Here is a 52,722-nt window from a genome sequence, read left to right as displayed (position 1 = left end):
GGCAATTTCTATCTCGGTTACAACTTCACCGGGACGACGGTCGGCGGCGGCGCGATCAAGAACGATTCCGGCGCGACCTTCGACTTCCAGTCGGCTTCCAGCGTGACGAGCAATACCGGAACGACCGGCTTCACCAACGCGGGCACGCTCGAGCAGACGGTCACCACGGGCACGACCGACATCGCGGTCGCGCTGACCAACACCGGCCTGGTGTCGGCGCAGACGGGGACGCTGAGGTTCGACGGCGGCGGCACATCCTCGGCGGCCGGCTCCTTCGCAGCGTCGAGCGGGGCCACGCTCGATTTCAACACCGGAACCTACACGATATCGGGCGGCGCGTTTACCGGCGCCGGCGAAATGCAGGTGTCCGGCGCCACGGTGACCATCAGCGCCGCCGCGACTTTCGGCGGGCTTCTCGAGGTCGATTGGGGCGCGCTCGCCCTCGGGGCCAACGCCGCGACCGCCGCCTCGTTCGCCCAGACGGGCGGGGCGATCACGGGCACGAATACGCTGACCGTTTCGGGCGCGGCGACGTTCTCCGGCTACAACTGGGTCGCGCAGACGGGAACGGGGACGACGGTCCTTGCGGGCGCGACGACGGACTCCTCCGGCTATTTCGCCCTCGACGGCGGACGGGTGCTGGAGAACAAGGGGACGTTCACCGCCAACGCAACGAGCGGCGGCTATTTCTCGATCGGCTACACGCCGTTCGGAACATCCGTCGGCGGCGGCACGATCAAGAACGATGCCGGCGCCACGTTCGACTTCCAGTCCGCGACCTCCGTTTCGGACAACTACGGCTCGGCCTCGTTCGTCAACGCGGGCACGCTCGAGCAGACGGTCACCACGGGCACGACCGACATCGGGGTCGCCTTCACCAATAGCGGCGCGGTGTCGGTGCAGGCGGGCACGCTCCGGTTCGACGGCGGCGGCACGTCCTCGGCAGCCGGCTCCTTCGCCGTTGCCAGCGGCGCCACGCTCGATTTCAACAGCGGAGCTTTCACGATCGCGGCGGGTCCGTTCAGCGGCGCCGGCGAGGTGCAGGTGTCCGGCGCCACGGTGACGATCGCCGCGACGCCGACCTTCGGCGGGCTTCTCGAGGTGGATTCGGGCACGCTCGCCCTCGGGGCCAACGCCGCGACCGCCGGCTCGTTCGCCCAGACGGGCGGGACGATCTCGGGCACAAACAAGCTGACCATCTCCGGCGCGGCGACGTTCTCCGGTTACAACTACGACGTGGAGACCGGAACAGGAACGACGCTGCTTCAGGGCGCGACGACGGTTTCGTCCGCCTACATCGCCCTCGACGGCGGGCGGGTGCTGGAGAACGCCGGCACGCTCACCGTCAACGCGGCCAGCGGCTACGGCAACTTCTACCTCGGCTACAATCCCAATGGGACGACGGTCGGCGGGGGGACGATCAAGAACGACGCCGGCGCCACTTTCAACTTTCAGTCCGCGTCATACGTCTACAGCAACACTGGGACGACCGCCTTCATCAACGCAGGCGCGCTCAAGCAGACGGTGATGACGGGGACGACCGACGTCGCGGTCGCCTTCACCAACACCGGCACGGTGTCGGTGCAGACGGGCACGCTGGAGTTCGACGGCGGCGGATCGTCGTCGGCCAGCGCCTTCACCGTGGCGAGCGGGGCGACCCTCGACTTCGGCGGCGGGACGTTTGCGATCTCGGGCGGGACAGTCAACGGCGCCGGGGCCTTGGGGGTGTCCGGCGGCACGCTCGCCCTCGGGGCCAATGCTGTGACCGCGCCGTCGCTCGCCCAGACGGGCGGGACGATTGCGGGGACGGGAACGCTGACGGTTACGGGCGCGGCGGCGTTCTCCGGCGGCAGCTACGACGCGGAGACCGGACCAGGGACGACGCTGCTTCAGGGCGCGACCACGGATACCGCTTACGACATCACGCTCGATGGCGGGCGGGTGCTGGAGAACGCGGGGACGTTCACCGTCAACGCCACCGGCGGATACGGGAACTTCAATCTCGGCTTCAACGCTTACACGACCTATGTCGGCGGCGGGACGATCCAGAACGACGCCGGCGCGACGTTCGCCTTCCAGTCGGCCTCCACCATATACGACTACCCCGTTGCGGGGAAGACGACCGCCTTCGTCAACAAGGGCGCGCTCACCCAGTCGGTCACCACGGGTGTGACCGACATCCAGGTCGCCTTCACCAACACCGGCACGGTGTCGGTGCAGACGGGAACGCTCGAGTTCGACGGCGGCGGCACATCGTCGGCGAGCGCCTTCACCGTGGCGAGCGGGGCCACGCTCGACTTCGGCGGCGGGACGTTCGCGATCTCGGGCGGGACCTTCAACGTCGCCGGGACGGTGGCGGTGTCCGGCGGCACGCTCGCCCTCGGAAATAATCTGGTGACCGCGCCGTCGTTCGCGGTGCAGGTGTCCGGCGGCACGCTCGCCCTCGGGGCCAACGCGGTGACCGCGCCGTCTTTCGCCCAGACGGGCGGGACGATTTCGGGGACGGGCACGCTGACGGTTTCGGGCGCAGCGTCGTTCACCGGGGGCAATTGGGATACCGAGACCGGCGCAGGGACGACCCTCCTTCAAGGCGCGACCACGGATTCTGCCGCCTACATCGCCCTCGACGGCGGGCGGGTGCTGGAGAACGCCGGCACGTTCACGGTGAACGCAGCCGGCGGCAACTTTTACCTCGGCTACAACCCCTATGGGACGCCGGCGGGCGGGGGCTCGATCAAGAACGACGCCGGCGCAACCTTCACCTTCCAGTCCGCGTCTACCATCGTCAACAACAGCGGGACGACCGGCTTCATCAACGCCGGCGCGCTCACCCAGTCGCTCACCACGGGCACAACCGACATCCAGGTCGCCTTCACCAACACCGGCGCGGTGTCGGTGAAGACGGGCACGTTGGAGTTCGACGGCGGCGGCACGTCCTCAGCGAGCGCCTTCACCGTCGCGAGTGGGGCGACCCTCGACTTCGGCGGCAGCGGCACGTTCGCGCTCTCGGCCGGCACGGTCAACGGCGCCGGGACTTTGGGCGTGTCCGGCGGCATGCTCGCCCTCGGGGCCAATGCAGTGACCGCGCCATCCCTCGCCCAGACGGGCGGGACCATTTCAGGCACGGGCAAGCTGACGGTTACGGGTGCGGCGACGTTCACCGGCAGCAATAACGACCAGGAGACCGGAACAGGAACGACTCTGCTTCAGGGCGCGACCACGGATTCTGCCGCCTACATCGCCCTCGATGGCGGGCGGGTGCTGGAGAACGCCGGCACGTTCACGGTGAACGCGGCCGGCGGATACGGCAACTTTTACCTCGGCTACAACCCTTATGGGACGCCGGTGGGCGGGGGCTCGATCAAGAACGACGCCGGCGCGACTTTCAACTTTCAGTCCGCGTCATACGTATACAACAACAGCGGGACGACCGCCTTCATCAATGCCGGAACGCTCACCCAGTCGGTCACCACGGGCACGACCGACATCCAGGTCGCCTTCACCAACACCGGCACGGTGTCGGTGCAGAAGGGGACGCTGCAATTCGACGGCGGCGGGACGTCGACCGGCGGCTTCGCCGTCGCGAGCGGGGCGACCCTCGACTTCAACACCGGAACCTTCACGCTCTCGGGCGGCTCGATCGGCGGCGCGGGGGCGGTCAAGGTCACCGGCGGCGCGCTCGCCATCGGGGCGAGCTTCACCGATTCCGCCGGCCTGAACCTCGCCACCAGCAACGGCGCCGCGCTGGCGCTGAACGGCAATATTCTGACGCTGGCCGGCGCGACGAACGCGATCTCCGGCAAGGTCACGGGGGCCGGAACCCTCAAGGTCACGGGCGCGGCCACGCTGACGGCCGTCACCGCCGGCGCGGCGGGCGCCGCGGTGACGATCGACGACGCCGGGTCGCTGACCCTCGCCGGCGCGGACACGGTCACCGGCGCGCTGAAGATCGAGGCGAGCGCGACCGCGACCATCAGCGGGACACTGAACGCCGCCGCCGCGGTCACGTTCGCCGGCGCCGGCGCGACCCTCAACCTCAGCGCTCCGGCGAGTTTCGCCAGCACGATCGGCGGCCTCGGCTTCGACGACACGATCTTTCTCAAGGGGATCACCGCCACCTCGGCGACCCTCAACGCCTCGAACCAGCTCGTGGTCGCGAACGGCGCGACCACCGTCGCCACCCTGAAGCTTTCCGGAGCCAACACGGGCCTCGCCTTCGTCACCCAGGCGGCGACCGGCGGGACGAACGTGATCGCGCTGCCCAAGGTCGCGACGGTCGCGCAATATCTCCAGGTTCCGACGCTGTTCGACCTGATCCCCGGCGGTTTCTCCATCAGCGACACGGCTGCGGCGATATCGGGCGGGCTCAACGCGCTCGGCGACGCCCACATCAATGCGATCACCGTCTCCGACAATGGAGCGGTCGGCGCGACGGTGGCGCAGATCGCCAGCGACGCGGCCGCGCTCGGCAAACTCGTGAACGCCAACGCGACGCCGTATCAGCTCGCGATCTCCGACACCGCGGCCAACGTGCAGGCCGGTCTGCCGACGCTGCAGGCGAATCTCGCCCACATCGCCTCGATCGCGGCGTCCGGCGGCCCGGTCGTCGTCCCGGTCGCGACGTTCGCGGCCGACAGGGGCGCGCTCGACACGATCGCGGGCGGCTTTGCGATCGGCGACACGGCGGCCAACCTGTCGGCCGCGCTCGACACGCTCGGCGACGCGAACATCGTCTCGATCACAGTCTCCGACAGCCTGCCCGTCGGCGTGACCATGGGCCAGCTCGCCTCCGACGCCGCGGCGATCGGCAAGCTCGCCAACGCCAGCGCGACGCCATCCATGCTCGCGGTTTCCGACACCGCGGCCAACGTGGCTTCGGGCCTCGCGACGCTGGAAGCCGACGTCGCGCACATCGCCTCGATCGCGGCCTCCGGGGGACCGCTCGTCGTCTCGGTCGCGACCTACGCGGCCGACAAGGCCGCGCTCGACAAGATCGCCGGCGGCTTCGCCGTCAGCGACACGGCGGCGAACCTCTCGGGCGCGTTCGACTCCCTCGTCGACGCGAACATCCTTGGGATCACGGTGTCCGACAACGGAGCGGTCGGCGCGACGGTCGGCCAGCTCACGAGCGACGCCACGGCGCTCGGCAAGCTCGCCAACGCCAGCGCGACGCCGTTCCAGCTCGCGATCTCCGACACGGCCGCGAACGTGCAGGCCGGGCTCGCGACGCTCGAAGCCGACGCGGCGAACATCGCCTCGATCGCGGCGTCCGGCGGCCCGGTGGTCGTCTCGGTCGCGACCTACGCGGCCGACAAGGCCGCGCTCGACAAGATCGCCGGCGGGTTCGCGATTCTCGACACGGCGGCGAACCTTTCCGCCGCCCTGGACACGCTGGGAGACGCCGGCATCGTCGCAATCACGGTCTCCGACAACGGAGCGATCGGCGTCACGGTCGGCCAGCTCACGAGCGACGCGGCGGCGATCGGAAAACTCGCCAACGCCGGCGCGACGCCGTTGCAACTCGCGATCTCCGACACGGCCGCGAACGTGCAGGCCGGGCTTGCGACGCTCGAGGCCGAGGTCGCCAACATCGCCTCGATCGCCGCGTCCGGCGGCCCCGTGGCCGTCTCCGCCGCAACCTACGCGGCCGACAAGGCCGCGCTCGACAAGATCGCCGGCGGGTTCGCGATTCTCGACACGGCGGCGAACCTCTCCGCCGCCCTCGACACGCTCGGCGACGCGGGCGTCCTGTCGATCACCGTGTCCGACAGCGCGCCGGTCGGTCTGACGGTCGGCCAGATCGCCAGCGACGCCGCGACGCTCGCCAAGCTCGCCAACGCCAGCGCCTCCCCCTGGCAACTGGCGATCGCCGACACCGCCGCGAACGTGCAGGCCGCCCTGCCGGCGCTGCTGCTGGCCAACGGCCACATCGCCTCGATCGCCACGACCGGGGGGACGGTCGCCGTCTCCGTCGCGACCTTCACGGCTGACAAGGCCTTGCTCGACAAGATCGTCAACGGCTTCGCCGTCAGCGACACGGCGGCGCACGTCCAGGCCAGCCTCGCCGCGCTCGGCGACGCCGACATCGCTTCGATCACGGCCACGGGAGGTCCGCTCGTCGTCTCCGGCGCGACCGTCTCGACCAACAAGGCCGTGCTCGACAAGATCGACGGCGGCTTCGCCGTCAAGGACACGGCGGCGAACATCTCCGCAAACCTCGCCGCGCTCGTCGACCCGGCCGTTACGACGATCACCGTCTCCGACAGCGCGGCGGTCAAGGCGACGGTGGCGCAGACGACCAGCGACGCGACGGCGATCGCCAAGCTCGTCAACGCCAACGCCACGCCCTACAAGCTCGCGATCGCCGACACGGCCGCCAACGTCGTGGCCGGCATCGCGTCCCTGCAGGCCGCGGTCGCCCACATCGGCGCGATCACGGCGACCGGGGCCGTCGTCGTCCCCGTGGCGACGTTCACGGCCGACAAGGCGGCGCTCGACAAGATCGTCGGCGGCTTCGCCGTCAAGGACACGGCGGCGAACATCTCCCCGAGCCTCGCCGCGCTCGGCGGCGACGCCAACGCCAAGACGATCACCGTCTCGGACAATCTGGCGGTCACGGTCACCGACGCCCAGATCACGAACGCGGCGGCTGCGCTCGCCAAGCTCGTCAACGCCAACGCGACGCCCTACACCCTCGCGGTGAAGGACACGCTCACCGCGATCGTCGGCGACCTGACCGCGCTCGACGCCAATACGCACGTCGTCTCGCTGACAGGGACGAGCGGCGCCGCGACCCTGAGCGCCGGCGCGATCGCCGCGCAGTCGCTCAGTCTGAGCGGGGCGACGACCGCGCTGACCCTCGCGGAGATCCTCGCCTATGGCGGGAGCTTCAGCGAGGCCGCGGGTTCGACCGTCAGCATCGCGGCCGGCGACACGCTGACCCTCACCGGAAAGACCACGATCAGCGGCGGCGTCAGCGGCGCGGGAACGCTGGCGCTCGCCGGCGGCGCGACGACGATCGGCGCCGGCGGCGGGCTTTCGGTCGCCAACCTCGCCGTCTCCGGGACCACGGTCACGCTCGGCGAAAGCCTGACCTATGCCGGCGCGTTCGCCGCGGGCGCGGGGACGACGCTGGCGCTCAACGGCGGCGCCCTGACGCTGACGGGCGCCGATTCGTTCACCGGCGCGGCGACGAGCGGGGCGAACGCGCTCAACGAAAAGGGGGTGGCCGCCGTCTCGGGCCTGACGATCGGCGCCACGACGACGTTCAACGACTCCGGCGTCGTCAACGAAAGCGTCGCTTCGGCGACGGTCGGCGACGCGGTGGCGACGCATGTCGCCAAGCTCGCGATTCTCGCGGGCGGCGTCTGGGACCTCCTCGACGGCAACGGGATCGCGCGCGGCGCGGCGACCGGGTCGACGATCGCCAATGCCGGCCTGCTCGAGAAGACCGGCGGAGCCAATGTCAGCGTGATCGCCCCGGCGCTGACCAACAGCGGCGTCAACACCGGCGGGGCCAGCGTCAACGGCGGCGTCTACGTCAACTCGGGAACGCTCGACATCCAGGGCGCGGTGACCGGCGGGACCGTGGCCGCCCCTGCGACCGACACCATCTCGGGCGGCGCGACGCTCGAGTTCGACTCGTCGGTCGGGGTCAGCACAGCGCTCCACGCCCAGAACGTGGTCTTCGCCGGGTCCGGCGCGCTCGATCTGACGAGCCCGCAGGGCTTCTGGGGCGAGATCTCGGGCTTCGCGGCGAACGACTCGGTCGCGCTCCTCGGCTCGTGGACGCTCTCGAGCTTCGCCGAAGTCGGCGGGGTGGGCGAGTTGACGCTCGCGCAAGGCGGGACCAAGCACAGGTTCGACTTCGCCGGGTCCTTCACCGCCGGCAGCTTCGCCGTCGCCTCGTCGACGACGGGGGCGGTGACGACCACGACCATCACCCATACGTGAGCGGGCGCGGGCGGCGCCGCCAGAGCGGCGCCGGCGGCGCGAGGCCGCGCGGCGTCCCGCGCAGGACGCCGATCCCGCGCCGAAGCGCAGCCAATTCAACCGGTTGATGGGCAGATTGCCGCACTCTGGTAATTCCCAAGCCGGCAGCGAACAGCGCCGTCATCGCGAGCGAAGCGAAGCGATCCAGGGCCGCTGGGCCGCTGTCGCGCCCTCTGGTCGTCCCGCCGCCCTTCGTTGCGAGCAGAAGACGGAGCGATTTTTTCCGCAGGAGGCAAGCGGCGGCATGGGTTGCTTCGTCGCTTCGCTCCTCGCAATGACGGGGTTGGGAGTTACGCACTCTGGCAACTCCCAAGCCGCCGTCATCGCGAGGAGCGAAGCGACGCGGCGATCCAGGGGGGCGCGGCCAAGATCTGCCGTATGCCCCGCTTCGCCGCGCTTCGACGTCGGCGCAGGCGGCCCCTGGATCGCCGCGTCGCCCTTCGGGCTCCTCGCGAGGACGGCGGGAAGCGTCATCGCCGCCGCCTCGGGGTCGTCGACCGCCCGTCATTCCCAAGGCGCCCCAAGGCTTGGGAGTTACGCACTCTGCGGTCAGCGGGGGCAATGATTTCAGAGGGGTACGCTGACGCTGGGGCGAGCCCGGTTGCACGGCGCGCTCCCTAACGGCGCCCGCGGGGGTCAGCCACGGCCCGGCGCCGTCGCCCGGACTCTGCCCAGAGTCCTCGCATCGATTCCAAATCTCCGATGGTGGGCGCACAAGGGCTCGAACCTTGGACCCGCTGATTAAGAGTCAGCTGCTCTACCAACTGAGCTATGCGCCCATCGAAGTCGCCGGCCCCTTCAGGATCGGCGAGGAGCCGGCATGTAGCAAAGGCGCGGCGGGCTGGCAAGCGAAAACCGGAACCGGTTTCGCGCGGATTCTCCAGAGCGCCGCGCCGTCGCCGACGCTTCAGTTCTTGTCCTTGTCGACCAGCTTGTTCTTGCCGATCCAGGGCATCATGGCGCGCAGCTTCGCGCCGACCTCCTCGATCGGATGGGCGTTCGCCTTGGCGCGCGTCGCCTTGAACGAGGTCTGGTTGACCTTGTTCTCGAGCATCCAGTCGCGGGTGAAGCGGCCCGACTGGATGTCCTCCAGCACCCGCTTCATCTCGGCCTTGGTCGCCGGGGTGACGATGCGCGGGCCGGTGACGTACTCGCCGTATTCGGCGGTGTTGGAGATCGAGTAGTTCATGTTGGCGATGCCGCCCTCGTAGATCAGGTCGACGATCAGCTTCACCTCGTGCAGGCACTCGAAATAGGCCATCTCCGGCGCGTAGCCGGCCTCGGTGAGGGTCTCGTAGCCGGCGCGGATCAGCTCGACGAGGCCGCCGCACAGCACCACCTGCTCGCCGAACAGGTCGGTTTCGCATTCCTCGCGGAAGGTCGTCTCGATCACGCCCGCGCGGCCGCCGCCGATGGCGGAGGCGTAGGAGAGGCCGAGGTCGTGGGCGTTGCCGCTCGCGTCCTTGTGGATGGCGATCAGGCAGGGAACGCCGCCGCCGCGCTTGTATTCCGAGCGCACCGTGTGTCCCGGCCCCTTCGGCGCGACCATCAGCACGTCGAGGTCGGCGCGCGGCTCGATCAGGTTGAAGTGGACGTTGAGGCCGTGAGCGAACATCAGCGCCGCGCCCTGCTTCATGTTGGGCGCGAGTTCGGCCTTGTAGATGTCCGACTGCAGCTCGTCCGGCGTCAGCATCATCACGACGTCCGCCCATTTGGCGGCCGAGGGCACGTCCATCACCGTAATCCCCTCGGCCTCCGCCTTCTTGGCCGAAGCGGAGCCCGGCCTGAGCGCGACCGCGATGTCCTTGACGCCGCTGTCGCGCAGGTTGAGCAGGTGCGCGTGGCCCTGGCTGCCGTAGCCGACGACGGCGACCTTCTTGCTCTTGATCAGGTTGAGGTCGGAATCCCTGTCGTAATAGACGCGCATCGCAGTTCCTTTTTCGGTATCGCCGCGTTCGAAGTGGTCGGCGTTTCTAGGCAATGGCGGGGGGGCGATCAAGCGCTCGCGGCCGGAGAATGCGGGAATCCGGTCGCAGGAGCCTTCGGCGGTCGCGCCGGCCGCGACGAATCGGACCGTCGAGCTTCGATCCGGATCAACAGCGGAAGCCTCGCTTCCCGAATCCGACGCCGCGAGCCCGCGGGAAACAGCCCCGGCGGCCGGCGCGGCCGTTCGCCGCGAGCCCGCGGGACGCGGCCGGCGGAGGGGAAGGCGATCGGGCCGGTCGCCCTTGCCTGCCGGGCTTCCAGGCGCCGACCGGCGGGCGCGCCGGTCGTGGCGACGCTGCCGATTCCGGCGTGGGCGCCGCCGCCGGCGGCGCCCATGGCGAAAGCGCGGCGCGGCCTGTATAGTCGAAGCCGCGGCGCGCGTGAGGCCGCGTCCACGACGTTGGGGGCCGCTCCGTGACTTTGCCTGCTCGTATCCGCTCGATCGTCGTTCTGGCCGTGATCGCGTTGTCGCTCTCGGGCTGCGGCTACAACGTCATTCCGACCAAGGAGGAGGCCGCCAAGGCGCAATGGGCGGAGGTGCAGAACCAGTACCAGCGCCGCGCCGACCTGGTGCCGAACCTGGTCGCCACCGTCCAGGGCTACGCCAAGCAGGAAAAGGACGTGCTGGTCGCCGTCACCGAGGCGCGCGCCAAGGCGACCGCCATCAACCTCACCGCCGACGACCTCACCGACCCGGAGAAGGTCAAGGCGATGCAACAGGCGCAGGCGCAGCTTTCCGGCGCCCTCGGCCGCCTGCTCGCCGTCAGCGAGAACTACCCGGACCTCAAGTCGAACCAGAACTTCCTCGCGCTGCAGTCGCAGCTCGAGGGGACCGAGAACCGCATCGCGGTCGCGCGCCGCGACTACATCGCCTCGGTGCAGGACTTCAACACCGAACTCCGGACCTTCCCGGGCGTGCTGTGGGCCAATACCGTGTTCCGCTCGGTTAAGCCGCTCGTTCCGTTCGCGGCGGAGGCGGACGCGCAGACGGCGCCGAAGGTCAAGTTCTAGCCGCGGGGGCGGCGTCGTGGCGCGGCTGATCCCGAGAGCGCTGCTCGCCGTGCTCGTCGCCGCGCTGTGGATCGGCGCGGCGCTGGCGGCGGCGAACTTTCCCCCGCTCTCCGGCCGGGTGGTCGATGCCGCCAACATCCTGTCGCCGATCACCGCCGCCGACCTCGAGCGCAAGCTCGCCGACCTCGAGCAGAAGTCCGGCATCCAGCTCGTCGTCGCCACCGTTCCCTCGCTCGACGGCGAGGAGATCGAGCCCTACGCCAATGCCCTCTTCCGCTTCTGGAAGCTGGGCGAAGCGAAAAAGAACAACGGCGCCCTGCTGCTGATTGCGCCGAAGGAGCGGCGGGTGCGGATCGAGGTCGGCTACGGCCTCGAGGGCACGCTGACCGACGCGATCTCGAGCCTGATCATCGCCAACGCCATCGCGCCCCGCTTCAAGGCCGGCGACTTCAACGGCGGCGTGACGCGCGGGGTGGACGACATCATCACCACCCTCACCACCGACTCGGCCGAATGGAAGCCGAAACCGAAGGACACGCGCACCGAGCAGGACGCGACGTTGTTCGACGCCATCGCGCCGTTCCTCATTGTCCTGTTCATCCTGTTCGTCCTGGTCCGCGTCCGGGGGCGCTCGGGGGGCAATGTCGTGTTCATCCCGATGGGCGGCGGCGGCTTCGGCGGCGGGGGCGGCTTCGGCGGGGGCGGCTTCGGCGGCGGCGGTTTCGGCGGCGGCGGCGGGTTCTCCGGCGGCGGCGGCTCGTCGGGCGGCGGCGGCGCCTCGGGGGGCTGGTGATGATCGATCCGGCCGGGACGGCGCGCATCGAGGCGGCGTTCGACGCGGCGCAGAAGCGAACCCGCGCGCCGCTGGCCGGCGTGCTGGCGGAAGCTTCGATCTCCCGCGACGCCGAGTTCCTCCTCGGCGCCTGCGCTCTCGCCCTCGCGACGCCGCTGCCGCTCCTCCTGTTCACCGAGATGTCGGCGCACCGGATCTACGTCGTCCAACTTCTGGTCGCCATCCTGGCCGCGACGCTCGGATCGCTCCCCTGGGTCCGCCGCGCGCTTGTTCCCGGACGCGCCGCCCGCTCGGCCGGACATCGCGCGGCGCTGGCCCAGTTCGCCCTGCGCGGCCTCGACCGGACGCAGTGCGGCGTGCTCGTCTACGTGTCGCTCGCCGAGCACTATATTCGAATCGTTCCCGCCGAAGCCGCCGCCGCCGTGATCCCGCAGGAGGCGTGGCAGGCCGTGGTCGACCGGGCGCTCGCGCCGCTCGCCGCGGGCGCGATCGAGACGGCGCTTTGCGGCCTCGCCGACGATTGCGCCGGCCTGCTCGCGCGGCCCTTCCCGGCCGAGGGCGCGGGAGACCCGCCGCTGCGCCATCGTTTCCACGTCGTGTGACGGCGTCTGGCGCGAGCGCCCCGGCCCGACCAGCAGTTTTCCCGCGCGCGCTGCGCCGCGCCGCCAGTCATGACGACACGCTCAACCGAACGACGTTACCGAGAATCAATCAACCGGCCGTGAGAATGCCGTATTCCCGGTCAGAATAGGAGGTTCCTGGCGAAATTTTGATTCTCCGATCCGATTCAAGACCTTTGCAATCGCTCTCTATTCAAATTCTTTTTTATGTTCCCAAGCCCCTATGCGCCGCTCTCCTTCAGGGCGCTGAACTTGTACCGTCACCAGGGAGAACGGGCAAATGAGGCTGTTGAGAACAAAATGGCTGACGCGGGAGCTGGAGACCTACCGAGGCCTCGTCAAGCATGGCGCCCCGGGGACCCATGAACGCCTGGTCGAACTCGCGCTGTCTCAAGGCGGCCCCAAAGAGGGCGTGCTCGATCTTGGCGCAGGGTCGGGCGAACTTCTGCAACGGCTGGGCGACGCCGGCTACACGGATCTGAACGCCGCCGACCTTCGAGACGCCAACTTCAAGTTGGCGGACGTTCCGTTTACACGGATCGATCTCAACCAGAATTTCTCCAAAATCTTCAAACGTAAATTCAAGCTGATCGTCATGAGCTCGGTCATCGAGCATCTCGATTCGCCGCGGCATGCGCTGATTGAAGCCCGGGCCCTGCTCGACGACGACGGACTGCTGTCGGTGATCAAGCCAAACGTCGGGTTCTGGGAGGGGCGGATCAAGTTTTTCCTGACTGGGGATCTTTGGGCCTTCGGCGAGTCGGAATACCGCGGCGTTCGCCACATTTCGCCGCTCACCAGCACGCAAATGCGCCTCATGCTTCAGGAGATAGGCTTCAAGATCGTCGCCTTCACCACGGCGGGCAGCTACGCGACGCCGTTGCGCTCGGCCTTGTCTTTCCCGCTCTGGGCGCCGATGGCGGCGCTGTTCGGGCGGCGCGTTCTTGGGGAAAATCTGGTGATCATTGCAAGGAAATCGGCGTCCGACCGGGTTTTGTCGTCGCCGGAAACCTCATGGGAGATATGACGGAGTTCCGCGCCGTGGCTGCGCGCGCCGGAACCTGGTCGAGATCGACGACGCGGTTGCGCCGGCCTGCCGGGCGCCGATGAAACGCGACAGGGCCGCCTTCAGCCTTCCATCAGCGTCGTCACATGGGCGGCGACCGAGCGCGACAGACCTTCGAGATCGTAGCCGCCCTCGAGCACCGAGACGACGCGTCCGCCGCAGCGCTTCTGAGCGATCTCCATCAGCTTGCGCGTGGCCCAGACATAGTCCGCCTCGACGAGATTGAGGTTGCCGAGCGGATCGCGGCGATGAGCGTCGAAGCCGGCGGAAATGATGACGAGGTCGGGCGCGAAATCGTCGATGCGCGGCAGAATCGCCACTTCCATCGCCTCGCGGAAGGTGTCGCCGCCGTCGCCGGCCCGCAACGGGGCGTTGACGATCTGATCGTGCTCGCCGCGCTCGCCGATCGCGCCGGTCCCGGGATAGTTCGGCATTTCGTGGGTCGAGGTGTACATCACGTTCGGGTCGCTCCAGAAGATGTGCTGGGTGCCGTTGCCGTGATGGACGTCGAAGTCCATGATCGCGACGCGCTCGGCGCCGTAGACGGCGCGGGCGTGCCGCGCCGCGACCGCCGCGTTGTTGAAGAAGCAGAAGCCCATCGGCGTCGCCATTTCGGCGTGATGCCCGGGGGGACGGGTCGCGACGAACGCGTTGCGGACTTTTCGGGTCATGACCTCGTCGACGGCGAAAATCGCGCCGCCCGCCGACCGGAGCGCCGCCTCGAAGGTGCCGGGATTCATCGAGGTGTCCTGATCGATGGCGACGTGCCCCTGCGCCGGCGTCGCCGAGCGGAGCGCCTCGATGTAGTCGACCGGATGGACGCGTGCGATCGCGGCGATTTCGGCGCGCGGCGCGACGTCGCGCGCCAGCATCTGGAACACTTCTCTCTCGAGCGCGCGGTCGACGGCGCGAATCCGGTCGGGACGCTCGGGATGCCCCTCGCCCATGTCGTGCGCAAGGCACGCGGGGTGGCTGATGAGCAGTGTGGTCACTCTGGTGTCCTACCTCGCCGAAGCGTTTCCCCTTCCGCCGCACTCTCGCGCCGATGGCGGGCAAAGTCCATAAAGTCCAACGGTTCGCAGCGGGAGAGGGTTCCGGCATGCACGTCAGACGCGAGCGCGCCGGCCTCGGCCCAGGAGGAGGTCGTCGCTTCGCTGACGACGCGGTCCCTCACATAGCCCCCGCGGTCCGGGGCCGCAATGCGCAAGTCGCGCGACCGGCGCCGTCCGTGCGTCCGCCCTTCGTCGCGTCGGACGCCGGCGCCGACCCGACGCCGACGCGCCCGATTGCGGCCGGGGGCCCGATCGGACTATAGCTTTGGAAAGCCTCGCCATCGGCGCCGGGAGCGCCCGGATGCAAGGCTGAAGATCGACCAGGACCGCAAGCGCGAGCCGATGGCCCGCCAGGGAAGCGCAGCCGAAAGACGTGACCGAGAAGCGCCCCGAAACCGTTCCGTTCTGGCGAGCCAAGTCGCTCGACGCCATGTCGACGGCCGAATGGGAAAGCCTGTGCGACGGCTGCGCGCGCTGCTGCCTCGTCAAGCTCGAGGACGAGGACACCGGCGAGATCCATTTCACCGATATCGGCTGCACGCTGCTCGACGCGAAGGCGTGCCGGTGCCGCGACTACCGCAATCGGAGCGGCCGGGTCCCGGACTGCGTGACGCTGACGCCGGAGGCCGTGCGGAAGCTGACGTGGCTGCCCGTCACCTGCGCCTACCGTCTCGTCGCCGAGGGCAAGGACCTGCCCGACTGGCATCCGCTGGTGTCCGGATCGTCCGACAGCGTCCACCAGGCTGGACTGTCGGTGCGCGGCCGGGTGTCGGTGGTCGAGGACGATCTCGCGCAGGAGCGATGGCCGGAGCGGATCGTGCTGTGGCCGAACCGGACGCCGAGAAGACGCCGCAAGCCGGCCGTCGCGTGACGGGGCGAACGGCGTTCAGCGCGCATTCAAGGTCGGCCGGCTAGTAAGTTTTCACCGGAGGCGCCATTCTCCCCCGGACTTCGGAGGTGCGATGATGAGCAAGTGGATTGTGACCGCGTCGGTTCTGGGCGGGCTTGCCGCCGCGGTTCCCGCGCAGGCGATGCCGTTCTCCGCCCTTTCCGACGCCCAGCCGGGCGTCACGCTGATCGCCCAGGGCTGCGGCCCGGGATGGTTCCGCAACCCATGGGGGCGCTGCGTCCCGATGGGGGCGCCGGCGCCCTATTATCGGCCCTATCCCTACGCCTATGGGCCCCGGCCTTATCCTTACGCCCGACCCTACCCCTACGGCCCGCATTGCTGGTGGCGCAACGGCGTGCGCGTCTGCAGGTAGGACGGCCCGGCCTCGCGCGGGGGGCGGGCCCGTCGCGGCCGCCCCGAAGCGACCCTTCACGCCGCCGCGCTCGGTCGCGCCTTCAGCGTTTCGTGCCATCGGCTCAGCTGGCCGAGCTCGGGCGGGATCGCGATCCGGGCGGGTCTGGCGAAATCCAGCGCCACCAGCCCGGTGATGTCGGCCACGGTGAAGCGGTCGCCGGCGACGAACGGCCGGTCGGCGAGCATTCGATCGAAGATCATCATGTTGCGCAGCGCGCGGGTGCGGTTGGCCGCCGCCCAGTCGGGAATCTGTGGATCCTCCATCTTCGTCATCGCCGGGTGCGAGTGGCGGAACGCCTGCGCGATCGGCAGCAGGAGATGCCACTCGACGCGCCGCTGCCACATCTCCACCATCGCCCGCTCGAGCGGCGTCGCGCCGAACAGGTTCGGCTCGGGGTGCAATTCCTCGATGTAGCGGCAGATCGCGATCGATTCGCCGATCACTTCGCCGCCGTCGAGTTCGAGCGCCGGAATGACCTGGAACGGATTGACGGCCGAATATTCGGGGGCCTTCTGTTCGAGCTTGGCGAGATCGACTTCGATTCGCGGGATCGCCACGCCTTTTTCCGCGAGAAAGACGCGCACCCGCCTCGGGTTCGGCGCGAAGTTGGAATTGTACAGTTTCATTGTCCCTCCCTGCCGCAAGGTCCGGGAAACCGTAACCGACTTTTCGAAGAAAATCCCGGGTCGCCACGACCCGCGTCAGCCCCTCGTTAAGCCCTTGGACAGCATGATCGGCGCGCGGTTGCGGGTTACAATGCGTGCCGAGTGTCATGAGCGAATGGAAGGCGAAGCGCTGGACGGGCGGCGAAGACAGTCCGGGGGTCGGCGCGGATCGGCGCGAGATCGGCGTCGATCCGTGGCGGGCGCGCCGGATTCGGTCTGGGCCGGGGGCGCCGCGCGGGCGCTTCGCCCGGATCCATCGCGACTCCGCCCTTCTCGTCGGGCTCGTCGCCCTCGGGGCCGCCGCTGTCGCGCTCGGCCTCGTCGGCGCGCCGGCGCTGGCGACGTGGGTGTTGGTCGTCTGCGCCGTCGGTCTCGTCACCGCCCTGCCGATCGCGCTTCTCGACAGCGGCGACACAGGCGGGAGCGCAGGCGTCTGGCGGCGCAGCGTCGTCGTGGCGACGGCCTTCTGCGGCTCGGCGTGGGCCTGGCTGATTTTTGCCCAACTGCGATCGCCCGATCCGGACGCGCCGGCTTTCGCCATGCTGGTGATGCTGCTCTTGTCGACCGTCCTGTCGCTGCTGGCCGCGACCATCCCGGCCGCGTTCGTGGCCGGCATGGCCCCGATGGTGATCGGCGTCGGCCTCGCCTGCGGGGCGCGCCGGGAGAACGCCGCGCTTCCCGTCGCCGCCATGACGATCGGCGTCGTGTGCGCCTGTCTCGTGGTGGTCCACCGCCTGCGCGCCGCCGCGGCGCGCAGCGTCTCGCTCCAGGCCGAGAAGGACGCGCTGATCGCCGAGCTCGAACAGGCCAGGCTCAATTCCGACGAGGCGCGGCGACGGGCGGAGAGCGCCAATCTCGCCAAGTCGCGGTTCCTCGCCACCATGAGCCACGAGCTGCGCACGCCGCTGAACGCGATCCTCGGCTTCTCGGAGGTGATGAAGGGCGAGATGTTCGGCCCGCACGGCGTCGCGTCCTACCGGGAATACTCCAACGACATCCACGTGAGCGGCCAGCACCTCCTCATGCTGATCAACGAGATCCTCGACCTGTCGCGGGTCGAGGCGGGCCGCTACGAGCTGAACGAGGAGGCGGTGTCGCTGCACGGCGTGGTGGAGGACTGCTGTCGCCTTTTGGCGATGCGGGCGAAAGGGCGCAACCTGACGCTGACCGAGGCCTTCGACAAGGCCTTGCCGCCCATCCGGGCCGACGAGCGGGCGGTGCGCCAGATCACCCTGAACCTGCTCACCAACGCCATCAAGTTCACGCCGCAGGGCGGCTCGCTGGCCGTCAAGGTGGGGTGGACCCATTCGGGGGGCCAGTACGTGGCGATTCGCGACACGGGCCCGGGCATCCCGCCGGAGGAAATTCCGGTCGTGCTGTCGTCCTTCGGGCGCGGCTCGCTGGCGCACAAGAAGGCCGAGGAAGGGTCGGGACTCGGGCTGCCGATCGTCAAGGGGCTCGTGGAACTGCACGGCGGACAGTTCCGGCTGACGTCGGAACCGCAAGAGGGAACCGAGGCGGTGGTCATCTTCCCGCCCGAACGCGTCATGAGCGCGCCGGCGGCGCTCGGGTCCGACGCGCTGCCCGAGCCGCAGCGCGGCCGCGGCGCGCGGCGCTGGCGCAGCGATCCGGCCGAGGCCGCGTGAGGCCTCAGGTCGACGCCTTCTCGCCGAAGCCGGCGGCCTCGACGGCGAGGTGGACCCGGTTCTGAAAGCCGGCGTCCTGGCCTTCGACCAGCAGCGGCGCGGCGTCCGCAACCGCCCGGCACACCGCCTCGACCCAGCCCAGCTCCGACTTGGCGAAATCGCTGAGCACGTAATTGTGCACCAGCGCCTTGTCGCCGGGATGGCCGATGCCGAGCCGGACGCGGCGGTAGTCGTTGCCGACATGCGCGGTGATCGAGCGCAAGCCGTTGTGCCCAGCGTTGCCGCCGCCGACCTTGACCCGCACCTTGGCGGGCGCGAGATCGAGTTCGTCGTGAACGACCGTGAGGGCGCCGACGTCCAGCTTGTGGAAGCGCAGGGCTTCGCCGACGCTGCGGCCGGATTCGTTCATGTAGGTCTGGGGGCTGAGCAGAAGCACGCGCTCGCCGCCGATCGTCCCTTCCGAGGCGAGGCCGGAGAAGCGGGCGCGAAACAGGCCGAAGCGATGCGCGGCGGCGATCGCCTCGAGGGCGAGGAAGCCGATGTTGTGGCGGTTGCGCGCGTGCTCCCTGCCCGGATTGCCGAGTCCCGCGACGACGAGCATGGCAAGCCCCCGAATGGTAAGCGGCGCCCTCGACCCGGCGAACGGGCGAGGGCGCGGCGTCTTACTTCTTGGCGGCGGGTTTCGCCGGGGCGGCGGCCTTGGCGGGCCCTGCGGCCTTGGCCGGGGCTGCGGCCTTGGCGGGGGCGGCGGCCTTGGCCGGAGCCGCGGCCTTGGCCGGCGCCGCCGCGGCCGGGGCGGCGCCGGACGCGGCCGGGCCCTCTTCCAGCATGACGGTCGGCGGCACGACCGTGACCACCGTCAGGTCGGTCTTGGTCGCGGCCGCCTTGCAGCCTTCCGGCATCTTGAGCGCGGAGATGTGGACCGAGTCGGAGAAATCGAGGCCGCTCAGGTCGACCGTGATCGCCTCGGGGATGTTGTCGGCCGGCGCCAGAACCTCGACGGTGTGAAGCACGAGGTTGACGGTGCCGCCCTTCTTGATGCCTGGTGAGGCCTCACGGTTCTCGACGTGGACCGGAACGCCGATCCGCACGCGCGAGCCGGCGACCAGACGCAGGAAGTCGACGTGCACGGGCCGGTCGGTGACGACGTCGAGCTGGTAGTCGCGCGGCAGGGCGCGCTCCTTGCGGCCGTCGATGTCGAGTTCGAAGATGGTCGTCAGGAAGTGTCCGGCGTAAATGAGCTTGTTGACGTCCTTGAAGTCGACCGAGATCGGTTCGGGCTTCATGCCGCCGCCATAGACGACGGCGGGAACGCGGCCTTCGCGACGAACGGAGCGGGCGGCCCCCTTGCCTGTCCCGCTACGCGCCACGGCCGCGAGTTGCTTGATCGCTGCCATAGGGATGTCCTTCGATGTTGGTCTCGCGCCACGCCTCCAGGGGTGTCGGAATCGGCGCGAGCCGCAGGCTATAGAGGAGCCCGCGCTGCGCCGCAAGATCCGGACCGGCGCGGGTCGGCGGCGGATCAGCCGGGCTCGGGCGTCGCGAGGATCGCGCTCAGCGCCCGGGTCAGGCTTTCGATGTCCGACTGCGAGCCGACGGTGATGCGCAGGAAGTCGTTGATCCGCGGCGCCGGGAAATGCCGGACGAGGACCGCGCGCTCCCGCAGAGCCGCCGCGAGCGATCGGCCGGAACGGCGCGGGTGGCGGGCGAAGACGAAATTGGCCGCCGACGGCAGGACGTCGAACCCCAGCCGGGTCAAAGCGGCGACGAGGTCGTCGCGGTTGCGCGTCACCGCCGTCAGCGAGCGCCGGAACCAGTCCTCGTCCTCGAGCGAGGCGATCGCGCCGGCTTGCGCCGCGCGTCCGAGCGGATAGGAGTTGAAGCTGTCCTTGACCCGCGTCAGCGCCTCTACCAGCCCGGCGTCGCCGATGGCGTATCCGACCCTGAGGCCCGCGAGCGCGCGCGACTTCGACAGGGTCTGGACGACGAGGAGATTGGGGAATTCGCCGATCAGCGGGATGGCGGTTTCGCCGCCGAAGTCCACATAGGCTTCGTCGATCACGACGGCCGACTCGGGCCGCCCGGCGGCGAGCCGCGCGACCTCGGCGCGCCCGATGGCGACGCCTGTGGGCGCATTGGGATTGGCGACGATCACCGGGCCGGGACGCTCGAAGTAGTCGTCGACGCGCACGCGGAAGTCGGCGTCGAGGGGGACCGTCTCGTGCGCGATCCCCAGGAGCCGGCACCAGACCGGATAGAAGCTGTAGGTCACGTCGGGGAAGCGAACGGGGGACGGCTGCTGCAACAGCGCCGCGAAAGCGTGAGCCAGAACCTCGTCCGAGCCGTTGCCGACGAACACCTGGTCGGGCGCGACCTCGTGACGGCGCGCCAGCGCCTCGCGCAGGCGGGTCGATCGCGGGTCCGGATAAAGGCGCAGCGCGTCGCCGGCGGCGGCCAGGATCGCTTCGGTCGCTTTCGGCGACGGACCGAACGGGCTTTCGTTGGTGTTCAGTTTCACGAGGCCCGGAATCTGCGGCTGTTCCCCGGGCACGTAGGGCTCGAGGTCGCGGGCGCGCTGCGACCAGAGTGGGCTCACGCGATCCTCCTCGCTCGTCCGGACTCCCATGGCGCGCGCGCTCATCCTTCCCCCGGGGCCTCCGGAAAAATGCGGGTGACGTGGCCCATCTTGCGGTCGGGGCGGACTTCCAGCTTGCCGTAGAGGTGCAGGCAGAGATCGGGCTGGGCGAGAATGTCGCGCCAGTCTTCGGCGTCCTCGCCGATCAGATTGTGCATCTCGGCCCGGCCGCGGCGGGTCGCCGCGCCGAGCGGCCAGCCCGAGATGGCGCGGATGTGCTGCTCGAACTGCGAAGTCTGCGCCCCGTCGAGGGTCCAGTGGCCGGAATTGTGGACGCGCGGCGCGATCTCGTTGACCACCAGCCCCTCGCGCCCGTTCCATTCGCGCGTCACGAACAGCTCGACCGCGAGCACGCCGACATAATCGAGCGCTTCGAGCACGGTGGTCGCGATCCGCCGCGCCTCGAGCGCCGTCTCGGGCGCGACGCGGGCCGGCGCGCGGGTGCGGGCGAGAATGTGCCGCTCGTGCTCGTTCTCGGCCAGATCGTAGGCGACGATCTCGCCTTCGAGACTGCGCGCCGCCACCACCGAGACTTCGCGCTCGAAGGCGACGAAGCCTTCGAGGATCATCGGCGCGCCGCCGAGCGCGCGATAGACGGCGGAGACGTTCGAGCCCTCGCGGATCAGCGACTGGCCCTTGCCGTCGTAGCCGAACCGACGGGTCTTGAGGATCGACGGGCGGCCGAGCTCCGCCACCGCGCGGGCGAGCGCGCCGGCGTCGTCGACGGCGACGAAGGGCGCCGTCCGCAGCCCCGCGTCGCGCAGAAACGTCTTCTCGACCAGCCGGTCCTGCGTCAGGGCGAGCGCCCGCGCGCCGGGACGCACGGGCACGCGCGCGCTCAAAAATTCGACGGTGGCGGTCGGCACGTTCTCGAATTCGTAGGTCGCGACGTCGACCGAGCGGGCGAAGGCCTCCAGCGCCGCCTCGTCGTCGAATGGCGCGATCGTCCGCGCGGCCGCGGCGTCGTAGGCCGGGGCTTCGGCCTCGGGCGCGTAGATGTGGGTGCGCAGGCCCACCTTCAGCGCCGCGATCGCCAGCATCCGCCCGAGCTGGCCGGAGCCGAGAATGCCGATGGTCGCGCCGGGAGACAGGATCATGCGGGTCCCTCGACCGGAGGCGCGTCCTGCGGCCGCTCCGCGACGGCGGCGGTCCGCTCGGCGCGCCAGGCCTCGAGGCGGGCCGAAAGGCCTTCGTCGGACAGCGCCAGCACGCTGGCCGCGAGCAGCGCGGCGTTGACGGCGCCCGCTTCGCCGATCGCCAGCGTGCCGACCGGCACGCCCGCCGGCATCTGCACGATCGACAGCAGGCTGTCGTGGCCGCCGAGCGCCTTGGTCGGGACCGGGACGCCGAACACCGGCAGCGTGGTGAAGGCCGCGGTCATGCCAGGCAGATGCGCCGCGCCGCCGGCGCCGGCGACGATCACCTTGAAGCCTTCCGCCTTCGCGCCCTTGGCGAAGGCGACCATGCGATCAGGGGTGCGATGGGCGGAGACGATCCGCGCGTCGAAGCCCACGCCGAGCGCTTGAAGCGTCTCGGCGGCGCGCCGCATCACCGTCCAGTCGGACTGGCTGCCCATGATGACGGCGACGGGCCGCTGAACCCCGCTCATCCGCGCCTCCTGCCTGGCGAAGCGATCTCCATGGCTCGAAGCGATACAGGGAATACGCGCAGGGGCGCAAGCATCGGACCGGCGCCGTTCCCGGAAATCCTGAGGCGAAGCTCTTGACGGCGCAGCCGCGCTCTCCTAGACGTGTGCCCCATCTCGACAAAGAGGCGATGCGAGACGTGGCTATCCTTATTGTAAGTTCGGCGCTGGAGGACGGGCAGGCATAGGACCTGCATCCGACCGCTAGCGCATGCCCAAGGCCCCTCAGAGGGCCTTTTTTATTGCCTCGACATCCTCTCACACGCGTACGACGGACAAAGCGAAAAGGACTGGAAGACATGGCCAAGCAGATGACCGGGGCCGAAATGGTGGTCGAGGCGTTCAAGGACCAGGGCGTCGAGTACGTGTTCGGCTATCCGGGCGGCGCGGTTCTGCCGATTTACGACGCGTTCTTCATGCAGGACAAGGTCCGTCACATCCTCGTGCGCCAGGAGGGCGGGGCGGCGCATGCGGCCGAGGGCTATGCGCGCTCCTCCGGCAAGGTCGGCGTGCTGCTGGTCACCTCCGGGCCCGGCGCGACCAACGCCATCACCGGCCTCACCGACGCGCTGATGGATTCCATTCCGCTCGTGTGCATCACCGGCCAGGTGCCGACGCACCTGATCGGCTCGGACGCGTTCCAGGAGTGCGACACGACCGGCATCACCCGCAGCTGCACCAAGCACAATTACCTCGTCCGCCGGATCGAGGATCTGCCGCGCATCCTGCACGAGGCCTTCTACATCGCCTCGCACGGGCGACCCGGGCCGGTCGTCGTCGACATTCCCAAGGACGTGCAGTTCGCCACCGGCGCCTACACGTTCCAGCGCAACATCCAGCACAAGACCTACCGCCCGCAGCTCAAGGGCGACCTCGAGCACATCAAGCGCGCAGTCGCGATGATGGCCGAGGCCAAGCGGCCGATCTTCTACACCGGCGGCGGCGTGATCAACTCGGGCCCGCATGCGGCGACCCTGCTGCGCGAGCTGGTGCGCGCGACCGGTTTCCCGATCACCTCGACGCTGATGGGCCTGGGCGCCTATCCGGCCTCGGACAAGCAGTGGCTCGGGATGCTCGGCATGCACGGCTCTTACGAGGCGAACCACGCCATGCACGATTGCGACTTGATGATCTGCGTCGGCGCTCGTTTCGACGACCGCATCACCGGCCGCGTCGACGCCTTCTCGCCGAAGTCGAAGAAGATCCACATCGACATCGACCCGTCGTCGATCAACAAGACCATCAAGGTCGAGGTGCCGATCATCGGCGACTGCGCCCACGTGCTCGAGGACATGGTCCGGCTGTGGCGCGGCGGGCAACGGGCCGACGCCGCCGCGCTCGAGAAATGGTGGGAGGCGATCAACGGCTGGCGGGCGCGCGACTCGTTCGGCTTCCGCAACTCGACCCAGATCATCAAGCCGCAGCACGCGGTGAGACGGCTCTACGAGCTGACCAAGGGCCGCGACCTCTACATCACGACCGAGGTCGGGCAGCATCAGATGTGGGCGGCGCAGCACTTCCACTTCGAGGAGCCGAACCGCTGGATGACCTCGGGCGGTCTCGGGACGATGGGCTACGGCCTGCCGGCGGCGATCGGGGCCCAGCTCGCCCATCCCAATTCGCTGGTGATCGACATCGCCGGCGAGGGATCGATCCAGATGAACATCCAGGAAATGTCGACGGCGATGCAGTACCGCCTGCCGGTCAAGATCTTCATCCTGAACAACCAGTATCTGGGCATGGTGCGCCAGTGGCAGGAGCTGCTGCACGGCAATCGCTATTCCGAAACCTACATGGAATCGTTGCCGGACTTCGTGAAGCTCGCCGAGGCCTACGGCGCGCACGGCATCCGCTGCTCGAATCCGGGCGATCTCGATGATGCGATCAAGGAGATGATCGACACGCCGAAGGCGGTCATCTTCGACTGCATGGTCGACCAGAAGGAGAACTGCTTCCCGATGATCCCGTCGGGCAAGGCGCACAACGAGATGATCCTGAACGAGCTCGGGGACGACGCCGGCGTCGATCTCGGCGCCATCATCGACGAGAAGGGCAAGATGCTGGTGTAATCCCTCGCCCGCTTTGCCGGCCATCCCGGGGGAGGGCAGGGCGAGGGCGTTCGAGACGAGCCCTCGTCCGGCCGGCCGCCTCCGGTCGCCCCTCGGGTCAATCCCCGGGGGGCGCGCTTTGCCCCGCAAGCCCGGCAGGGATTGCGCCTTTCCGTCGGTCGAGAAGAGACCCCCGATGTTCAGCCTCTCCGAGCTTCGCCAGGCCCACGACCTCGTGCGGCGGTTCCTGCCGCCGACCCCCGCCTTCGCCTGGCCGCTGCTCGCCGCGCGCCTCGGGGCCGAGGTCGTGGTCAAGCACGAGAACCACCAGCCGACGGGCGCCTTCAAGGTGCGCGGCGGCCTGACCTGTTGCGACGCGCTCAGCCGGGGCGCGCCGCGGGTCGAGGGGATCGTTTCCGCGACCCGCGGCAATCACGGCCAGAGCCTCGCCTTCGCCGCGCGACGCTTCGGGCTCGCGGTGACGATCGTCGCGCCGCACGGCAATTCGGCCGAGAAGAACGCCGCCATGCGCGCCTTCGGGGCGGAGCTGATCGAGCACGGGGCGGACTTCCAGGCGGCGCGCGAGGAGGCGATGCGGCTGGCGGGGGCGCGCGGGCTGCACGCCGTCCCGGCGTTCCACGTCGACCTCGTGCGCGGCGTCGCCACCTGGGCGCTCGAGCTGCTCACGGAACGGCCCGACCTCGATGTGCTCTATGTCCCGATCGGCCAGGGTTCGGGGATCTGCGGCGCCATCGCCGCCCGCGACGCGCTCGGCCTCCGGACCGAGATCGTCGGCGTCCAGTCCGCCGGCGCGCCCGCCTACGCGCTCTCGTTCGAGGCCGGGCGGGCCGTTTCGACCACGCGCGCCGACACCCTCGCCGACGGCGTCGCGACGCGCGCGCCCGACGAGGAGGCGGTGGCGATCATCGCCCGCGGCGCCGCGCGCGTCGCGCTCGTGACCGACGACGAGATCGCCGGCGCGATCCGCGCCTATTGGACCGACACCCACAATCTCGCCGAAGGCGCGGGCGCAGCGCCGCTCGCCGCGGCCCTGAAGGAGCGGGCGCGTCTGGCCGGCCGCAAGGTCGGGCTCGTGCTGTCGGGCGGCAACATCGACTTCGATCTCTTCCAACGCTGGGTCGCAAAGGCGCCGGAGACCGCCGCGGCGGCCTGAACATCAATCCGGGGCGCCGTTCGAAGGGCGTCTCATTCGACGAGGACGTTCATCACCATGGTCAAGACACATGCCGCGCCGCTCTCCCCGTACTCGACCGCGCCGCACCGATCGCACGTCGAAACGCACACGCTGTCGGTGCTGGTCGACAACGAGCCCGGCGTGCTCGCCCGCGTGGTCGGCCTGTTCTCCGGCCGCGGCTACAATATCGAGAGCCTGACGGTCGCCGAGGTCGCCCACGAGCGCCACCTGTCGCGCATCACCATCGTCACCTCCGGCACGCCCGAGACGATCGAACAGATCCGCCACCAGCTCGAACGGCTCGTGCCGGTCAATTCGGTCAAGGATCTGACGCTGACTGTGCGCGCGATCGAGCGGGAGCTGGCGATGATCAAGGTGCGCGGCCGGGGCGAGAATCGGGTCGAGGCGATGAACCTCGCCGAGGCCTTTCGCGCCAAGGTGATCGACGCGACGGTCGAGAGCTTCATCTTCGAATTGACCGGGAATCCGCAGAAGATCGATGATTTCGTCGACCTGATGCGCCCGTTGGGACTGGTCGAGGTGTCGCGCACCGGCGTCGCCGCGATCTCGCGCGGGCCCGAGCCGATCTGACGAGGCTGGCCACGGCGGCCGACAGCGGCGCCGCCCGGGCCGGGCGGGTCGCCGGCGGGGCTCGGGAGCGCGGCGCCGGGCCGACGTTCCTGGCCCGGCAGCCCTCTACGGCGCCATCGTCACCGGCGCGCCGACGACGACGCGGTCGTAGAGGTCGATGACGTCCTCGTTCAGCATGCGGATGCATCCGTAGGAGGCGGCCGCGCCGATCGAGGCGCGCATCGCCCGGCTCGTGCCGTGGATCGCGATTTCCGGGCGATCGAGCGTGATCGCCCGCGCGCCCATCGGATTCGTCGGCGCGCCGCCGGCAATCATCTCGGGCAGCGCGGGGTGGTCGCGTCGGACCGACTCGGGCGGCGCCCAGGCGGGTTCGACGAATTTGGCCATGACCCGCGCCGTTCCGCTCCATTCCATGCCTCGCTTGGCGACGGCGACCGGATAGACGATCGCCCGTCCCCGGTCGGTCACGAGATAGAGCTTTCGCGCCGACTGGCTGATGACGATCGCACCGGGCGGGAAGGCTTCGGAGAGCGTGGCCGGCCGTCCGGCGGCCGCCGTCGTTTCCGGCGCGACGGCGAGAAGAACGCCGAGGCCCGCGCAAAGAATTGCCATGCCGCGCACGCCGCCGCCTCCGTTTCGCGCGACCGACGGCGTCATCGGGGCGAAGCGGAGGCGCGGGTGCGAAAAGGGGGAACGGGGCGAACGGGCCGCCCCGTCGATGGACGCTAGGCCGGGACCGGGACCGGGACCGGGACGGGGACCGTCCGCCTCGGCGCCACGGCCGCCGCCTTGTCGTAGATGGGCTTGCCGGTCTTGCTCTTGGTGACTCTGGCGGGCGGGATGACCTTCGCCGGCTTGCCGTCGATGGCCGCCCAGAAGTCGCGCATGCGAGGCAGGATCTCGTTGCGGAAACGGGAGCCGTTGAAGATGCCGTAATGCCCGACGTCCAGTTGCAGGTAGTGGGTCTTCATCGAGTCGGGAATGTTGACGCACAGGTCGTGCGCCGCCTGGCTCTGGCCAATCCCCGCGATGTCGTCCTTCTCGCCCTCGATGGTCATCAGGGCGACCCGGCGGATCGTCGAGCAGTCGACGGTCTGACCGCGGTGCTTCAACTCGCCCTTGGGCAGGGCATGCTGGATGAACACCTTTTCGATGGTCTGCATGTAGAAGGCGGCGTCCATGTCCATCACCGCCAGGTACTCGTCGTAGAAGTCGCGATGTTTCTCCGCCGAGTCGCCGTCGCCTTCAACGAGGTGGTTGAACATCTCCATGTGCGCGTTGACATGGCGGTCGAGATTCATCGCCATGAAGCCGGAAAGCTGCAGGAAGCCGGGATAGACCTGCCGACCCATGCCCGGATAGGGGAAGGGCACTGGATGCAGCACGTTGCGGCGGAACCACTCGATGCCGCGCTTCTCGGCGAGCTTGTTCACTTCGGTCGGGCTGCGACGGGTGTCGATCGGGCTGCCCATGAACGTCATGCTGGCCGGCACGTTCGGGTCGCCGTTGGCCTCCATGATCGCGACCGCGGCGAGCAGCGGGACGCCCGGCTGGCAGACGCCGAGGGTGTGAGTCCCGGGGCCGAGGTGCTCCATGATCAGCCGCAGGTAGTCGATGTAATCGTCGAGGTCGAAAGTCCCGACCGCCACCGGAACCAGACGCGCGTCCGTCCAGTCGGTGATGTAGATGTCGCAATACGGCAGCAGCGCTTCGACCGTCCCGCGCAACAGCGTCGCGTAGTGGCCGGACATGGGCGCCACGATCAGCAGCTTCGGCTGGTCCTCGGCGTGAGGAAAGTCCGGGCGGACGAAGTGCAGCAGGTTGCAGAACGGCCGGCTCCAGACGACGTCCTCGAGAATTGGATAGACAACGCCGTCGACTTCGATCTCGTCGAGGCCGAAGGTGGGCTTGCCGTATCGCCGCGTCATCCGCTCGAACAACTCGGCCGCGGCGGAAATGTTCTTGCCGACCGTGGTGTTGGACAAAGGGTTCCACGGATTGCGAAAAACGAAGTGCATCGTGTCCGTCACCGCCCGCGCCGGGGCGAGCGAGGCGTGCACCATTTCATACATCTGGTACGAATAGGATCGAAACATCGAGCGATTCCCCGGGTCAGTTTCTGGCCCGCCGTTTCCCATATCGTTATACGTAACTATCGACGGCCAAGTTTTCAATCGAGCTATAAGGCTAATGCCGCGGCCCGACGTCTCGGTCGCGGTCGGCCGATGCGTGCGCGATCAATGTCGATCCGCGGCCGCCGCGGCGCTTCGAAGCATCGCGGCCGCGCTTGGCTGTGTCGTGTCAGGAAAAATATCTACCGGCCGCCCGGGCCAGGCCCACACATCCCGCCCCGGCGCCGCGCGGCAGGCGGGCTTCTCTGCATGGGCGAGAAGGCGGCGACGAACGGAGTCGCGCCGCCGCAACGCTCACACCTTCGCCTTGCTCTTCAGGTCGACGCCGGCGTCGGCGAGCGCCGAGGCCAGTTCGCCCGACTGGAACATCTCGCGGGCGATGTCCGCGCCGCCGACGAACTCGCCCTTGATGTAGAGCTGGGGAATGGTCGGCCAGTTGGCGAATTCCTTCACGCCCTGGCGGATCTCCTCGTCCTCGAGCACATTGACGCCGTGGATCGGCGCGCCGAGGTAATCGAGGATCTGAACGACCTGACCCGAGAACCCGCACTGCGGAAACTGCGGCGTCCCTTTCATGAAAAGAACGACCGGATGCTCGGCAATCAGCGTCTCGATCCGTTCACGTGCATTCGCCATGGCGTTCAATCCTTTCCGGAGCGGAGGTCAAGGTCCCGCCCGTTCACCGTGCTAAGATATAGAGCCTGCCCGCGCGCCCCGCCAGCGCGCCGAACTGGAAAAATTCACCCCCCCGTCGCGCTCATGTGCCGCTCGACGGCGGGCCGTGCGGCGCGTGCGATGACGAAATCGTGACCCTTGGGCTTGCGCGCGATCGCGGCGCGGATCGCGGCGACGAGCGGCGCGTCCGATTCCGAGCGGCGCAGCGGCTCGCGCAGGTCGGCCGCGTCTTCCTGGCCGAGGCACATGTAGAGCGTGCCCGTGCAGGTCACCCGGACGCGGTTGCAGCTCTCGCAGAAGTTGTGGCTGAGCGGGGTGATGAAACCGAGCCGGCCGCCGGTTTCCTTGACGTCGACGTAGCGGGCCGGGCCGCCGGTGGCGTAGGCCGAGGGCGTCAGCGTCAGGCTCTCCTCGAGGCCGCGCCTGAGCTCGGTCAGCGGCATGAACTGGTCGGCGCGGTTCTCGTCCATCGCGCCGAGCGGCATCACCTCGATGAAGGTGATGTCGAAGCCGCGGCCGTGCGCCCAGTCGACCAGCGCCCGCGCTTCGCCGTCGTTGAACCCCTTGAGCGCGACGGCGTTGATCTTGATCCTCAGGCCCGCCGCGGCTGCGGCGTCGATGCCCCTCATCACGGTCGCGTGGTCGCCCCATCGGGTCACCGCCCGGAACTTCGCGGGGTCGAGCGTGTCGAGCGAGACGTTGATCCGCTCGACGCCGCAATCGGCGAGCTCGCGGGCGTGGCGCTCGAGCTGCGAGCCGTTGGTGGTCAGCGTGACTTCGTCGAGCCCGCCGCCGCCGAGGCGCCGTCCGAGGCTGCGGAACAGCGCCATCACGTTGCGCCGGACCAGCGGCTCGCCGCCGGTGATGCGCAGCCGGCGGGCGCCGAGCCGCACGAACGCCGAACACAGCCGGTCGATCTCCTCGAGCGACAGAATATCCCGCTTGGGCAGGAAGTTCATGTCCTCGGACATGCAGTAGACGCAGCGGAAGTCGCAGCGGTCCGTCACCGAAACGCGCACGTAGGCGATGCTGCGGCCGAAGGGATCGACGAGGGGCGCTTCGGGAGGCGGCGAGACAGCGTTCATCGGCCGAAAATAGGGGCGCCGGCGGCCGAAAGAAAGGCGTCCGCCGCGCGAATCAGCGGCGGACGCCACAGAAAAATCAGCGGGTGACGACGACCCGGGCGCCGACCTTGGCGCGGCTGTAGAGGTCGATCACGTCGTCGTTGGTCATGCGGATGCAGCCGGACGACACCGCCTGGCCGATCGTGTCGGGCTCGTTCGAGCCGTGGATGCGGTAGAGGGTGCCTCCGAGGTACATGGCGCGCGCGCCGAGCGGATTGTCGATCCCGCCCGCCATATGGCGCGGCAGGTCGGGACGGCGCTTGAGCATTTGCGGGGGCGGCGTCCAGTCCGGCCACTCGCGCTTATTGGCGATGTGGGTCGCGCCCGCCCAGGAGAAGCCGGGGCGGCCGACGCCGACGCCGTATTTCAGGGCCTGATGGTCCGGCAGGACGAAATAGAGCCGCCGCTCGCTCGTCTTGACGACGATCGTACCGGGCGCCTCGGCGCCGTCGAACGAGACGGTCTCGCGCGGAACCGGCTGGGCGACCGGCTGCAACTGGGAATCGAGCGCATTGGCGAAGGCCGGCGCGGTCGCAGCGCTCAGCAACAGGCCCGCCACTGCGGCGGCTCGAACAAGGATACGGCGCATCAGGTTCCCCGACTTTTGACTTGCCCCGGCGGCGCGTGGAAGGTCGCGACGCCGTGGACCGTAGCGTCGCAAGTATGGCGAACGGACGTCGACGCGCAACGCTTTCAAACGCGCTTCCGCCGCAAATTCAGCATTTTGCGTTATATTGTGGCGAACCGGCCACGAATCCCGGCGCGGTCGGCGCGGCGATCACGCAGAGTTGACCGGCGTCGCGGCGAGCCGCCGCCCGCGCGCGTCGAAAACGTGGATGTCCTGGGCCGGGGCGGACAAGGTCACCGATTCGCCCGGCGCCGGCGTGTCGCGCCCGCGGATTTCCGCCACCATCAGCCTGTCGTCGGCCCGGCGCACATGGGCGAAGGAGGCTTCGCCGAGCCTCTCGACGAGCTCCACCATCCCCGAAGTCGAGAACGCCCCGGCGCCTTGCCCCAGATGCTCGGGCCGCACGCCGAGCGTCAGGTCGTCGCCGGGAGAAAACGTCGCCGCCGGCACGGCGACCGAGCCGATGCACGGTCCGGTCACCAGCGCCTCGCCGCCCTCGATCCGCTCGACCCGGCCTGTGAAAAAATTCATCGCCGGCGAGCCGATGAACCCGGCGACGAACAGGTTCGCCGGCTCGTAATAAAGGTCGAGCGGCTTGCCGACCTGTTCGATCCGTCCCTGGTTCATCACCACGATCCGGTCGGCGAGCGTCATCGCCTCGATCTGGTCGTGGGTGACGTAGACCATGGTCGCCTTGAGCAGCCGATGCAGGCGAGCGATCTCGACCCGGGTCGAGACGCGCAACGCCGCGTCGAGGTTCGACAGCGGCTCGTCGAACAGGAAGACGTCCGGTTCACGCACGATCGCGCGGCCGATCGCCACGCGCTGCCGCTGCCCGCCCGACAGGTCGCGCGGATAGCGCTTGAGCAGCGGTTCGAGGCGCAGCATGCGCGCCGCCTCGGCCACGCGCCGCTCGCGCTCGGCCGCCGGAACGCCGGTGAACTTGAGCCCGAAGGTCATGTTCTTCAGCACGTCCATATGCGGATAGAGCGCGTAGGACTGGAACACCATGGCGATCCTGCGCTCGGCGGGGGCCAGCGCATTGACCTTGCGCTCGGCGATGTAAATGTCGCCCGAGGTCGGCGCGTCGAGGCCCGCGATCATCCTGAGCAGAGTCGACTTGCCGCAGCCGGACGGGCCGACGAGCACGAGGAACTCGCCGTCCTCGATCGCCAGGTCGACGTCGACCAGCACCTTCGTCTCGCCATAGCTCTTGTTGAGCGCGTCGATATGCAGTTTCGCCATGGCGCGGGCCCTACTTGACCGCGCCGGCGGTGAGGCCGCTGATCAGTTGACGGGAGAAGATCACGTAGATCGCGACCACCGGCAAAATCGCCATCGACAGCGCCGCGAGCACCGCGTTCCAGTCGGTGATGTACTGGCCGAGAAACTGCTGCACGCCGAGCGTGATGGTGTGGGTCGAATCCGACGAGGTCAGGATCAGCGGGAACCACAAGTCGTTCCAGATCGGCACGATGGTGAAGACCGCGACGGTCGCGATCGCGGGCCTGAGCAGCGGCGCGATCACCTCGAAGAAGATGCGCGTCTCGGGCACCCCGTCGCAGCGTGCGGCGTCGCGCAGATCCTTCGGGATCTGCTGGATGAATTCGCTCAGGATGAAGATCGCCAGCGGCAGCCCCTGCGCGATGTAGACGAGGATCAGCGCCGTCAGCGTGTCGTTGAGCCCGGCCGCGCGCATCATCTTGAGAATCGCGACCGATCCCAGCCGGATCGGCACCATGATGCCGATCGACAGGAACAGCGCCAGCGCCGTCGAGCCGCGAAACCGGTATTCGGTCAGCGCCCAGGCCGCCATCGCGCCCAACAGCAGCACGAGGACCATGCTCGCCAGCGTGACGATCAGCGAATTGCCGAAATAGGTGACGACGTGCGAGGCGTGGAACACCTTGGCGTAGCCGACCAGCGAGAAGGTGTCGGCGTTCGGGGGCGCGAGCGGCGCGCCGAAGATCGCCTTGCGCGCCTTGAACGAGTTCATCACCACGAGCAGGATCGGCCCGATCGCGATGAGGCTGTAGGCGATCAGGATGACGTGGACGCCGAGCGTCTCGGCGCGCTGCTTGAGCATCGAACCCCCTAGAACGCGTAGCGCCGCATGCGGCGCTGGATGACGAACAGGTAGAAGCAGACGCCGACGAGGATGATGAAGAACATCACCGTCGCCACTGCGGCGCCCATGGTCGGGTTGCCGAGCTGCAACTGGTAGCCGAAGAAGGTGCGGTAGAAGAACGTGCCGAGGATGTCGGAAGCGAAATTCGGCCCGGCGAGCGCGCCCTTGACCGAATAGATGAGGTCGAAGGCGTTGAAATTGCCGACGAAGGTCAGGACCGACACGAGCCCGATGGTCGGCAGCACCAGCGGCAGCTTGATGTGCCAGAAGATGCGGAAGTTCCCCAGTCCGTCGACGCGGGCGGCGTCGACGAGCTCGTCGGGAATGTTGAGCAGCGCCGCATAGATCAGCATCATCGGAATTCCGACGAACTGCCACACCGAGATCAGCGCCAGCGTCGCCAGCGCCGTCGAGGGCAGGCCGAGCCACGGCGCGAACCAGCCGCCGAGGCCGACCGACTTCAGCGCCCCCTCGGCTACCCCCCACAGCGGCGACAGGATCAGGTTCCAGGAAAAGCCGACGATCACCACCGACAGCATGGTCGGCAGGAAGATCGCCGTGCGGTAAAGGCTCTTGAACCGGATCCCCGGCAGGCTGAGCAGCCCCGCCAGCGCAATGCCGATCGGGTTCTGCACCGCCATGTGGACGGCGAAGAAGATCAGGTTGTTCCAGGCCGCGTTCCAGAATGGCTTCGACCACACCGAATCCGCGAGCAGGGTGACGAAATTGGCGAGGCCGACGAAGGCATACGCGCCCGCGCTGTCGGTCGTGTAGGTCGCGAGCGCCATCGTCGCGATCAGCGGGTAGATGGAGAACAGCGTATAGACGGCGACCGACGGCCCGAGGAACAGCGCCATCAGCGCGAGGAATCGTCCTCGCGGCATGGAAGCGACCACCTGGGACATGGGTTCGGCCATCGGTCCTCTGCTGCCGAGTGGCGCGCGTTGTAGGGCGGGGTCGCCGACCCCGCCCAGGGCGCGCTCAGCGAGCGCGCCTTACAGCGCTCACTTCGCCGGCTTGTACCATTTGTCGAGGTCGGTCTGCACCTGCTGGCCGGCCGCCTCGGGCGTCATCGCGCCGTTGATCACCTGCGCCGAGACGTTCCAGAGCTCGTTCTCGAGGTTCGGCGTGCCGCGGTTCAGGATCTGGTAGGAGTTGCGGATCGTCGACTTGCAGGTGGCGCGCCAGCCGAGCATGTCGGCCGCGAGCGGGTCCTTGATCGTGACCTTCGCCTTGCTCAGCGGGAAGAAGCCGGGCAGCGCGTTGGCGTAGAGGTCGGCGAACTCGGGCGTCGAAAGCCACTCGAGAAACTTCTTCGCGTCCTCCTTGTTCTTCGACGCCGCGTTCAGCCCCATGCCGATGTCGGTATGGTCGGAGATGTAGCACTCCGTGTCGCCGGCCGGCAGCGGCGGCGGGAAGGCGCCGATCGGGAACTGCGCGTCCTTGCGGAAGGTCGAGATGTCCCACGACCCGGCCGGATAGATCGCCGCCTTGCCGAGCGAGAACAGATTCTGGCTGTCGGCGGACTTTTGCGCCTGGAAGCCGTTGCCCATGTAGGGCGCCCAGGTCGCGAGCTCCTTCCACACCGCGATATAGTCCGGGTCGGTGTACTTCTCTTTGCCGGAGATCAGCGCCTCGCGGCCAGTCTCGCCCTTCCAGTAGTTGGGCCCGATGTTCTGGAAGCCCATGGTGGCGGCCTCCCACTGGTCGGCGGTGCCCATGTCGATGGGCGTATAGGTCCCGTCCTTCTTCAGCTTGTCGAGGATGTCGTGGAATTCGGCCATGGTCTTGGGCGGCTTGGCGCCGATCTTCTTGAAGGCGTCCTCGTTGTACATGAAGCCGTGAATCACCGAGGCCATCGGCATGCAGAACGTGACCTTGCCGTCGTCGGTCGACCAGGCGGCCTTGGCCACGTCGGGGAAGTTGGCGAGACCCGCGAGGTCGTCGAGGCCGTCGAGCTGATGCTTCTGGTAGAGCTGGAGCGAGGCGTCGAACGGCCGGCAGGTGATGAGGTCGCCGGCGGTGCCGCCATCGAGCTTGGCGTTCAGCGCGGCGTTGTACTCCGCCGGCTGGGTGGCCGAGAACTCGACCTTGATGTCCGGGTAGTGCTTGTTGAACGTCGGGATGATGGTGTTGTTCCAGATGTCGGCGTCGTCGTTGCGCCAGCTTTCGATCTTGAGCGAGCCGGCGTGCGCCGCGGCGAGCCCGGCGGCGAGCGCGACCACGGCGGCGCCGCAGCGCATCCATGCGAGACCAATTTTCATACTGTCCTCCTCCTCCGGCAGGCTTCAGGCCCGCCCATTTCGATCCGTCATTCGCTCCCGCGCCCCGGACGCGTCCGCGTCGCGCTGGGCAGCGCGCTGGCGGCCTCGCTGATTGCCTCGGCGCCTAAGGGCGCATAATCTTCAGCCGCACGCAACCGGCATTTCCCTGTCGGTTAACGGCCCGCCGCAGGCGGGCGTCGGAGCGGCGCGAGCGACCTGGTCGTCCTCGTTCCTTGGCGACGCGGACTCGGCGGCGAGGCGGGAATCGAGGGCGAACGGGACCGTGGCGAAGTCGCTGATGCTGGGGATCGACGCGGGCCTGACGCGGACGAAGGCCGCCCTCTTCGATCTCGACGCGGTCGGTCGCGAGGTCGCCGCCGCGGGCGTCGAGGGCGCGGTCTCGCGGCCGTTTCCCGGCGCCGCCGAGCGGTCGATGGACCAGGCGTGGACGGACGCGGCCGAGGCGGTTCGCGCCGCGCTCGCGTCGGCGCGCGCGAGCGGCGCCGACGTGGCGGCGGTCGGCGTCACCGGAGCGATGGTCGGCGTCTGGCCGATCGACGACCGCGGACGTCCGGTCCGCCCGGCGCTGCTGGTCGCCGATACGCGCGGGCAGGAAGCGATCGATCGCGCCGCGGCCAACGATCCCGATGCGCTCGATCGCATCTTTCGCAGCGGCGGCTGCGTCGTCGAGCCCGGCTGCACCCTGCCCGCGCTGCGCTGGCTCGTCGACCACGAGCCGGAGGCGATCGCGCGCACCCGCCGCGTCCTCTCCTGCAAGGACTGGCTGCGCTACCGCCTCACCGGCGAAGTGGCGGCGGACGTGACCGAGGCGGCGGTCGCCCCGGGCGACGCCCGCGCGCGGAACCGCTCGCCCGAGATGCTGCGCATCTTCGGGCTCGAAGCGCACGCCGACCTGCTGGCGCCGGTCCGCCCGTCGGAATCGATCGCCGGCGTCGTGACGGCCGCCGCCGCCGCGGAGACGGGCCTCCGCCCGGGGACGCCGGTCGCGATCGGCGCCGGCGACGTTCCCTGCAGCGCGATCGCGGCCGGCGCGGTCGACCCCGGCATGGCCTGTACGGTGCTCGGCACCACCTGCCACAACGGCCTCGTCGCCGGCGAGCCGGTGTTCGAGCCGCCCAACGTCGGCCTTCTGTTCACGATGCCCGAGCGGTTGTGGCTGCGGGTGATGGTCAATCTCGCCGGCGCGCCGAATCTCGACTGGGCGCTCGGCGCCCTCTTTCCCGATCTCGCCGCCGCCGATTCGGGCGCCTCCGTGTTCGACGCGCTCGAACGCATCGCCTCCGCCCGGCCGGCCGGCGTCGAAGGGCTGCTCTACCACCCCTATCTCAGCGAGGTCGGGCTGATCGCCCCGGTCGTGTCGCGCGGCGCCCGCGCCCAGTTCTCCGGCGTTCGCGCCGCGCACGGGCGGGCGGACATGCTGCGCGCGGTCTATGAGGGCGTCGCCTATGCGATCCGCGACTGCTACGCGGCGATCGGCCGGCCGATCGCCGAGATCCGCCTGGTCGGCGGCGGCGCGCGCAGCGACTTCTGGAGCCAGACGATCGCCGACGTGACCGACACGCCCGTCCTGACGCTCGAAGGCGGCGAGTTCGGCGCCAAGGGCGCGGCGCTTCTCGCCAGCGTCGCAGTCGGCCGGCGCCGATCCGTTCGCGAAGCGGCGCGCGAGGCCACCCTCGTCCGCCGGCGCTTCGAGCCAGACCCGGCGCGCGCCGCGATCTACGCGGAAGGGTTCGCGCGCTTCAAGGCCGCCCGGGAGGCGATCGTCGCGCTGCATCGGAGCTAGCCGTTCGGCGGACGCGCGGCGGAGGCGATCGCAGGCGCGCTGAGCCGCTCCAGCGCCCGCCCGTCGCCATCGAACAGATGGCACGCCTCGGGGGCGAAGCCGAGCGCGAGCGGCGACTGCGCCTCGACGGCCGCCGTTCCGTCGAGGATCGCGTCGAGGGCGAGGCCGGAGGCGGTGGTCAGCCGCACGCCGGTTTCCCGGCCGAGGCGCTCGACCAGTTCGACCGCGCCCTCGATCCGCACCGCCCCCGCGTGCGGCAGGGTGACGTGTTCGGGCCGCACGCCGAGCGTGGCGGCGGCGCCCGCCGTCAGCCGCGTCGGCCGGACCGGAACGCGGATCGGGGCGAGGTCGGCGTTGGTCACCGTGACGCCGGCGCTGTCGGTCGCCGTCACGTCGACCGGAAGGAAATTCATCCGCGGCGAGCCGATGAAGCCGGCGACGAACAGGTTCGCCGGGCGATGGTAGAGCTCGAGCGGGCTGCCGGCCTGTTCGACGAGCCCTCGATTCATCACCACGATGCGGTCGCCGAGCGTCATCGCCTCGACCTGGTCGTGGGTCACGTAGACCACGGTGCTGTGAAGCTCGCGGTGCAGCTTGACGAGTTCTGCGCGCATCGCGACCCGCAGCGCGGCGTCGAGATTGGACAGCGGTTCGTCGAACAGGAACACGCGCACGTCGCGCACGATCGCCCGCCCCATGGCGACGCGTTGCCGCTGCCCGCCGGAGAGCTGCGCAGGCTTCCGGTCGAGAAGCTCGCCGATGTGGAGCGAGGCGGCGACCGCCTGCACCCGCGCCTCGATCTCCGCCTTCGTCCGGCGCGCCATCTCGAGCGCGAAGGCGAGGTTCTCGCGCACCGTCATATGGGGGTAGAGGGCGTAGTTCTGGAACACCATCGCGACGCCGCGATCCTTGGGGTCGGCGTCGGACACGTCGCGACCGCCGATGTGGAGTTCGCCCTCGCTGAGGTCCTCGAGCCCGGCGATCGCGCGCAGCAGGGTCGACTTGCCGCAGCCGGAGGGGCCGACGATCACGGCGAACTCGCCGTCCGCGATGTCGAGGTCGACGCCGCGGATCACTTCCGCGGCGCCGAACCGCTTGCGAAAGGCTCTGATCGAGATCGCCGACATGTCAACCCCAGCCCGTCACTTGATCGCGCCGGCGGTGAGCCCGGCGACGAAGTAGCGCCCGATCACGGCGAACAGCGCCAGAACGGGCAGCGTGGTGATCGTCGCGCCGGCGAGCATCAGTCCCCAGTCGACCTGGTACTGGCCGATGATGCCGGCGAGGCCGACCGGAATGGTTTTGTGCGCGTCGGTCTGGATCAGCACCGAGGCGAACAGGTACTCGGTCCAGCTGGACACGAAGGCGAAGATGGCGACGCTGGCGACGCCTGGCGCGATCAGCGGCAGGACGATGCGCCGCAGCACGATCAGGCGCGAGGCGCCGTCGAGCCGGGCGGCCTCCTCGATCTCGACCGGAACCGCCGCAAGGAACGCCCGCATCATCCAGATCGCGAACGGGACGGCGAAGGTGACGTTGACGATCACCAGCGCGAGCGGATTGTCGATCAGCCCCGCCGCCGACATCATGCCGTAGAGCGGCGTCAGCACGACGATGCCGGGAAAGGCGTAGGCGAGCAGGATGGCGCGATAGAGGAGATCCCGCCCCGGGAAACGCAGGCGGAAGAAGGCGTAGCCGGCGAGAACGGCGAACGCCACCGTGAGCGCCATCGACGCCAGCGACACGATCACGCTGTTGAACAGGAAGCGCGGGAAGTCCGAGCCGCCGAGGAGCTTCTCGAAATGCTCGAGCGTGAAGCTGCGGGGAAACATCGTCGGGCTGGTCGAGACGATTTCGCTCGTCGCCTTGACCGACGACGACATCACCCACCAGAACGGCAGGATGACGAGGATCGCGAGGACCGCGAGCGCGACGGCGAGCGCGAGGGTGATTGCGACGCTGCGGCGCATCAGCGCGCTTCCTCCCGCGGGGCGAGCGTGCGCACGGCGATGAGGGCGAGGCCCATCAGGAGGACCGTCGCGACGACCGACATCGCCGCCGCCTCGCTCAGCCTGTAGCCCTTGAAGGCGGTGCGGTAGATGAGGATCGGCAGCGTCGTCGTGGCGTTCGCCGGGCCGCCGCCGGTGAGCAGCCAGACGATGTCGAAGACGTTGAACGACAGCAGCGTTCCGATCACCGTCAGCACGAACAGGGTCGGCTGCAGGAGCGGCAGCGTGATGCGCCGGAAGCGGGCGAACCGCGACGCGCCGTCGAGCGCCGCAGCCTCGTAGAGCTCGCCGGGAATCCGCTGCAGGCCCGCAAGCAGCATCACCGCGATGAAGGGAAACCAGCGCCAGGAGTTGATCAGGATCAGGGTCGCCATCGCGCTGGCGGGGGTGGAGAAGAAGCCGACCGGCTCCCGGATCACCCCGAGGGCGATCAGGAGCGGATTGATCATCCCGCCCGAGGTCGAGAGCAGCCAGCGCCAGACGATGACGATGACGATGGTCGGCACGATCCAGGTCAGGACGATCCAGGTCCGGGCGATGCGGACGCCCGGAAAGCTTTGCTCGAGGACGAGCGCCGCGGCCATCGCCAGCGCGGTCTGGACGACCGCGTTGCCGACGACCCAGACGACGCTGCGTCCGAGCGCGAGCCAGAAGGCGGCCGAGCCGAGGACGGAGAGGTAATTGTCGAGTCCCACGAACCGTCCGACCGAGCCGATCACGCGCACGTTCTCGACGCTGAGCGCGAGCGACACGGCGAGCGGGTAGAGCAGGGTCGCCCCGAGCCACGCGAGCACGGGAGCGACCAGCAGCGCCGCGAACGCCGCCTCGCGGCGGGCCGCGAGGCGCTGAGAACGGCGAATGGGCACGTCGGCGGCCCTGCTTGTCGGTCCTACTTGGCGGCCTCCTGCATCTCCTTCTGCCCGGCGGCCACCGCGGCGGCCGGCGCGTCGCCGCCGACCACGATCCGCTGCAGCGTTCCGGCGAGAATGTTCTGGGCCGAGATCGCGCCGATCGCGGGAAACACCTTGCCGCTGGTGAAGCCGAACAGCATGCCGTTCTGGCTGTTGGCGATCATGGTCTCGATCTGCGACTTGTACTTCACCGCGAGCGGGTCGTTCCAGAAGCTCGGCGCCTTGGCCCCGTCCTCGGTCGCCGGCAGGAACAGGCCCGGCTCCATGTTGAGGAAGCGGCCGTAATTGGCCGGCTCGAGCAGGAAGCTGATGAAGGCCTCGGCCGCCTTGCGCTTGGCCGGGTCCTTGGCCAGGATCATCGCAGCGTTCGAGTAGGCGATGGTGTTCGACGCCGTTTCGCCGTCGTTGTGCGGCACGGCCGCGACGCCGAGGTCGGCCGGGTCGCCGCCCTGGGCGTTGTAGGTCGAGATGACGGTGAACTGCAGCACCGTCCCGCACTTGGCGGCGTCGAAGCACGCCTCCGCCTCGCCCCAGGTCCAGTTCGTCGCGTCCGGCGCCGAGTACTTGAACATGTCCTTGTAGAAGGCGTAGGCCTCGACCGTCTTGGGGTTGTCGAAGCGCAGGGCGCCGTCGTCGCCGAAGAGTTGCGCCGCGCCGTTGTTGACCATCGTCGCGTAGACGGTCTGGTCGGTGTAGAGCTGCTTGTTGGCCGGCAAGCCGGCGCCGTACAGGCCCGCCTTCGAGAGCGCTTCGGCGTCCTTGCGCCACTCGCTCCAGGTCTGCGGCGGCTTGAGCCCCGCCTTGTCGAACACGCTGTGCCGGTACCAGAGCGAGATCGCCATGTTGTAGAGGGGCACCGCCCAGACGCCGCCGTCGTATTCGTACGGGCGCAGCGTCGCCGGGATGAAATGGTGCTGTTCGTTCAGCTTGGCGACGAAGTCCTTGACCGAGGTCAGCGCCCCGAGACCCTTGATCACGGTGGTGAAGTCGGGGATCGCGAACAGGATGTCGGGCGCGTTGCCCGCGGCGATCGCGGCCGGCGCCTTGGCGTACACCTCGCCCCAGTTCTGCGGCTCCTGCTTGACCACGATGTCGGGGTTGGCCTTGTTGAACTCGTCGATGAGTTGCTGCACGCGCGCGACCCGCTGCGGCGGCTGCTCCATGTGCCAGAGCCGGATCTGAACCGGGTCGGCCTGGGCCGCCGCGCTCGCGGCGAGCATCGCGACGAGGCTCGCGAACACGAAGTTTCTTCCACGCATGGCCGTCCTCCTGGGTTGGGCGCTAAAGATGCGGATTGCGGTTGCGATAACGGGACATCAGCGCGGCGTTGCGCGCCGCCGCGCCCGGCATGTTGGCGCTGACGTAGACGGGCGGATCGACGCCTTCCGCCGCCAGACGCGTCGAGGCCTCGACCAGCAGGGCGTTGAGCAGCGCCGCCCCCGCGATCGTCGACAGCGGCCCGGCGCGGACGGCGCCGGCGATCGTCACGCTCGCGTCGCCCGGAGGCGCGCGATTGTCGAGGACGATCGGAGCGACGTCGGCGAGGGTCTCGCGCCCGGCCGCCGCCTGGCGCGAATAGGCCTTCGAGGTGACGGCGACGACGGTCGCGCCCGCCGCGCGGCCGTGCTTCGCCGCTTCGACGGGCGCCGCGTTCACGCCGCTGGTGGAAAAGACGACGAGGACGTCGCGGCTGGCGATCGGATAGCGCGACAGGACCACGTCGGCGACGCCGCCGACCCGCTCGAGGGCGGTGCTGGCCACGGCGCTTTCGTGCAGCATCACCGCGCTCGAGAGAACCGGGACGACGCAGGCCAGGCCACCGGCCCGGAAATGGCCCTCTTCCGCCAGCATGTGCGAATGGCCGGTCCCGAAGAGGTATACCAGTCCGTCTTCCGAGATGGTCCGCCGGATCGCCTCCGCGGCCGCATCGAACGCCGCCTCCTGCCCTTCGACGAGCGTCGTGAGCAGCCGCGCGGCTCCGTCAAGATAGCCCATGGCCGCCGCTAACTTATTAGGGCTTAATGGATTTCCGCTATTGTGCGGTTCCTCGACCATTCGACCCTCGCACGCGACGCCGCGCGGCGCCGTCAGGCGCCCGCCCAACCGGCCCGAAGGGCCGCCATCGTCCGGCCCTCTTGCCATCATTTATGGTCCAAGCGTATACCTCTTGTCTAGGGGCTCGCTTCGGGAGCGTGATGTGGCCGCACGGGAATCGAACGGAGCCGCGCGCGCGCCGCTGGTCGCGAGCGTCGGCGAGACTCTGAAGCGGCAGATCGCCAGCGGCCGCTTCGCCAACGTCGACGTCCTGCCGGGCGAGCGGGAGCTGTCTCAGTTGCTCGAGGTTTCCCGAACCACGCTCAGGCGCGCGATCGCCGATCTCGTGCAGGAAGGGGTGCTGACCCACCGCCACGGCGCAGGCACGTTCGTCAAGCGCAGCCCGCCACACGTCCGGCAGCCGCTGTCGCGCCTGACCAGTTTCACCGAGGATATGCGGCTCAGGGGTTTCGCCGCCTCGTCCCGGGTCATCGAACGCGGCGCCTTCTTGCCGACGTCAGAGGAATCGATGATGCTGGACATCGCGCTGAGCGAGACGGTGTTGCGTCTCTTCCGCCTGCGCCTCGCCGACGGCGTGCCGATGGCGATCGAGCGGGCGGCGGTGCCGATGCGCTTTCTCGGCGAAGGCGAGGAGATCGGCGATTCGCTCTACGCGGCGCTCGAGGCCGCCGGCTGCCGGCCCGTGCGCGCGGTGCAGAGGCTGAGGGCGGTGATGGTCAACGCAGCGGAGGCCGCGCTGCTCGAGGTTGCGGAAGGCTCGCCCGGACTCGACATCCACCGGATCGCCTATCTCGCCGACGGACGGCGGGTCGAGTTCACCCGCTCGATCTACCGCTCCGACACTTACGATTTCGTGGCCGAACTGTCGTTGCCGCCGGGCGCGCGGCCGCGTGGCGAAGGAGCCGACCGATGAGCGGCACATTCATGGCGGCGGAGATCGCCGAGACCGGCCTGGCGATCCGCCGCCAGCTCGACGGCGCCGCCGAGAGGATCGGGAAACTCGCGGACGAGCTTCGCGCCGGCGAGCCCGCGTTCGTCGCCACCATCGCGCGCGGCAGCTCGGACCATGCGGCGCTGTTCCTCAAGCACGTCGTCGAACTGAAGCTCGGCCTCGCCTGCGCTTCGCTCGGCCCCTCGATCGCCTCGCTCTATCACGCGCCGATGCGGCTCTCCGACGCCGTCGCGATCACCATCTCCCAGTCGGGCCGCAGCCCCGACATCATTGCGATGCAGCGCGCAGCGAAACTCGCGGGCGCGACGGCGATCGCGCTGGTCAACGAAACCGATTCCCCCGTCGCCGCCGAAGCCGACGCCCTGCTGCCGCTTCTGGCCGGAACGGAGCGGTCGGTCGCCGCGACCAAGTCGATGATCGCAGCGCTCGTCGCCGGCGTGTCGCTCGCGGCGCGCTGGAGCCGCGACGACGGCCTCGCGGCGGCGCTGGAGGGATTGCCCGCGATCCTCGACCCGGTCGCGCCGCCGCCCGGCGATCTCGAGACCGCGCTCGCCGGCGCGAACTCGCTCTACGTCATCGGCCGGGGCGCGACCTATGCGGTCGCGATGGAGGCGGCGCTGAAGCTCAAGGAGACGTCGGCGATCCACGCCGAGGCGTTTTCCTCGGCCGAGGTGCTGCACGGCCCCGCAGGCGTGGTCGGCCCGGGTTTCCCGGCGTTGGGCTTCGCTCCGGCCCCGGGCGACGCCGCGCGCGACGGGTTCTTCGCCACGATCGATCGCCTCGCCTCGTTCGGCGCCGCGCCGCTGATCGTCGACGTTCTGCGCCATGCCCGGTTTCCGACGCTGGTTGCGCCCGACGCGGGCCATCCGATGGTCACCCCGATCGCGGCGCTGCACGCGTTCTACTGGCTGGCCGAGGCGGTCGCGCGCCGCCGCGGCCGCAACCCCGACGACCCGCCGCACCTGATGAAGGTGACGCGGACGGTGTGATGCGATTTGCGTGGGATGGCGGCGGCGGATCGGAAACCGTCTCCGCAGTCCCGGCGCCGGCCGGTTTTGGGCGTTTCAGCCTCTTGCGCGGGATTTTCCGGGCGCCTGCGCCGCCCCGGGGAGGGCGGCGATCGCGCCGCTCGACGGCAGGCCGCCCGTCCCGGCGCGAGCCTGTCCCGGGCCGTGGCGTCCATGCCGAGCGCCTCGCGCCGTCCGTTCGCGTCGACGCCCACCGCGATGATCGCCGCCGCCGAGACGATGCGGCGGTCGTGGCGCGCCGTCCTCGAAATCCGGCCCCGAGTGACCAGCGACAAAGCAGCCCCGGACTCTGCGGCCCGGGGCTGCTCACTGTGGCGGACGCCGATCGCGCGCCCGCCAAAGCGCAACCTTACTTGATTGCGCCGGACTTCTTGTGGATCGCGATGAATTCCGCGACGTTGTCTTTGGTCACCAGCGGGCAGTCGATATCGGTGTCGATCTGCTTGACCTTTCCGGTCACGAGGTCGTGCGCCACGCTGATGTTCTTCGCCGCCAGATCATAGGCGTTCTGCAAGGCGGTCGACGTCATTTTGCCGGACTGGATCAGCAGCATGGCTTCGGCGGTGCCGTCGACGCCATAGGCGAGGATGCCCGTGAACCGCGGATCGGCCTTGACCGCCTCGAGCGCGCCGGCGGCCATGTTGTCGTTCATGGAGATGATCGCGTCGATCTTGGGATTGGCCTGAACCCAGTCCTCCATGTAGCGCATGGCTTCTTCCTTGTTCCAATGCGCAATCTGCTCGCCGACGATCTTGACGTCCGGACGCTTGGCGAAGAATTCCTTCTGCCAGGCGTCGCGACGCATGTCGGCGTGCATGTTGCCGGACGGGCCGTCCAGCACGACGACGTTGGCGTTCTGCGGCACCTGCTTGAGCGCCAGACGCGCGTTCACCGCCGCCTGCGCATAGGGGTCGGCGTCGACGGACGACGAACCGGGGATGTTCTTGATGCGCGCGTTGGTCGTGATGACCTTGACGCCGTCCTTCACCGCCCGTTCGACGTAGGGCCGCTGCGCCTCACCGTTGTTGGGCTGAACGATGATCAGGTCGTATTTGTTCGCGACCGCGTTCTCGATGAAGGCGTTCTCCTTGGCGTCGTCGGCCTGAGAATCCATCACGTCGACTTTCATGTCGGGATATTTCTTGGCTTCGTCCTGAATCGCGTTGGCGAGCCACGCCGCGAACGAGTCGGCCTGGGCTCGGGCGATGAACGCGACCTTATACTCGGCCGCCTGGACGATCGTCGTCGTCGCCAGACAGAGCGCGCCGACGGCTGCGATGGTCTTTATTGTTTTCAAAAACGTGTGCACGGTTTTCTCCCTTACTTTGTTTCCACCCGGAAGCATGTTTTCGATTCACCAATGGTTGTATGGTTTCGTTGACCTAGGATTTCGCCTCCTTTGGCTTGCTGGAAAGCTCCACCGCGCCAAGCGACTTCTTCGTGCGGTTCACTTTGGCCCACATGTCGTACCCGACCGCCAGCGCGATGATCGCGCCCTTGATGACTTGCTGCAGGTACGAATCCACTCCAAGCAGGTTCATGATATTGTTCAGGAAACCGACGATGAAAGCGCCGGCCAGGGTTCCGCCTGCGGTTCCGAGCCCGCCCGAGAAACTGGTTCCGCCGATAATCGCCGCCGTCAGCGCTTCGAATTCGTATCCTTGCCCCGCATTGGGCGCGCCGACATTGGTCCGCGACATCAGGAGAATGCCGGCGAGGCCGACGAAAGCGCCGTTGATCAGATAGGCCTGAATCTTGATTCGGCCGATATTGATGCCGGAGGCTCGGGCGGCTTCCTCGTTGCCGCCGACAGCGTATAACGAGCGGCCAAATCGGGTATGACCGAGGATGTACCAGGTCACGATACCGATAATGACCATGAAGACGACCGGGACGGGGATAAAGCCGATCTGTCCCTGACCGAACCAGACATAATCGCCGATTTGATAGATGTTCTGGCCTCTGGTGAACAGAAGCGCGCCGCCTCTCGCCATGGTCATCATCGCCAGGGTGGCGATGAACGCCGGAATGCTGAAGTATCGGACCAGGATTCCGTTTACGTAATTGCAGACGACGCCGAAAAACAGCCCGGCGCCGAAGGCGACGGCCATCGATCCCGTTTCCTTGAAGATATAGACCGACAGCACGCCGGCGAGGGCCAGGACCGATCCGCACGACAGGTCGAGCAATCCGCAGATGACCAACAACGTCTCGCCGAAAGCCAAAATGGTCGTCACGGAAATCTGCGCAGCGATGTTCGAGATATTCCGTGTCGACAGGAAATTCGGGTTCAGCGCGTTGCAGACAATAATCATCACGATGACAACCATATATATGGAGTATCGTGTCTTTAGTTTCTGCCACGTTTCTCTTGACATCACGGCGGTCATCACCAATACCTTTGTCGCTGTTCTGTTCCTGGATCTCACCCGGCCTTCGGCATATTCATTGCGTATCGCATGATGGTCTCCTGGGAAAACTCCGCCCGAGCGAGTTCTCCGGTGATGCGTCCTCCAGCCATGACGTAGATGCGATCGCACATTCCGATCAGCTCAGGCAGTTCGGAAGAAATCATCAGAATTGATTTTCTCTCTTTTACGAACGAGGTCATCAGTTTGTAGATCTCGAACTTTGCCCCGACGTCGATGCCGCGCGTCGGCTCGTCCAGAATCAGGATGTCCGGGTTGCACAGCATCCATTTGGACAGGACGACCTTTTGCTGGTTGCCGCCGCTCAAGGTCCCGACCGGGGAATCGATGGTCGGCATCCGCACGTTGATCCGCTCGCAGATGTCTGTGACCTTCTTTCGCTCCATGGCGTTGTGGAGATGGCCGTTGCGGAAGAATTGCGCCAGCGAGGCGAGCGTGACGTTCTCCTTGACGTCGCGCACCGGGACGATGCCGAACCGCCTGCGGTCTTCGGAAAGCATCACCATGCCGCAAGCGACGCTGTCCTGTACGCTGCCGATCTTCGACGTTCGTCCGCGAACCTTGATGGTCCCGTGCGCACCCGGATCGAGCCCGAACAAAGCCCGCGCCGTCTCGGTGCGACCGGCGCCGACAAGTCCGGCGAAGCCGACGATTTCGCCTTCCCGAACCCGGAAGGAAACGTCGCGGAATCCGGTCGGTCCGCTGAAGCGCTCGACTTCGAGGACCGGTTCGCCGTGAGCCACCTCTTCCTTGGGATAGCCGTGTCCGAGCGCGCGTCCCACCATCAGGGCGATCACCGAGTCGATGTCGAAGTCCGCCCGCGCGCGGGTCTCGACAACCCTTCCGTCGCGAAGGATCGAGATTTCGTCGGCGATGCGAAAGATCTCATCCATCTTGTGGGAGATATAGACGATCGCCTTCCCGCGGGCGCGGAGATCGGCGATCTTGTGAAACAAGGTTTCAATTTCCTTGTTGCTGATCGACGAGGTCGGTTCATCCATGATGATGATGTCGGCGTCGCGCGAGATCGCCTTGAGGATTTCCAGCATCTGGAGATTGGAGATCGACAGGGCCTTCAGTTTGGTCTCCGGATCGAACGGGAGGTTTTCCTGCTGGAGAAGCTGAAGCGTCTTGCTGCGAATGGCGCTCCAGTCGATGCGACCGAGCGACCGGGTGGGCCAGCGGCCGGCGAACAGACTCTCTTCGATCGACATCTCCGGCGTATAGTTCAACTCCTGGAAGATCATCGATATGCCGAGCTCTCCGGCCTTGATGGGAGAGTCGATCTTGACCCGTTCGCCGCGAATCAGGGTCTCGCCATGGTCGGGCTGGTACAGGCCATTGATGATCTTCATCAATGTCGATTTTCCCGCGCCGTTTTCGCCGCACAGCACGTGCACGGAACCTCTCCGCACGGAAAAGGAGACGTCGTCGAGCGCCTTCACGCCGGGAAACGACTTGCTGATGTGCTTGACTTCGAGGACGGTGTCTTGCGTCATCAAGGTTCTCCGAGACGACGAGCGTCTCCACGCGCGATGGCGTTGCGGTCAGGCTCGGGAGCGGCTGGGGGAGCGGTCGGGGCCGGCGTCGGATTGCGTGCGCGACGGGGCCCGTCGGGTTCGATCAGGCCGGGTAGGGGAACAGGGGGACTGCGCCCGGTCGGATCGAGGCCAGGGGGCTTCGTCCCCTGCCTTGCGAAGTCGACTCCGCTATGCATGCGACCCTCCCTGCCGCGCCCGGCGGTCGGAGGCTTTTCGCAGCCGCCGTTGCGCCCGATCTGCGTTCAGCGCGAAATGCTGACGGTGTTTTCCCGATCAATCGCCTGAAATTCCGGTTGAAGGTGGATAGGGTGTCGTACCCGACCTCGAGACTGATCGGCGTGATGGCGTCGTCGGTCTCCATCAGAAGCTGACACGCCTTGTAGATCCGCAAATGGTTGATGTATTCGATGCAGGTGCATCGCACATGGCGTTCGAACAGGCGCGAAAAGGCGGGAAGACCCATTCCCTCGTCTTCGGCGATCTCACGGCACGACAGGTCCGGACGGTTGAAATTTTCCGCGATATAGGCGAGTATTCGTTCGAGCCGCTTGGGTTGGGCGCATTCGTGGTCCGCCCCCATGAGCGACAGCGACGTTCGCTCCCGGTCTTCCTCGAGCGTTTTGAGCAGCGTGAAGAAGACCGCCATGCGCTCGAGGCCGGCTGTGGCCAGGAGGGCTTCCATCAGCCTCGCAGCCTCCGCCGCCGCCTCGCTCGAGAATTCGATGCCGGCCCGCGACGCCTCGAGGAGGCCGGTGAGGCCGCAGCAATCGGAGAATGCGGCGACGCACCGCTCGGCGAAGCCCGCGCTCAGCTGCAGGACCAGATCCCGCCCGACGATGCAGCCGTCGGCGTCGCGCTCGTCGGCGTCGGAAACCCACATGTGCGGCAGGTTGGGGCCGGTCATCACCAGATTGCCCGGGCCGAACTCGCCGGCGTAGGTTCCGACGTAGAAATGGCCCCGGCTGCGCCGAATCAGATGCAGTTCGTACTCCGGATGATGGTGCCATCCCGAGTAGACGAAGGGATAGTCGTGAGCGTAGATGCGGAATGTGCGATCCAGCGGCGTCTGGATGACCTCGAGTACAGGCTTTACGGTCATTGTGCGAACCCCTCGGCCGTTCTCCACGCGCGTCCAGCGTCGCCGATTCTGGTTAGAACGCGATCTGGATCTTCACGTCGGACGAATTCTGCTGCGCCGCGCGCTGGAACGCCGCCACCGACTGCTCGAACGGGTAGGTCGCCGAGATCAACGGCTTGAGATCGATCTTGCCGGATCCGAGCAAGGCCAGCGTCCGCTCCCAGACGTTGGCGTAGCGGAAGATGCCGGTCACGCTGATCTCCTTGATCTCGAGCGCCACGACGTCCAGCGCGACGCGATCGTGCGGCATGCCGACCAGCACCACCCGTCCGCCGCGGCCGACCACCTCCATCAGATCGTCGAACGCGCGCGGGCTGCCGCTCGCCTCGAAGAACAGGTCGGCGCCCTGTCCATTGGTGTGCTCCGCCACGACGTCGGCGAGCTTTTCCCGGTTGAGGTCGACGGTGACGACGCCCGGGCGGTCGGCGAGGATGTCGAGCTTGGCGGTGGCGACGTCGCTGACGATGACCTTGGCGCAGCCGGCGGCCAGGGCGGCGAAAGCGACCATCATGCCGATGGTGCCGGCGCCGGCGACGACCGCGACGTCGCCGGGACGGACGGCCGCTTTGAAGGCGGCGTAGACGCCGATCGCCAGCGGCTCGACCATGGCGCCTTCGGCGAAGCTGACGTTGTCGGGCAGCCGATAGGTCAAGGCCGCGGGATGGACCACTTCCGGCGTCAGGCAGCCGTGAATCGGCGGCGTGGCCCAGAAGCGCACGGACGGATCGAGGTTGTAATGGCCCCCGAGCGTTTCCCGCGAGCTGAAGTCGGGTATGCCCGGCTCCATGCAGACGCGGTCGCCGACCTTGAGATGGGCGACCTTCGCGCCGACGGCCGATACGACGCCAGCCGCCTCGTGGCCGAGAATCATCGGCTCCTTGACGACGAAATCGCCGATCCGGCCGTGCTGGTAATAGTGAACGTCGCTGCCGCAGATACCGACCGTCTTGATGGCGATCCGCACCTCGTTGTCGCCCGGCTCCGCCGTTCCAGCGACTTCGATGTCACGAAGACAGACATCGCCAACGCCCTCGAGGACGACCGCCTTTACCCTCATGACCTTCCTCCCGAGCTGTTAACGTACATTCTGTGCAGAACTCGCTCGCCGCCGACAGGATCGGCGCGACATCCACACTATGCGCGTTCGGCGCCATCGTCGCAAAGCCGCCCCAACAAATCTCCGTGCAAATTTTTACATTTTGGCCAGTCCGCGGGTCCCGTCCCGGCGCGGAGGGCCTGTGTTTCGACGCCGGCGCTTTCCCTCGGGGAGCCGAGCCCGCCGTTCGCCGGGCGAAGCGGAGCGCCGCAAGGCCGCAGAGCCGATCTTGCGGGCGCTCGACGGGTTTGCGAAGGTCGGCAGCGGAGGGCGATCCGGGCGCCGCAGCGGCCGCCAAGGCCGTGGGTTCGGGACCTCCGCCTCGGGTTTCCAATCGACCGCCGATCGACAGATCGGTCCGCGGTCCCCATAGTCCGGGGAGGCGGTCCCATGTTCCTCAGCGTGTTCGACGTGTTCAAGATCGGCGTCGGCCCGTCGTCGTCGCATACGATGGGGCCGATGACGGCGGCCGCGGACTTCCTCGATGGTCTCCGGGCGTCCGGATCGGGACGGCGCGCCGCCGCCATCCGCGTCAGCCTGCACGGATCGCTCGCCTTCACCGGCAAGGGCCACGCGACCGACCGGGCGGTCGCGCTCGGCCTCCTCGGCTGGCGGCCAGGCGACCTCGACATCGACGCGGCGGAGCGCCAACTCGAGGACCTGCGGACCGCGCGCAGGCTCACGCCCCCGGGTCTGCCGGCGCTCGCCTTCGACCCGGCGCGCGACGTCGTGTTCGATTACGGGCCGGCCTTGCCCGGCCACGCCAACGGCCTGATCGCACAAGCGCTCGACGGCGCCGGGGACCTGCTCCTGTCCGAGACCTACTATTCGATCGGCGGCGGCTTCGTCGTCACCGCGGAAGAACGGGCGAGACCGGGAAAGGCCGCGACGGAGACGGCCGGACGGGCAAAGCCGTTTCCGTTCGCGACCGCCGCCGAGATGCTGCGCATGGCGCGCGAGAGCGGGCTCGACATCGCGACGATGAAGCGGGCGAACGAATGCGCCGCCCGCGCCGAGGCGGAGGTGAATTCCGGCATCGCGCTCATCTGGTCGGCCATGAACGGCTGCATCGAGCGCGGATTGTCGCGCGACGGCGAACTGCCCGGCGGCCTCGGCGTGAAACGGCGGGCAAAGCGCATCCGCGACCAGCTCGAGCGCGAGCGTGGATCGAACCTGACGCAGCCGCACGTCGTCTCCGACTGGCTCAGCGTCTACGCCCTCGCCGTCAACGAGGAGAACGCCGCCGGCGGCAAGGTGGTGACCGCGCCGACCAACGGCGCGGCCGGCGTCGTTCCCGCCGTCCTGCGCTACTATCTCGACCATTGCCTCGGCGCGAGCGGCGAAAAAATCCCGGATTTCCTGCTGACCGCCGCCGCCATCGGCGGCCTGATCAAGCACAACGCCTCGATCTCCGGAGCGGAGGCGGGATGTCAGGGCGAAGTCGGCTCCGCCGCCGCCATGGCCGCAGCGGGTCTGTGCGCCGTTCTCGGCGGCGCGCCGGCGCAGGTCGAGAACGCCGCCGAGATCGCGCTCGAGCACCATCTCGGCATGACCTGCGATCCGGTGGCCGGGCTCGTTCAGGTGCCCTGCATCGAGCGCAACGGCATCGGCGCGATGAAGGCGGTCGCCGCCGCCTCGCTCGCGCTGCGCGGCGACGGCTCGCACTTCATGCCGCTCGACAATTGCATCGAGGCGATGCGCCAGACGGGCGAGGCGATGAGCGCCAGGTTCAAGGAGACCAGTCTCGGCGGTCTCGCCGTCAACCTGCCGGAATGTTGAGGCGCGCGTCCTAACGAGGTCGCGAGCCGCCGGCGCCGCAACGCGGGCGTCACGGGACTCCCGGTTGATGGCTTCGAGCCGCACCGCTCGGATGCGGCGCCGAAGGGTGCGCAAGAGCAGCGCCTCGGAAAACAATATGTCGTGAAAAAAAGAAATACGGACTATCATGCTTTCGATTAGGCGTGGATCGCTGGCGGCGAAGACGCCCGGCTGTTTGACATCCAGAAGCAGAACCAGCGCAGGCGCGCGCCGGCCGTCCGGCCGCTGCAGCGTCAGTGCGGCGTCGGCCAGCGAGGCGGTTTCGCGCTCGTCGGGCGCGGCGGCGTTCCCGCTGCAGACGCAGCCGCTTTCCGGGCGCCGCGCGCGGCGAAAAGCGTACGCGACCGTATCCAAGGCGAGGGCTCGCTTCAAAGCCGTCATCGCGAGGAGCGAAGCGACGTGGCGATCCAGGAGTCCGGGACGCCGACGCCTGCCGCCAGCGGAGTCCAGCGCTTCGGCAGCCGGCAGCGCAGACGGCTCCTCGATCGCAGCGTCGCCCTCGGGCTCCTCGCGATGACGAAGTGTAAGGACCCCGCCCTGGCAATTGCTGCAGTCGCCCGTAATTGCCAAGCCCAGCCTACGAGCGGCGGCCACGGCGCTCACCGCGAGCGGCGGCGTCTCGCCGCCGGGGCGGCGGGACGCCGCCCCTCGTGCGTCCGCGAGGACGCTTTGTCAGCGTGGTGGAAGTCCACGCCCGGGCTGTTCGCGAGCCCGGAAGTCGAAGGTAACCGCGTCGCCGCG

43 protein-coding genes and 1 tRNA gene are annotated in these 52,722 nt (G+C 68.5%); 16 read left to right on the top strand and 28 right to left on the bottom strand.

Annotated features, from left to right (window positions below; genetic code table 11):
* The coding region (locus DFR50_RS32125; RefSeq protein ID WP_170153237.1) for a beta strand repeat-containing protein at positions 1–7,953 on the top strand (7,953 nt) is incomplete at its 5' end.
* Positions 7,954–8,695: 742 nt separating this feature from the next.
* Here the strand turns inward: DFR50_RS32125 and DFR50_RS15910 are convergent.
* Positions 8,696–8,771 (bottom strand) — tRNA-Lys (locus DFR50_RS15910).
* A 128-nt stretch (positions 8,772–8,899) separates the two neighbouring features.
* Positions 8,900–9,919, bottom strand: coding sequence for a ketol-acid reductoisomerase (gene ilvC, locus DFR50_RS15905; protein ID WP_113890262.1), 1,020 nt, complete (start codon positions 9,917–9,919; stop codon positions 8,900–8,902).
* 473 nt (positions 9,920–10,392) lie between these two features.
* Here ilvC and DFR50_RS15895 point away from each other — a divergent pair, with 473 nt between their 5' ends.
* The 4 genes from DFR50_RS15895 (at position 10,393) to DFR50_RS15880 (ending at position 13,429) form a co-directional block, all read left to right on the top strand.
* A complete protein-coding gene (locus DFR50_RS15895; protein WP_113890260.1) occupies positions 10,393–10,989 on the top strand; it encodes a LemA family protein in 597 nt (198 codons plus the stop codon).
* A 16-nt stretch (positions 10,990–11,005) separates the two neighbouring features.
* Positions 11,006–11,782, top strand: a complete 777-nt coding sequence (locus DFR50_RS15890) for a TPM domain-containing protein (protein WP_210208924.1) — start codon at positions 11,006–11,008, stop codon at positions 11,780–11,782.
* Complete coding sequence (locus tag DFR50_RS15885) at positions 11,782–12,384, top strand: hypothetical protein (protein WP_113890259.1); 603 nt, start codon at positions 11,782–11,784, stop codon at positions 12,382–12,384. Before DFR50_RS15890 ends, DFR50_RS15885 begins: the two co-directional genes overlap by 1 nt.
* Positions 12,385–12,682: 298 nt before the next feature.
* Positions 12,683–13,429 carry a class I SAM-dependent methyltransferase gene (locus DFR50_RS15880; protein WP_113890258.1) on the top strand — a complete coding sequence of 249 codons (747 nt, stop codon included), beginning with the start codon at positions 12,683–12,685 and terminating at the stop codon, positions 13,427–13,429.
* A gap of 101 nt (positions 13,430–13,530) precedes the next feature.
* Here the strand turns inward: DFR50_RS15880 and DFR50_RS15875 are convergent, their stop codons facing one another.
* A complete protein-coding gene (locus DFR50_RS15875) occupies positions 13,531–14,460 on the bottom strand; it encodes a histone deacetylase family protein (protein ID WP_113890257.1) in 930 nt (309 codons plus the stop codon).
* Between the two features lie 433 nt (positions 14,461–14,893).
* On the opposite strand from DFR50_RS15875, the gene DFR50_RS15870 reads away from it, so the two are divergent.
* Complete coding sequence (locus tag DFR50_RS15870) at positions 14,894–15,391, top strand: YcgN family cysteine cluster protein (protein ID WP_281016249.1); 498 nt, start codon at positions 14,894–14,896, stop codon at positions 15,389–15,391.
* A gap of 94 nt (positions 15,392–15,485) precedes the next feature.
* Positions 15,486–15,782, top strand: a complete 297-nt coding sequence (locus DFR50_RS15865; protein ID WP_245427829.1) for a GCG_CRPN prefix-to-repeats domain-containing protein — start codon at positions 15,486–15,488, stop codon at positions 15,780–15,782.
* Between the two features lie 56 nt (positions 15,783–15,838).
* Here the strand turns inward: DFR50_RS15865 and DFR50_RS15860 are convergent, their stop codons facing one another.
* Positions 15,839–16,450, bottom strand: a complete 612-nt coding sequence (locus tag DFR50_RS15860) for a glutathione S-transferase family protein (protein ID WP_113890255.1) — start codon at positions 16,448–16,450, stop codon at positions 15,839–15,841.
* A 146-nt stretch (positions 16,451–16,596) separates the two neighbouring features.
* On the opposite strand from DFR50_RS15860, the gene DFR50_RS15855 reads away from it, so the two are divergent.
* Positions 16,597–18,135: a sensor histidine kinase gene (locus DFR50_RS15855; RefSeq protein WP_113890254.1), complete on the top strand. Its 1,539-nt coding sequence runs from the start codon at positions 16,597–16,599 to the stop codon at positions 18,133–18,135.
* A gap of 4 nt (positions 18,136–18,139) precedes the next feature.
* Here DFR50_RS15855 and pth read toward each other — a convergent pair whose 3' ends face one another.
* The 5 genes from pth to purE all read right to left on the bottom strand — a co-directional run bounded on the left by pth (position 18,140) and on the right by purE (position 22,379).
* On the bottom strand, positions 18,140–18,736 hold the full coding sequence (pth, locus tag DFR50_RS15850) for an aminoacyl-tRNA hydrolase (protein ID WP_113890253.1): 597 nt from the start codon (positions 18,734–18,736) through the stop codon (positions 18,140–18,142).
* 61 nt (positions 18,737–18,797) lie between these two features.
* On the bottom strand, positions 18,798–19,532 hold the full coding sequence (locus DFR50_RS15845; protein ID WP_113890252.1) for a 50S ribosomal protein L25/general stress protein Ctc: 735 nt from the start codon (positions 19,530–19,532) through the stop codon (positions 18,798–18,800).
* Positions 19,533–19,657: 125 nt separating this feature from the next.
* Complete coding sequence (gene hisC, locus DFR50_RS15840; RefSeq protein WP_113890337.1) at positions 19,658–20,731, bottom strand: histidinol-phosphate transaminase; 1,074 nt, start codon at positions 20,729–20,731, stop codon at positions 19,658–19,660.
* 41 nt (positions 20,732–20,772) lie between these two features.
* The gene (locus DFR50_RS15835; protein WP_210208923.1) at positions 20,773–21,867 is read right to left on the bottom strand and encodes a 5-(carboxyamino)imidazole ribonucleotide synthase; all 1,095 of its coding nucleotides are present in this window, start codon (positions 21,865–21,867) and stop codon (positions 20,773–20,775) included.
* Positions 21,864–22,379, bottom strand: a complete 516-nt coding sequence (gene purE / locus DFR50_RS15830) for a 5-(carboxyamino)imidazole ribonucleotide mutase (RefSeq protein WP_113890251.1) — start codon at positions 22,377–22,379, stop codon at positions 21,864–21,866. The genes DFR50_RS15835 and purE overlap by 4 nt, the downstream gene beginning before the upstream one ends.
* A 335-nt stretch (positions 22,380–22,714) precedes the next feature.
* On the opposite strand from purE, the gene DFR50_RS15825 reads away from it, so the two are divergent.
* From DFR50_RS15825 to ilvN, 3 genes are all read left to right on the top strand, one after another.
* Positions 22,715–24,484: an acetolactate synthase 3 large subunit gene (locus DFR50_RS15825; RefSeq protein WP_113890250.1), complete on the top strand. Its 1,770-nt coding sequence runs from the start codon at positions 22,715–22,717 to the stop codon at positions 24,482–24,484.
* Positions 24,485–24,659: 175 nt separating this feature from the next.
* On the top strand, positions 24,660–25,637 hold the full coding sequence (locus DFR50_RS15820; RefSeq protein ID WP_113890249.1) for a threonine dehydratase: 978 nt from the start codon (positions 24,660–24,662) through the stop codon (positions 25,635–25,637).
* 57 nt (positions 25,638–25,694) lie between these two features.
* On the top strand, positions 25,695–26,249 hold the full coding sequence (gene ilvN, locus DFR50_RS15815) for an acetolactate synthase small subunit (protein ID WP_113890248.1): 555 nt from the start codon (positions 25,695–25,697) through the stop codon (positions 26,247–26,249).
* A 105-nt stretch (positions 26,250–26,354) separates the two neighbouring features.
* On the opposite strand, the gene DFR50_RS15810 is transcribed toward ilvN, so the two are convergent.
* From DFR50_RS15810 to DFR50_RS15770, 9 genes are all read right to left on the bottom strand, one after another.
* Positions 26,355–26,861, bottom strand: coding sequence for a L,D-transpeptidase (locus tag DFR50_RS15810; RefSeq protein ID WP_210208931.1), 507 nt, complete (start codon positions 26,859–26,861; stop codon positions 26,355–26,357).
* Between the two features lie 113 nt (positions 26,862–26,974).
* The gene (locus tag DFR50_RS15805) at positions 26,975–28,345 is read right to left on the bottom strand and encodes a polyhydroxyalkanoate depolymerase (protein ID WP_113890246.1); all 1,371 of its coding nucleotides are present in this window, start codon (positions 28,343–28,345) and stop codon (positions 26,975–26,977) included.
* 330 nt (positions 28,346–28,675) lie between these two features.
* Positions 28,676–29,017, bottom strand: a complete 342-nt coding sequence (gene grxD, locus DFR50_RS15800) for a Grx4 family monothiol glutaredoxin (protein ID WP_113890245.1) — start codon at positions 29,015–29,017, stop codon at positions 28,676–28,678.
* A gap of 104 nt (positions 29,018–29,121) precedes the next feature.
* The gene (moaA, locus tag DFR50_RS15795; protein WP_113890335.1) at positions 29,122–30,141 is read right to left on the bottom strand and encodes a GTP 3',8-cyclase MoaA; all 1,020 of its coding nucleotides are present in this window, start codon (positions 30,139–30,141) and stop codon (positions 29,122–29,124) included.
* A 76-nt stretch (positions 30,142–30,217) separates the two neighbouring features.
* A complete protein-coding gene (locus DFR50_RS15790) occupies positions 30,218–30,769 on the bottom strand; it encodes a L,D-transpeptidase (RefSeq protein ID WP_113890244.1) in 552 nt (183 codons plus the stop codon).
* A gap of 189 nt (positions 30,770–30,958) precedes the next feature.
* Complete coding sequence (locus tag DFR50_RS15785; RefSeq protein WP_113890243.1) at positions 30,959–32,053, bottom strand: ABC transporter ATP-binding protein; 1,095 nt, start codon at positions 32,051–32,053, stop codon at positions 30,959–30,961.
* Positions 32,054–32,063: 10 nt separating this feature from the next.
* Positions 32,064–32,894, bottom strand: coding sequence for a carbohydrate ABC transporter permease (locus DFR50_RS15780; RefSeq protein WP_113890242.1), 831 nt, complete (start codon positions 32,892–32,894; stop codon positions 32,064–32,066).
* An 8-nt stretch (positions 32,895–32,902) separates the two neighbouring features.
* Positions 32,903–33,853, bottom strand: a complete 951-nt coding sequence (locus tag DFR50_RS15775; RefSeq protein ID WP_210208922.1) for a carbohydrate ABC transporter permease — start codon at positions 33,851–33,853, stop codon at positions 32,903–32,905.
* An 87-nt stretch (positions 33,854–33,940) separates the two neighbouring features.
* Positions 33,941–35,200: an ABC transporter substrate-binding protein gene (locus tag DFR50_RS15770; protein ID WP_113890241.1), complete on the bottom strand. Its 1,260-nt coding sequence runs from the start codon at positions 35,198–35,200 to the stop codon at positions 33,941–33,943.
* Between the two features lie 283 nt (positions 35,201–35,483).
* On the opposite strand from DFR50_RS15770, the gene DFR50_RS15765 reads away from it, so the two are divergent.
* On the top strand, positions 35,484–37,004 hold the full coding sequence (locus tag DFR50_RS15765; protein ID WP_113890240.1) for an FGGY-family carbohydrate kinase: 1,521 nt from the start codon (positions 35,484–35,486) through the stop codon (positions 37,002–37,004).
* Here the strand turns inward: DFR50_RS15765 and DFR50_RS15760 are convergent.
* The 5 genes from DFR50_RS15760 to DFR50_RS15740 are packed head-to-tail and all read right to left on the bottom strand — an operon-like array spanning position 37,001 to position 41,919.
* Positions 37,001–38,131 carry an ABC transporter ATP-binding protein gene (locus tag DFR50_RS15760; RefSeq protein ID WP_113890239.1) on the bottom strand — a complete coding sequence of 377 codons (1,131 nt, stop codon included), beginning with the start codon at positions 38,129–38,131 and terminating at the stop codon, positions 37,001–37,003. The genes DFR50_RS15765 and DFR50_RS15760 overlap by 4 nt on opposite strands.
* A 15-nt stretch (positions 38,132–38,146) precedes the next feature.
* Complete coding sequence (locus tag DFR50_RS15755) at positions 38,147–38,974, bottom strand: carbohydrate ABC transporter permease (RefSeq protein ID WP_113890238.1); 828 nt, start codon at positions 38,972–38,974, stop codon at positions 38,147–38,149.
* Entirely contained in the window at positions 38,974–39,879 is a 906-nt protein-coding gene (locus DFR50_RS15750) for a carbohydrate ABC transporter permease (protein WP_245427825.1), read from the bottom strand. Before DFR50_RS15750 ends, DFR50_RS15755 begins: the two co-directional genes overlap by 1 nt.
* A gap of 23 nt (positions 39,880–39,902) precedes the next feature.
* Positions 39,903–41,183, bottom strand: coding sequence for an ABC transporter substrate-binding protein (locus tag DFR50_RS15745; RefSeq protein ID WP_113890237.1), 1,281 nt, complete (start codon positions 41,181–41,183; stop codon positions 39,903–39,905).
* 22 nt (positions 41,184–41,205) lie between these two features.
* Positions 41,206–41,919, bottom strand: a complete 714-nt coding sequence (locus DFR50_RS15740; protein ID WP_113890236.1) for a sugar isomerase domain-containing protein — start codon at positions 41,917–41,919, stop codon at positions 41,206–41,208.
* Positions 41,920–42,121: 202 nt separating this feature from the next.
* Between DFR50_RS15740 and DFR50_RS15735 the strand changes: the two genes are divergently transcribed.
* Both DFR50_RS15735 and DFR50_RS15730 read left to right on the top strand, forming a co-directional pair.
* On the top strand, positions 42,122–42,892 hold the full coding sequence (locus DFR50_RS15735) for a GntR family transcriptional regulator (protein WP_245427823.1): 771 nt from the start codon (positions 42,122–42,124) through the stop codon (positions 42,890–42,892).
* Positions 42,889–43,920, top strand: a complete 1,032-nt coding sequence (locus DFR50_RS15730) for an SIS domain-containing protein (RefSeq protein ID WP_113890234.1) — start codon at positions 42,889–42,891, stop codon at positions 43,918–43,920. Before DFR50_RS15735 ends, DFR50_RS15730 begins: the two co-directional genes overlap by 4 nt.
* A 388-nt stretch (positions 43,921–44,308) precedes the next feature.
* On the opposite strand, the gene DFR50_RS15720 is transcribed toward DFR50_RS15730, so the two are convergent.
* From DFR50_RS15720 to DFR50_RS15700, 5 genes are all read right to left on the bottom strand, one after another.
* Positions 44,309–45,268, bottom strand: coding sequence for a sugar ABC transporter substrate-binding protein (locus tag DFR50_RS15720; RefSeq protein ID WP_210208921.1), 960 nt, complete (start codon positions 45,266–45,268; stop codon positions 44,309–44,311).
* Positions 45,269–45,341: 73 nt separating this feature from the next.
* Positions 45,342–46,289 carry an ABC transporter permease gene (locus DFR50_RS15715; protein WP_210208920.1) on the bottom strand — a complete coding sequence of 316 codons (948 nt, stop codon included), beginning with the start codon at positions 46,287–46,289 and terminating at the stop codon, positions 45,342–45,344.
* A 95-nt stretch (positions 46,290–46,384) separates the two neighbouring features.
* Complete coding sequence (locus tag DFR50_RS15710) at positions 46,385–47,887, bottom strand: sugar ABC transporter ATP-binding protein (RefSeq protein WP_113890231.1); 1,503 nt, start codon at positions 47,885–47,887, stop codon at positions 46,385–46,387.
* A 124-nt stretch (positions 47,888–48,011) separates the two neighbouring features.
* Positions 48,012–49,028 carry an AraC family transcriptional regulator gene (locus DFR50_RS15705; RefSeq protein WP_113890230.1) on the bottom strand — a complete coding sequence of 339 codons (1,017 nt, stop codon included), beginning with the start codon at positions 49,026–49,028 and terminating at the stop codon, positions 48,012–48,014.
* Positions 49,029–49,080: 52 nt separating this feature from the next.
* Positions 49,081–50,124, bottom strand: coding sequence for an NAD(P)-dependent alcohol dehydrogenase (locus tag DFR50_RS15700; protein WP_113890229.1), 1,044 nt, complete (start codon positions 50,122–50,124; stop codon positions 49,081–49,083).
* A 429-nt stretch (positions 50,125–50,553) separates the two neighbouring features.
* Between DFR50_RS15700 and DFR50_RS15695 the strand changes: the two genes are divergently transcribed.
* Entirely contained in the window at positions 50,554–51,942 is a 1,389-nt protein-coding gene (locus tag DFR50_RS15695) for an L-serine ammonia-lyase (RefSeq protein ID WP_113890228.1), read from the top strand.
* A gap of 438 nt (positions 51,943–52,380) precedes the next feature.
* On the top strand, positions 52,381–52,722 hold a 342-nt coding region (locus DFR50_RS32555), incomplete at its 3' end, for a hypothetical protein (RefSeq protein WP_210208919.1).

It is taken from the genome of Roseiarcus fermentans, assembly GCF_003315135.1.
In the GTDB taxonomy this organism is placed as follows: domain Bacteria; phylum Pseudomonadota; class Alphaproteobacteria; order Rhizobiales; family Beijerinckiaceae; genus Roseiarcus; species Roseiarcus fermentans.
This window is presented reverse-complemented; position numbering and strand designations above follow the sequence as displayed.

What these genes read in the sequence shown, in the direction of transcription:
- DFR50_RS15705 (WP_113890230.1), bottom strand. Translation starts at nt 49,028, where the DNA reads ATGACCGTAAAGCCTGTACTCGAGGTCATCCAGACGCCGCTGGATCGC.
- DFR50_RS15835 (WP_210208923.1), bottom strand. Translation starts at nt 21,867, where the DNA reads ATGATCCTGTCTCCCGGCGCGACCATCGGCATTCTCGGCTCCGGCCAG.
- DFR50_RS15780 (WP_113890242.1), bottom strand. Translation starts at nt 32,894, where the DNA reads ATGCTCAAGCAGCGCGCCGAGACGCTCGGCGTCCACGTCATCCTGATC.
- DFR50_RS15810 (WP_210208931.1), bottom strand. Translation starts at nt 26,861, where the DNA reads ATGGCAATTCTTTGCGCGGGCCTCGGCGTTCTTCTCGCCGTCGCGCCG.
- DFR50_RS15745 (WP_113890237.1), bottom strand. Translation starts at nt 41,183, where the DNA reads ATGCGTGGAAGAAACTTCGTGTTCGCGAGCCTCGTCGCGATGCTCGCC.
- DFR50_RS15710 (WP_113890231.1), bottom strand. Translation starts at nt 47,887, where the DNA reads ATGACGCAAGACACCGTCCTCGAAGTCAAGCACATCAGCAAGTCGTTT.
- DFR50_RS15825 (WP_113890250.1), top strand. Translation starts at nt 22,715, where the DNA reads ATGGCCAAGCAGATGACCGGGGCCGAAATGGTGGTCGAGGCGTTCAAG.
- grxD (WP_113890245.1), bottom strand. Translation starts at nt 29,017, where the DNA reads ATGGCGAATGCACGTGAACGGATCGAGACGCTGATTGCCGAGCATCCG.
- DFR50_RS15740 (WP_113890236.1), bottom strand. Translation starts at nt 41,919, where the DNA reads ATGGGCTATCTTGACGGAGCCGCGCGGCTGCTCACGACGCTCGTCGAA.
- ilvN (WP_113890248.1), top strand. Translation starts at nt 25,695, where the DNA reads ATGGTCAAGACACATGCCGCGCCGCTCTCCCCGTACTCGACCGCGCCG.
- DFR50_RS15880 (WP_113890258.1), top strand. Translation starts at nt 12,683, where the DNA reads ATGAGGCTGTTGAGAACAAAATGGCTGACGCGGGAGCTGGAGACCTAC.
- DFR50_RS15730 (WP_113890234.1), top strand. Translation starts at nt 42,889, where the DNA reads ATGAGCGGCACATTCATGGCGGCGGAGATCGCCGAGACCGGCCTGGCG.
- DFR50_RS15860 (WP_113890255.1), bottom strand. Translation starts at nt 16,450, where the DNA reads ATGAAACTGTACAATTCCAACTTCGCGCCGAACCCGAGGCGGGTGCGC.
- DFR50_RS15785 (WP_113890243.1), bottom strand. Translation starts at nt 32,053, where the DNA reads ATGGCGAAACTGCATATCGACGCGCTCAACAAGAGCTATGGCGAGACG.
- DFR50_RS15715 (WP_210208920.1), bottom strand. Translation starts at nt 46,289, where the DNA reads ATGGTTGTCATCGTGATGATTATTGTCTGCAACGCGCTGAACCCGAAT.
- purE (WP_113890251.1), bottom strand. Translation starts at nt 22,379, where the DNA reads ATGAGCGGGGTTCAGCGGCCCGTCGCCGTCATCATGGGCAGCCAGTCC.
- DFR50_RS15885 (WP_113890259.1), top strand. Translation starts at nt 11,782, where the DNA reads ATGATCGATCCGGCCGGGACGGCGCGCATCGAGGCGGCGTTCGACGCG.
- DFR50_RS15855 (WP_113890254.1), top strand. Translation starts at nt 16,597, where the DNA reads ATGAGCGAATGGAAGGCGAAGCGCTGGACGGGCGGCGAAGACAGTCCG.
- DFR50_RS15865 (WP_245427829.1), top strand. Translation starts at nt 15,486, where the DNA reads ATGAGCAAGTGGATTGTGACCGCGTCGGTTCTGGGCGGGCTTGCCGCC.
- DFR50_RS15695 (WP_113890228.1), top strand. Translation starts at nt 50,554, where the DNA reads ATGTTCCTCAGCGTGTTCGACGTGTTCAAGATCGGCGTCGGCCCGTCG.
- DFR50_RS15820 (WP_113890249.1), top strand. Translation starts at nt 24,660, where the DNA reads ATGTTCAGCCTCTCCGAGCTTCGCCAGGCCCACGACCTCGTGCGGCGG.
- DFR50_RS15845 (WP_113890252.1), bottom strand. Translation starts at nt 19,532, where the DNA reads ATGGCAGCGATCAAGCAACTCGCGGCCGTGGCGCGTAGCGGGACAGGC.
- DFR50_RS15790 (WP_113890244.1), bottom strand. Translation starts at nt 30,769, where the DNA reads ATGCGCCGTATCCTTGTTCGAGCCGCCGCAGTGGCGGGCCTGTTGCTG.
- DFR50_RS15755 (WP_113890238.1), bottom strand. Translation starts at nt 38,974, where the DNA reads ATGCGCCGCAGCGTCGCAATCACCCTCGCGCTCGCCGTCGCGCTCGCG.
- DFR50_RS15775 (WP_210208922.1), bottom strand. Translation starts at nt 33,853, where the DNA reads ATGGCCGAACCCATGTCCCAGGTGGTCGCTTCCATGCCGCGAGGACGA.
- DFR50_RS15805 (WP_113890246.1), bottom strand. Translation starts at nt 28,345, where the DNA reads ATGTTTCGATCCTATTCGTACCAGATGTATGAAATGGTGCACGCCTCG.
- DFR50_RS15700 (WP_113890229.1), bottom strand. Translation starts at nt 50,124, where the DNA reads ATGAGGGTAAAGGCGGTCGTCCTCGAGGGCGTTGGCGATGTCTGTCTT.
- ilvC (WP_113890262.1), bottom strand. Translation starts at nt 9,919, where the DNA reads ATGCGCGTCTATTACGACAGGGATTCCGACCTCAACCTGATCAAGAGC.
- DFR50_RS15760 (WP_113890239.1), bottom strand. Translation starts at nt 38,131, where the DNA reads ATGTCGGCGATCTCGATCAGAGCCTTTCGCAAGCGGTTCGGCGCCGCG.
- pth (WP_113890253.1), bottom strand. Translation starts at nt 18,736, where the DNA reads ATGCTCGTCGTCGCGGGACTCGGCAATCCGGGCAGGGAGCACGCGCGC.
- DFR50_RS15770 (WP_113890241.1), bottom strand. Translation starts at nt 35,200, where the DNA reads ATGAAAATTGGTCTCGCATGGATGCGCTGCGGCGCCGCCGTGGTCGCG.
- moaA (WP_113890335.1), bottom strand. Translation starts at nt 30,141, where the DNA reads ATGAACGCTGTCTCGCCGCCTCCCGAAGCGCCCCTCGTCGATCCCTTC.